Genomic DNA, 56285 nt, shown 5'->3' with positions numbered 1-56285 from the left:
CGGCGAAGAGTTCTTCGAGCGTGTCGTCTTCCGGGCTGCCGAGGTCGAACAGCAATTGGCCGTCGAGTTCGCTGCGGCCCTCGTCGAGATAGATCGCGTCCGGGCGGCCATGCTGCGAGCCAAGATTGAGCGACTTGGCGGTGAGCGAGGCGACCGGACCGGAGCGGTGGACCGAACGCGCGATCGCGCCCCAGGAGGCGCCGCTGGCGATCAGCCCGGCATATTTGCGGGCCAGGATCAGGTCGCGGAAGGAATAGGGCTCGCCGTCATGCTCGAAGGCGTCGAACAGCGACAGCATGTCGAGATCGGCGCCGGCAAGCCGCGACTGGTCGATGAGCGACTGCCGCGACAGCGACGAGGCGTCGGGCGCCTTCATCAGCCCAAGCAGGCGCAGGAAGCCGTTTTCGCTGATCAGCACGCGGCCGGCCTCGCGCTCGGCCTTCATCCGACGCTCGATCTCGACATCGCCGGTCTTCGTCGCCCTGGCGAGAAGCGCGCGGCCGAACACGACATGGGTGGTGCGGCGGGTGACGCCGCGCCTCAGCTCCGCATGGCGGCGCTCGACCTCGCGCGCGGCGAGCCGCAACGGAAAGGCGGCCAGCGCGCCGATGACGCCGAAGACGGCGCCGGGGACGATCACTGGCCCTGCATTTCCCGTCACTTCTTGCTCTTGCCGACGGCCTTCAAGAGGTTCGCCTTCAGCGGATTTTCGGGCGCGCCACCCGAAGCCGCCTTTCTGGCGGGCTTGGCCGGCGCTTCCTCGGCCTTGCTCTTCGACTTGGCCGGGGGCTTCGCCTGCTGCGACAGGCTCGCCTTCAGGGCATCCATCAGGTTGATGACATTGCCGCGCTCCGGCGCGGCTGCGATGATCGGCTTGTGGCCCTTCAGCTTCTCGCGGATCATCGCCATCAACGCCACCTCGTAGCGATCCTCATAGTTCTTCGGATCGAAGTGGGTTTGCTTCTGCTTGATCAGCGCCTCGGCCAGCTGCAGCATTTCGGGATCGGGCTTGGCATCCGGGATGTTGCCAAAATATTCAGCCGTGCCGCGCACTTCGTTGGGGTTCCTCAAGGTGCAGACGAACATGCCGTTCTCGCGCGCGCCGATCGTCACCACGCGCTCGCGGCTGGAGAGCACAAGGCGGGCGATGGCAAGCTTGCCGGACTTGCGCATGGCTTCCCGCAGCACCGTGAAGGTTTCCTCCGCCATGGCGCCGTCGGGCGCCAGGTAATAGGGCGCGTCCTGGTAGATGACATCGACCTCGTCCTCGTCGACGAAGGCCTCGATGTTCATCGTATGGTTGGATTCGATCCTCACCGCATCGAGGTCGGCATCATCGATGATGATGTACTGCTTGTCCTCATACTCGTAGCCGCGGACCAGGTCCGAGCGCTCGACCAGGCCGAGCTCGGGATCGACCGGCTTCATGTTGATGCGGTTGTGGGTCTTCTTGTGCAATTGATTGAATGAGATGCGCTCGCTCGCGCTGGTGGCCGGATAGAGCCGGACCGGACAGCTGACGAGGCTGAGCTTGAGGTAACCTTTCCAACTTGCCCTGGGCGCCATGATGAACTCCTACGCGGCCATGCACTGACAGTTACTTGCAGCGCTTCGTCCGAAGGACGAGCAGCGCCGTGGAAATCCTACACCGACCCCTGATCTTACAGCCGAATTCCTAGCGAAGTGTTCTTGGGGCGGAGGTAGATGAGAGGATAGTTCAAATTGTAGCGAGATGGAACTGAGACGCTGGCGGGACAGAGGGGGGTGACGGAACGCGACGCTCGTTGTCTATCCCGCCTTGTCCATAGCCGGCAAATCCCTTGCAGCCTCGTCGATCTCCGCCCACGGATCGCCCGATGTCTCCAGCAGCCCCGGCAGCGAGGCGTAGTTCAAATCCTCCGGCGCGTCGATCGTCTCCAGGTCGGTCCAGCTCACCGGGGTCGAGGCCGGCAAATTGGTGCGGGCGCGCAGCGAATAAGGGGCGGCGGAGGTGTGGCCGCGGGCATTGCGGTGGAAGTCGATGAAGATGCGCTTCTTGCGGTTTTCCTTGCCCATGGTGGTGGTGAAGGTGTCGGGGGCGCTTGCCGCCAGCAAAGTCGAAATGGCGCTCGACGCCTGGTGCAATTTCTTCCAGTTCTGCTTGCGCGTCACCGGTACGGTGATGTGGATGCCCTTGCCGCCCGAGGTTTTCGCGAAAGGCACCAGCCCCAGGCTCTCCAGCCCGCCCTTGATGTGGACCGCCGCCTCCACCACCTCGCGCCATGAAATCCCCTCGCCGGGGTCGAGGTCGAAGACGATCTGGTCGGGCTTGTCGAGTTTTGACCGGTGCGTGCCCCAGGTATGGAACTCGACCACGCCGAATTGCGCCAGCGCCAGATAGCCCTTGGCGTCCTCGACCGAGAGATAGGTTTTTGTCTCGCCTTCCGAATTGGTGCTCTCGAACACCGCAACCGAAGGCGGCATGCCGGTGAAGGCGTGGCGTTGGAAGAAGCAGTCCTGCGGCTTGCCGGTCGGGCAGCGCACCAGCGACACCGGACGACCGATGATATGCGGCAGCATGAAATCGCCGACCAGCGCGTAATAGACGGCGATATCGAGCTTGGTCGGTCCGGTCTTGCCGAACAGCCGCCGCTCCGGATTGGTGACCCAGATGGTGGCGAGGTCGGATTCGGCGATCAGCCGTTTGCGCTTGACGGGTACCGGCGTGGTCAGCCCGCCGACATCGCGCAAGCCGCGAAAGACGCCGTGGCGCAGCGAATTGTCGGCCGTGCGATTGGCATAATGGATGCGCGCCGACAGCAGCGGCTTCACCCAGCGCATCTCGCGCATGATCTCTCGCGGCACGCCTTCGGGCGGCGTGGCGCCGGCCGTCAGCCGCTCCAGCCGGGCAAGCAGGTCCGTCGCCATGTCGCGGTCGAAGCCGGTGCCGACCTTGCCGCGATAGTGCAGTTCGCCATTCTCGAACTCGGCCATGCCGAGCGCGGCAAGCCCTTCCGCCCGGTCGGAAACGGTGTAGCCGGCGATGACGAAGTCATCTTTCTCGAGCGCCTTGACCTTGGTCCAGCTCTTGGTGCGGCCGCTCTGGTAGATGGCGTCGGCGCGCTTGGACACGACACCTTCCAGCCCGAGTTCCGTCGCCTGGTCGTAGAGCCCTCGCCCATCGCCCTCGACATGGTCGCTGTACTGGATGGCGGAGTTCGCTGCCTGACCCGCGAGCAGTTCGGCAAGCAAGGCTTTGCGCCTTTGCAATGGGGCCTTGCGCAGGTCCCAGCCGTCGAGATGGAGAAGGTCGAAGGCGTAGAAATGCAGCTTCGAGCCGGCGCCTTCGGCCAACGCGTCCTGCAGCAGCGCGAAGCGGGAAATGCCTTTCTCGTCGAGCACCATTATCTCGCCGTCGATGATCGCCTGATTGACCGGCAGCCGCGAAAAGGCCTGCGGAAGGTCGCCATAGCGCTTCGTCCAGTCGATGCCGCCGCGGGTGATCAGCCGCACCTCGCCATCCACGACATGCGCTATGGTGCGGTAGCCGTCGAATTTTATCTCGTGCAGCCAAAGCTCGCGTGTGTTCTCCGCCGGCCCCTCGCCGCCCGGCGGTTTCGGCACCTGCGTGGCAAGTTGCGGCTCGATGCGAGCTGGCGGGCCGGCCTTGACGGCGCCGGGCAGCGCGCCGGGTTTCAGCGAGCCCGGCTTTGGCGGCAGGCGCTCGCGCTTCTTCGGCTGCGCCGCCAGCTCCTCGATACGGCGGCCGGACTTCACGCTTTCCGGCCGCGCCTCCAAGATGTCGAGCGAAGTATCGGAGGCGAGGTCGCGCTCCTTGAACAACAGCCAGTTCTTCTTGTTCTCGTCCTCGCCGGGCTTGGGCTTGAGGCGCGTCAGCATCCAGCCGCCGTTGAGCTTCTGCCCGGCCAGCCGGAACTTGAAGGCGCCAGTGCGCAGGCTTTTCTCGACGTCGTCCATCGGCGCCCAGGTGCCGGTGTCCCACACGATCATCGGCCCGCCGCCATATTCGCCCTCGGGAATGACACCCTCGAAGTCGATATATTCGATCGGGTGATCCTCGGTCTCGACCGCGAGGCGCTTGTCGGCCGGGTTGAGCGAGGGTCCGCGGGGCACGGCCCAGCTTTTCAGCACGCCGCCGACCTCGAGCCGCAGGTCGTAATGGTCGGCCGTGGCGTGGTGCTTATGGACGACGAAGCGGTTGGAGCCCTCGCCGGCCGTGCTGCCCGCCGGCTCCGGGGTGCGGGAGAATTCGCGCTTGGCGCGGTAGGGCGTGAGTTTGGTGGGGGGCATGACTAGGCGGGGGCAGCCAAAGACAAACGCCGAGTTCCTTCGCGCCCCCCTCTGTCCTGCCCGTCCTTCGCAGCAGCTGCGCTGCAGCTACGGCGGGTGGACCGGACATCTCCCCCTCTTGGGGGGAGATTGGCAGTTCGAGCGCCCGCACGCCGTTTGCAACATTGGCGATTGGCGAAAGCAGCGGCGACATCTGATCTCCCCCCTTGCGGGGGAGATGGCCGGCAGGCCAGAGAGGGGTGCTGTCCCGCCAGCATCTCGGATTTTTCTACACCGCGGCGAGGCAAAGGAGTTGGAATCAATCGTCGGCAGCCGGCGTCAGTTCTAGCTCCGCCGGCGTCAGCCCTTGCCTCAATTGCGATAGCCGGAACTCGTCGACCCAATAGGCCTCGCCGTCGACCAGCACGCGGGCGCTGTAGGAACCGCCGGAAAAGCGCTGCGCGGTGACATAGACCTTGTGGCGCTCGAGCGCGGTCTTCACCGCGGCGCGGCGGGACTTTTCTCTGGCAACCGGACTGGCCATGGCCTCACTCGAAAACACGCTGCCGCTGACACAGCGGCTGCCCATAAGCATGGCGGAGAGCGGAATATGAGTCAATTTGCCAGGCTGGAGCCCGATCAGCGCGGCGCCCGCAGCCGCCGCCAGCGCTGCATCGCTTCCTGCGCGACCTTGAACAGGCGCGGGTTGTCGCGCACCAAGGCGACGCCCTGGCCGCGGTATTTGATGGCCTCGCTCGCCGCCTTGCCCTTCAGCGTGATCCCGTAGCAAAGTTCGGCCAGAACCGACTTCACCGCGCCCATATGTTCCTTGTAACTCTGGTTGCCGACCGACAGGTCGAAATAGTCGAAGCCCTGCCCGCGTCCCCATCTGATCAGCTCGCCCATGATGCAAAGTCCCGGCGAAACATTGGGCACCGCGCCCTGGTCGATCGCGACCAGAAGCGCATGCAGGGTGCCGAGATGGACCGCCAGGTACTGGACCGCGACCATGACGTCGCCGGCGCGCAGGCCGAAGATCCGCACCGAACCGTCCGTCAGGCCGCGATGCGCGGCGCTACGGTAGAAATCGACGACCGGTGGCTGCGCCAGGAGATCGAACCGGCCGAGGTCGCGAAAGCGGCTGAGCCGCATGTCAACCAGCCGATCGAAAATGGAATCCACCAGGGCCGGCGTGTCGGCTTCGACCAGGGCCAGGCCGCCATTGCGGTCGAGCCTGCGCAGATCCTTGTTGAGCGCCTTGACGAAGGACGGGCGGCAGATGCGCTTGACGACGGTTTCGGCGTCGCCATCCATGGCGATGCCGTAGTGGGAATGGATGGAACCGCGCGCCGGTGAAAGCAGCGCCAGCGGGTTGGCGACGCCGCCGACCTCCTTCGGGATACCGACGATGTGGATGCGGTCCGCCGGCGGCAGCACGGAAAGCACCGCCGCCCACGCGGCCTCGGCGGATTGCCTGGTCCAGGGGGTCGCGTTGGCGAGCAGCGGCGCGGAATAGTCGCACACCCCGCAGCTCAGCCACTCGATCACCCAATGCTGGAACGCGCGGCGCCGCATCAGCGGCAAAAGCATCACCGGTTCGCCTGTCGCGGCGTCCCGCAGCTCGACGATGGCAAGTTCGGCCTTTGGGGGCACAAGCCGTTCGACGATGCCTTCGGCCCAGGCGAAATGCTGGTGGCCGGTGCACACGCCCTTTGTCTCGAGACGCAGCCAGAGCGGCTTGACCGCTTCGAGGCTGGTGTGCAGCCGCGCCACGTAAGCGCCGCTGGCGACGCCGGCGGCGCCGGCCGCGTGCACTGCTGCCTCATCGTCGACCAAGCCGGTCGTCATCGCGGCCATCGGCATTGCCTGGCTTGCCACATCGTTCTCCTATCGTCTCTGTACTGCCAGCGTGGCCGCGCGGCGCCAGGCGCCGACCACGGTGTGGCGCTGCTCGTTCGGATGCTTGAGGTTCCACATGCGGTTGGCCGCGAAATACCATGAGGCCACCAGCACGAAGGTTTCGGAAACCGCGGCGCCGGCCAGCGACCATGTCGGCGGCGCGATCGCCAACAGGATCCCGATCGCCGTCAGCCCGACAACCGCGCCGGCCAGGGTGATGAAGGCGACGATGCGGAAGTCGCCGACGATCTCGAGGACCACGCGCGGCATAACATAGGCCATGATCGGCACGAAGTTGGCGATTGCGAAAATTCCGATCAGGCCGACCGAGGCATGCTGGAGGGCCTGGGATTTGATCATCGGCAGGACGAACAGGACGCCGCAGCCATAGGCCAGACTGCCGACGCCCATGACGAGCGCCCAGATCTTGGCTTGAGTCCATACGCGTTCGAACTCTTTGTTGCGCACCAGCTTCGCAAGTTCCGGCTGTGCCATGTTCGAGAAGGCAAGGCTGGAAATGCGCAGCGGCGCAAACAGCACCAGCACGGCCGCGAGCGGCGCGTAGGCGGCAGGCCCGGCGATGCCCGCGACGAGCAGCGCCAGGCATTGCCCCTGGATGTTGGTGGTGGTGGCGCTGAATCCCGACCAGCAGAGCTGCGGCCAGAGCTTCGCATAGCGCCGCCAGGTCGGCGCGCGGAAGGAGATGCGCATCCTGCGGCGCGCCAGCTTCACCAGTACGGCGATGCCGACCACATTGGCCGCGGCAAGCGCGTAGAAGGTGGCCTGAAGCGCGTCCGCGAAGAACCAGATCGCCGCTCCCGCGAGCACTATGCCCGCGATCGTGAAAGCGGCGTCGCTGATGGAGACGACGAGCTGCATGCGACGCGCGAAGAAGGCCGTGCGCATGTGGCTGCGCAGCGACCAGGCGCCGACGAAGCAGGCGGCGCCGATGCCGCTCGGATCGCCCAGGAGGCGCATCAGCAGCCCGGTGCCCAGCCCCATCAGCAGCGCCACCACCAGCGCCGCCGATCCGAAGGTCACGTCATGGGCGTCGACGCCGGCGCTGTTGGTGCTCTTGCTCATCCATATGGTGGCGGGAACGGCGGTGAGCGAGCGGATGTAGGACAGGCCGACGCCGCCCATCACCATGGCCAGCGCGAAGAGCCCGTAGCCTTCGGCCGACAAAAGATGCAGCAGCGCGATGTTGAGGGCGAAATGGAAGCCGCTCTGCATCGCCTCGCCACTGACCATCAGCATGAGGCGCCGTACCAGGTGGGCCGGGAAGGTGAACTTCACGGGCTCGTCTCCGCCTCGCGGGCGACACGCGACCGCCCCTGCCGCGGCGTGGGCGCCTTCAGCTTGTCGGCCACGATCGCCACGATCGCGGCGGCGGCGATCGGTTCGCTGAAGACCGCCTCGTAGCGCGCCCGGCCGGCGGCGGCGAAGCCGCGCCAGCGATCCGGCCGCAGGATGATCTCTGTGAGCTTGCCGGCAAGGGCGGCCGCGTTGCCCGGCGGCACATACCAGCCGGTCTCGCCGTCGGCCACCACTTCCACCAGCCCGCCGATCGCCGACACCAGGGGCGGCCTGCCCCAGCCCATCGCCTCGATGGCGACGCGGCCGAGCGACTCCGGACGGCGCGACGGCACCGCCACGATGTCCGCCCAGCGGTAGTGGTCGGCAGGGTCGGAGACGAAAGGCAGCACCTCGACATGCCCGGTCAGCCCCATGCGTCCGACCAGTTCGGCCAATGCCTGCTCGCGATCGACGCTTTCGAAGGCGCCGCCGACGAGGCGGACCTCGACGCGATCACGCAACGCGCCTTCCAGCGACGCGACCGCTTCGAGAAGCACCTCCTGCCCCTTGATGCGGTTGACGCGGCCAAGCAGCAGGACCCTGAGCGGGCGGCTGCCGTCATAGGTCGTCGGTAGCGCAGCCACGGGCCCGGCAACGCCGTTATAGATGACATGCGTGCGCCGCCCCTTGGCATCGACGGAGGGGGGAGCGCCGAAGGTGGCGCGCGTGGCGCGCGAATTGAAGATGAGGTCGGCGCGGCTCCAGCGCATCAGGGCGACAAGCACCTTGCGCAATATGCCCTCGGGGATTTCGTGGATATGCAGCAACGCCTTGCGCGGCAAAAGCCGCGCGGCCAGCGCATAGTCGGCGATGATCGAGGTGTTGATATAGGTCAGGTCGTTGTCGCGCATGCGCCGCCAGGCCCGCCAGAGCGCCGCCGGCAGCCTCGCCATCTCGACGGTTGCGAGCTTGAGCATCGCCTGGCGCCGGAGCACCCAGAGCGGTTCGAACACGATGCGGCTGGCATGCGGCTCGAGGATATCGACGATCGGCCCCTCGCGCGGCAGCACGACCTCGATCTCGGCGGACGGAAACGCGGCGCGCAGCGCAGCCACGCTCTCCGCGAAGCTGCGGTCAGAGCCATAGAGCTCGTAGCCCTGATGAACGCAGGCAATGCGCATTGCTATCTTTCCACCTTGCACCCCGAGTCCGCTCAGCACCGGACCCTTCAAGCGCGGAAGAAACTTCATGCCAAATCCGCACGCCGCTCTGCCAAGCGGTGGCCACCGCAGGCCCGGGAGCAAGGATCATGCCGGGTCTGAATTGCCCGGCCGCGAACCGAGAACACCAGCCGCGGCCCGTATCGACACAGATACCTCCCGAAGGTTGACCGATAATGAAACAACTCCGGGATTCTGAAGGAATATTTTAAAACTCCATGTGAATATTGGCCAAGGGGTGACCTGGCACGGAAGTTGCTAGGATTGTCGTTAAGATAACAGAAACCATACCAGCCCCCGGGAACCCTTGCCTTGAAATCGGAACGACCTTCCATCCTGATCCTGGGAACGCGCGGCATTCCGGCTTCCCATGGCGGGTTCGAGACCTTTGCCGAGCGCCTGGCGCTTTTCCTGATCGGACGCGGCTGGAACGTCGGCGTGTATTGCCAGAAGGAGGTCGAGCGCGTCGGGCAAAGGGTGTCGAGCGAAACCTGGCGCGGCATAGAGCTCATCACCATCGAGGTCGCCTCCGAGGGCGCGCGCGCGACGCTGGAATTCGACTGGCAATGCGTGCTCGACGCCGCCAGGCGGCCGGGCGTGTGCCTGGTGCTCGGCTATAACGGCGCGGTGTTCCTGACCTGGCTCAGGCTCATGCGGCGCAAGATCATCACCAACATGGACGGCATCGAGTGGCGGCGGCCGAAATGGGGACCGGCGGCGCGCAGCTGGTTCTGGCTCAACGAATGGATCGGCGCCTGGATCTCGCACCGGCTCGTCGCCGATCACCCGGCGATCGCCGACCATCTGGCGACACGGCGGCCGCGCAGCGCCATCACCACGATCGCGTATGGCGCTGACCCGGTGACCTCGGCGCCGGAGGAACCCATTCGCGCGCTCGGCCTGGAGCCCGGCAAATATCTGGTCTCGATCGCGCGGATCGAGCCCGACAACAACATCCTGCAGATCATCGAAGCCTTCCGACGCCGCGAGCGCGGCGACATGAAGCTGGTGGTGCTCGGCACGCTCAATGACGACATTCCTTACCACCGCGCCGTGCGCGAGGCGGCGGGCAGCACGGTGATCATGCCGGGCGCGATCTATGACAAGGCGGTGGTGAGGGCGCTGCGCTACCATGCGCGCGCCTATATGCACGGCCACACTGTGGGCGGCACCAACCCCTCGCTGGTCGAGGCGCTTGCCGCAGGCAACATGGTGATCGCGCATGACAACCGCTACAACCGCTGGGTCGCCGGCGATGCGGCACTTTATTTCAAAGACATCGCGAGCCTGAGCGAGCGGATCGACGAGGCGCTGGCCGATGATTTGCTGGTTGCGCGCTGCAGCAAGGCGGCGCGGGCCCGCGCCCGCGAGGCCTTCCGCTGGGAAGACGTGCTGCTGGCTTATGAGAACGAAGCGCTGCGGCAACTCGGCGCCACCACTGCAGCACCAGCGCCGGCCGACCGCGCCAAGCGCGCATGACCGGCTGGTCGCGCCGCCGAATCCTCGGCGCGGCGCTGGTTGCGGCGACGGCACCGCTGGCCACGGCGGTTCCGCCGCTCGTATTCCCAGCGCGTGCCGCCACCGGCGAATGGCCTTTCAAGCGCGGTGTCAACGCCTGGCCGTGGTTTGCGCTGACGCGTGAGTTTCCCGCACCTCGCACCGACTATGACTGGCCGCCCTTCCAGTCGCAGCGGCCGGTGCCGACGCCCGCCGACCTTGCCCGGCTGCGCGCCAGCGGCCTCGATTTCATCCGCCTGCCCGTCGATCCGGGCCCCTTCCTTGCCGCTGAAGCGGGCCGGCGCGCCGACATGATGGCGATGCTGAGCGCGGCGGTCGAGGCGGCGCGGGCCGCCGATCTCGGCGTCATCGTCAACGTGCAGGCCAACGGCGCCACGCATTACTGGAATCCCGAGCGCATGGTTTCCAGCATCGAGGCGCCGGAATTCGCGCGCTACCAGGTCTTCGTCGGCGAAGTGGCCGGCATGCTGGCGGACATGCTGGCGGACATGGCGCCCGCCAGGATCGCGCTGGAGCCGGTCAACGAGCCGCCGCAGGATTGTTCCTCCGAAGCCTGGCCCAAGGTTCAGGCGGCGCTGCTGAGCGCCGCGCGGGGTTCGGCGCGAAAGCTGCCGCTCGTCGTCACCGGCGGCTGCGGTTCGATGGTGCGCGGGCTCGCCGCGCTCGATCCGGCGCCGCTGGCGGCCTTCGAGCCGATCCTGTTCACCTTCCACTTCTACGAACCCTATCTGTTCAGCCATCAGGGCGCGCCGTGGATGCGCGAGCCGGTCTACCACGCGCTGAACAACGTGCCGTGGCCGGCCTCGGCCGGCTCGCTCGACAAGACGCTGGCCTCGGTCAGGGCACGGATGGCTGAGGACACCGAGAGGTCGGACGAGGCCAAGCGCGCCGCCTATGCCGACACCGAAAAGGTGCTGAAAGTCTATTTCGACGCCCAGCCCGACCGCCGCTTCATCGACAAATATCTCGCTCAGGTCCGTGATTGGGCGGACAGCCATGGCATCGCCCCCGAACGCATCATCATGGGCGAGTTCGGCGCGCTGCGCACCGATGCCCGCTACACCGCCGCGCCCAATCCGGACCGCTCCCGCTACATCGCAGATGTGCGACAGAGCGCGGAGACGTTCGGCTTTCCCTGGGCGTTCTGGGACCTGTTCGACGGCATGGGCATGATGGACGACACCACGCGCGCGCTCGATCCGGCCATGATCGAGGCGCTTGGGCTGAGCTCGGGCTGAGAATGCCGGAGGGCTACGTTTCACGTTCAGCGCTCTGGTGCGTAGTGCGTCGCGCCTCATTCCTTCGCGCGCCCCTCTGTCCTGCCGGACATCTCCCCATTTGGCGGGAGATTGGCAGCTTCCGCGACCGCGCCTCACTTGCAACGTCGGTGATTAGCGAAAGCCGGCGTGACGGCTGATCTCCCCACTTGTGGGGGAGATGTCCTGCCGGACAGAGGGGGGCGCCGTAGAGCGCTACGCCAGCGTCCCTGAACGCATCCCCACCCTCGCCGGCCGATAAAGCGCCAGCGCCATGACCACGAATTTGGTCATCAGCGTCGTCTTGGAGGCGATGCTTTCGGAAGTGTTGAGCAGGATCAGCCAGCCCAGCATCGGCAGCCAGATGCCGGGGTGGCAGCGGCGCGCGACCTCGTGCATGAACAGCGCGAAGCCGAAGAAGATCAAAAGCGTGAAGAAGGCGCCCTGGTAGAGCGTCAGGCGGATGACCGGGTTTTCGATGCCCTGCTCCAGGCCGGTGATGCGGCGCATGCTGTCCAGCAGGTCGACATCGGGCCCGACGATCAGGTCGCGCAATTCCAGATGCCTGAAGAGATCGAACATCTCGACGCGCGCATTGGCGCTGCCGCTGTCGGAGACGAAACGTTCGAGCAGCGCGTCGAAGAAGCCGTAATAGCCGGCAAGTGCGATCGCCAGCGGCAGCAGCGCGGCAAGCATGATGACCAGCGCGGCGCCCAAAAGGTTGATGCGGCGGGTCCTGAGCTGCGCCAGGCCGCGGATGAGGATGTAGGCGCCGCCGAGAACCACCGTCAGCACCATCGCCGAGCGGCCGCCGAAGGCGACCAGCGCGCAGAACTGCAGGCCGACGAGCCCGAGCCTCAGCGGCGTCGACAAGGAACGCGCGCCGGACAGCAGCGACAGCACATAGATCGAGGTGACCGTGGCGTTGGAGAGCGGGTGCCCCTGCAGGGCGTTCGAGCGCAAATCGTTGACGAACACCGCGCCGTCGAACCGGTACGGAAACACCAGGTGCTTGGTGCCGAACTCGAAGAGCGCCAGCAGCGCGTTCACGGTCATGACGACATGGATGACGAGCTGCAGCCGGGCAAAGGTCTTCTCGTCATCCTCGCTCAGCAGAAGCACGAGCAGCGCCGGCGCGACGAAAGTGTCGATCATGCCGGCCATGCCGGGGCGCTGCCTGAGGATGACGACGAAGAGAAGCACCGTCGAGATCACCGCCATCAGCGTCGTGGCCGGCCGCTTGTTGGTGACATAGACCGCATAGCCGATCGGATTGCCGAAGGTGCAGGAGCGCCAGATGAAGACGAGCACGAAGAGATAGGTGGACGGGTGGATCTTGCTCAGCGGGCTGCCCTGCAGGCCGTCGTAATTGTAGCCGACCAGCCACAGCATGCCGCCGGAGACGGAAAACAGAAGCAGCACCGCCACGGTCAGGCCGAGCCGGGTCAGCGCATCGACGGAGACAACGCGCTGGCCAGGCATCCCATAACCCGAAGCAGGGACAGGCCGGGCGGAACCGGCCAGGATCGAGGCCATTTCAGGCAGCCTCGTCGACCAGCATGGCGCCGGTCGGCAGCCGCCCCATGACGGAGACCGCTTCCGAGGTCGTGGCGACGTCGCGCATCGGCGTCGCGTTCAGCCGGGCGACGAGCAGTATCTCGTCGGCCATGGCGACCAGCGGCAGGACGTTGAGGTCGTCGGCCAGCGCGCCGCCGTCGATGACGACAAGCTCGAAGCTGTGGTTGGCCTCGGCCAGCATGCGATGGGCAAAATAGAGCGCCTGCGCTTCCTGGAACACCGCGGCCGGCCGGCCCCGGCCGAGCAGCGCGACGGAACTGCCCGGCGCATAGCGGCTGACCGCATCGAGCGGATATTCGCCGCGCAGCACGTCGAGCACGCCGGGCTGCGGGTCCTTCTGGCCTTTGCCGGCATTGATGTCTATGAACAGCACGCGACGGCCCCTGGCCGCCGCCGCATTGGCAAGTTGCCATGCCACCCTGGACCGCTGCGCCTTGTCTTCGGGCGGCGACGCCACCAGGATCGAGGGCACCAGCGGCCAGTCGGACGGACGCCTGGTAGCGGCGGCGATGCGCTGCAGCGCGAGCCCGGCCACGGCGTCGGTCTTCTGGGCCATGGCGCCGGAGCGGCCCCCGCGGCGCCGCGCTTTGCCCGGCAGCACGCCCAGCACCGGCGCTTCGATGGCCGACTGCATCTGGTTGGCGGAAAGCACGGTCGGCGAAAGATATTCGGCGATCAGCGCCATGCCGATGCCCAGCGCCAGTCCGCCGAAGATGGCGCCGAACAGAAGCAGGCCCTTCGGCGGCCAGCTCTTCTTCAGCGCCGGCATGGCATAGGAGATGATGCGGGCATTGGTGCTGTTGACGTTGGTCTGCTCGCGCGTTTCCTGGGCGCGCTGCAGGTAATTGGCATAGACGGTGCGCACCGCATCGAGATCGCGCTGCAGCTCGCGCAGCCTGACCGACGCCTGGTCAGTGTCGAGCGATTTGCCCTTCAGCGACGCCATCTTGGCCTGCAGATCCTTCTGATTGGCCAAGGCGCGCTCGTAGTCGGTCTCGGCGGCGGCGACGAGGCGGCCGAGTTCACGCGAAATCAGCTTGCGCAGATCGCTCAGTTGCTGCTGCGCGGAGATCATCGAGGGATGGCGCGGCCCAAGCGCGGTGCCGAACTGGGATATCTGATCGACCAGCGTCGCCTCCTGCGCCCTGAGGCTGGCGATCACCGGCGAGCGCATCGCCTCGGTGGTTGCGTCCGGCGCGCCGCCCTGCCGGCGCAGCTGGTCGACCTGCGCCTTGAGCTGCGCCGTGCGGGTCTGGGCAGCGGTCAGCTGCGTGTTGAGGTCGGTCAGTTCCTGGTCGCTGACCAGGTTGCCGGCGGCCATCACCATGTTGTGCTCGGCCTTGTAGGCCTCGACGGCGTTGGCCGCCTGCTCGACGCGCTTGCGCTGGTCATCCAGCCGAGCGCTGATCGCATCGGAAGCCTGGGCGGCGGCCTGGGAGCGCGCATCCGCCTGGTCGGCCAGATAGGCTTTCGCTATGGCGGTGGCCAGATCCGCCGCCGTCTGGGCGCTTTTGGCCGTGACGATGATGTTGAGGACCAGCACCTTGTCGTCGCGCTTCACCGCAAGGCGGCGGCGCAGCGCATCGAGCGTCTCAGCCGTCCTGTCGCCGCCGTCGGAGCCGAGGAACCCGCCCAGCCAGCGGTCGAGCACGCCCTCACCGTTGAATTCCGGATTCTCGGTCAGCTTTGTCGCCGCGATGGCGCGCAACAGGACGCTGTTCGATTGCGCGACGCTGACCTGGCTTTCGACCTGGGTGATGCCGCCGTCCGGCGAAATGCGGCTTGGATTGACGTCGTTGGTGACGACCTGGAGATCCTGTGGATCGATGATGATCTGCGCCGTCGAGCTGTAAAGCGCCGGCGTCAGCATGGCATAGACAAGCGTCACGGCAGTGAGCAGCGCGGTGACGGCAAGGATCAGGAGGCGGCGCCGCAACAGGATGCGGCCGAGATCGCCAAGCTCGACCGTAGCGGGCGCGGGCGCCTGCGCGTAATAGGCCGGCGCCGGCGCGACCGCGTCGGGAGCGTGCTGCTGGGGCACCATGAGCAGGGATGGTTGCAAAGGTCGCTCCGACAACGCTCCATCGGCCGGCAAAGACGAAAATGCGGCGTTGGCCTAGCTATTCCCGGCAACGATTAAAACACTGTTAATTATGTTCATAAATTGATGCCGTACTGGCACGAAGTTTGCACCGACGCAGTACAATTTAAGTGCAGCCCAAAGTTAGGAGACGTGGTGCGCATGCGGCGGGAACTTGACTTGGCGGGCCGGGCCGCCGGCCCCGGATGTGAGTCGCCCAGGGGTCGGGCATGCGCCTGAATCTGCGCCTCAACGGCGATTGCGTGCGCGCTTTCCATGTCGCGCTGGCCGAGCGGCTGTCGCTGCTGCCCGGCGTCGAGCTTTCCGTCGACGCCCGCCCGGCGGCGGGCGGTGTGCCGCACGCAGCCGAAGCGCTGTTCCAGCTTGAGACGCTGATCCATCGCCTGCCCGCCAATGGGACGGCCAGGCGTGTGCCACTTTCGGCGCTGGCCGGCCATGCAAGAGCGTCGGCGCCAGCCGATCTCACGATCGACCTCGTCGGCGACGTCGAGCCGCACGGCAGAAGGGTCTGGCGGCTTGCCTATGACGGCGTCTGCGGCGAGGAAGCCCTGCTGGCGCTGATCCTTGCCGGCCGCACGCCGCTGGCCCGCCTCGAACAGAACGGCGCAACCGTCGCCGAGGGACGGCTCGGCACCGAATATCACGGCATCGCGTTGGCGTCCTTCCAGGACATGCTGGCGCGCAGCGCCAGCCTGATCGCCGCGGCGGTCGACGGCGCCGCGCGCTCGCATTTGCCTGTGCTGCCAGAACCGTCATCGGAGGTGCCGCCGCCGTCCATGCCATCGGCCACGAAGCTCGGCATGCGGGCGGCCAAGGCGACGGCAAGGCGCATCGTGCAGCAGATTTATCATCTGTGCTACAACGCCCCGCATTGGCGGGTCGGCTGGCGCGAGACCGGTGGCAAGGACCTCTACGATCTGCGCGCCCATCCGCAGTCGGGCTGGCACGACCTGCCGGACGACGGCAGCCGCTTCTACGCCGATCCGTTCCCGGTGCTTCACCGTGGCCAGGTGACCTTGTTCGTCGAGGATTATATCCACCGCACCGGCAAGGCGATCCTTTCGGCGGTGGCTTTCGGGCCGAACGGACCGGCCGGCCGGCCGAAGCCGGTGCTGGAACTGCCCTATCACCTCTCCTACCCCTTCGTGTTCGAGCGTGACGGTCAGATGTGGATGGTGCCGGAAAGCTCGGCAAACCGCAGCGTCGACCTCTACCGCGCCACAGCTTTCCCGGGCGGCTGGGTGAAGGAGGCGACGCTTTTGTCGGACGTCGTCGCCGGCGACGCCACGCTTGTCGAGCATGGCGGGCGCTGGTGGATGTTCGCCACCGTGCGCGACGGCGGCGGCGCCTTCTCGGACCAGCTTCATCTCTGGTCGGCGCCGGATTTCCGCGGGCCGTGGGCGCCGCATCCGAAGAACCCGGTGCTGATCGACATCGCCTCGGCGCGGCCTGCGGGCCGCATGGTCAGCCGTAGCGGCCAGCTTCTGCGCCCGGTGCAGGACTGCCGCAGGAGTTATGGCGCCGCGCTCGGCATCGCGCGCGTCACCCGACTCGACGAGACCGGCATGGAACAGGTCGTCGAGACGATCCTCAACCCCGGCGTCGGCTGGGCCGGCCGCAAGCTGCATACGCTCAACGAAGCAGGCGGACTGGAATTCATAGATGGTTCGGCAATGGCGCCGCGCTGGAAGCGGCGGGAACCCATGCCAATGGGCCGTGGGGGCGAAAAATGAGCATCGCAGAGGCTCGCGAAACACCCGCCGTGCCGCCTGGCCGGACCGAGGTCGACGTGGCGATCGTCGGTGCGGGGCTCGCCGGAACGCTGCTCGCGCTGTCGCTCGCCAAGGCGGGCCGCAGGATAGCGCTGGTCGATCCGCATCGCATCCACCATGACGAATTCCGGGCCGAGAAAACCCGTGCGGAGCAGATGGGGCTGTTCGAGAAGCTCGGCCTCGGCACGGTTTTCAGATCCCTCGCCACGCCGATGACCGATCTCCATGTCTTCCGCTTCGGCCAGTTGTTCGAGCGCAAGCAGGCCTGGGAGTACGCCTTTTCCTACACGCCGCTGATCAATGGCATACGCGCGGCGCTGCCTCCGCAAGTGCCGCTGACGGTGGGCAAGGTCGCCGAGGTGTCGACCGGACCGGACCGGCAGCGCCTAGCGCTTACCGACGGCTCCATCATCGATGCCCGGCTGCTGGTCGTGGCGACGGGCTACAGCGAGGCGGTACGGCGAGCCATCGGCGTCGAGCGCATCGAGGAATCGAAGGCGCATTCGCTGACGATGGGTTTTGACCTGGCGATCTCGCCGCAGGAGTTCGGTCTCCAATCGCTCACCTACTACGGAAAGCGGGTCGCCGATCGCATTGCCTTTCTTACCATCTTCAGGATCGGCGAGCGGATGCGGGCAAACATGTTCATCTACCGGACCGTTGCCGATCCTTGGGTGCGGACGTTCCGCGAAAACCCGCAAAAGATGCTGCTGGAGCTGATGCCGGAGATTGCCGAGCGATGCGGCGGCTTCGCCACCGCCAGCGAGGTCGAAGTGAGGCAGGTCAGCCTAACAACGTCACAGGGCCATCGCCGCGACGGCGTCGTCTTCATCGGCGACGCGTTCGCCACGACATGCCCGGCGCAAGGCGACGGCATCCATCGGGTGCTTACCGATGTCGATTGCCTCAGCGCGACGCATATTCCCGCCTGGCTCGAAACACCCGGCATGGCGGCCGACAAGATCTGCGCCTTCTACGACGATCCGATCAAGATCGCGGCCGACGCAAGAGCCATGCGGGCCAGCATCTATGCCAGGCGGATCACCACCGAGACCGGGCTGGAATGGCGGCTGCGCCGCCTGCGCAACAACACCGCGCGCCATTTGATGATCTTCGCCCGTCGGTTCCGCGAGGCGGGCAAGCCGGCCACGCCGCACCTGGCGCAGGAGGAGTTGCTTTCGACCACACAGAAGCACATGTCGGGGGATTGCGCGCCGGCTGGGAACATGATCGTGAGCGAGCTTACCAATCCGTAAGTCGCGGTCCTTGGCGAAGCCGGTTTAGATCATCGTGAGCAGTGTCTCCTGCTCGGCGGGACAGCACTCCCGTCGCACCAATAGCCCGCTGCCGCCCCTATCGGTTCGGCAGCGGGCTATCGGACGGCAACCGTGCCGCGAATTAACCTAATCCTTCATTGCTACCAGGCTCGCGCCTGGGTTGCTTGAGATTGTTTCAGCTACCCGGGTATTCATCGCGTGGGCTGTGGAGCAGAAAAATGAGCACTGCACAGGGCCGCGAAACGCCTGCCGTCCAGGCTGGTCCGGCCGAAGTCGAAGTGGCTATAGTGGGCGCCGGGCTGGCGGGCACGAGCCTGGCCGCCGTGCTGGGCAAGGCAGGCCGCAAGGTGGCGCTGATCGACCCGCATCTGGTCCATCACGACGAGTTCCGTGCCGAGAAGATCGGCATGAAGCAGATGCAGGTGTTCGAGAAGCTAGGCCTCGGCCCCGCCATCAGGCCCCTTGTCACGCCGATGACCGACATCCACGTCTTCCGCCTCGGTCAGTTCTTCCGGCGCGAACGGAAACGGGAATTCGCCTTCTCCTATGGCGCGCTGGTCAACGGCATGCGGCAGGCCCTGCCTCCGCAAGTGCCGCTGACGGTGGGCAAGGTCGCCGAGGTCTCGACCGGACCGGACCGGCAGCACCTGATGCTTGCCGACGGTTCCGTCATCGAAGCCCGCCTTCTGGTGGTGGCCACCGGCTACAGCGAAGCGGTACGGCGCGCCATCGGCATCGAGCGCGTCGAGGAATCGAAGGCGCACTCGCTGTCGATCGGATTCGACCTCGCGATCACGCCGCAGGAATGCGCCTATCCGGCTGTCACCTGCTACGCTAGGAACCCGGCGGACCGCGTCGCCTATCTCAGTGTCTTCCCGATCGGCAACCGCCTGCGGGGCAATATGTTCGTCTACCGCGCCGTGGCCGAGGAATGGACGCGGGCGTTCCGTGAAAATCCGCAGGCGATGCTTTGCGAGCTGATGCCGGAGATCGCCAGGCAATGCGGCAACTTCGCCCTTACTGGCCCCGTCGAGGTGCGGCAGGTCAGCCTGACCACGACCAGGCAGCATCGCCGCGCCGGCGTCGTCACCATCGGCGACGCGTTCTGGACCACGTGCCCGACGCCAGGCATCGGCATCAACCGCGTGGTGACCGATGTCGACCGGCTTGCTTCGACCTACATTCCGCAATGGCTCTCGACGCCCGGCATGGACGCCGACAAGATCTGCGCCTTCTACGACGACCCGGTGAAGGTCGCCACCGACGGCGCCGGGATGCGCTCCAGCATCTATGCCAAGCGGATCACCGTCGAGACGGGGCTCGAATGGCGGCTGCGCCGCCTGCGCAACAACACCGCGCGCCAGTTGATGATTATTGGCCGTAGGATGCGCCGCCGCGAGGAGCTGCCGGCCGCGAGCATGGCTTAAGCCGACGGGCGCCTCGCTACACGCCGCGCTTCGCCCTATCTTCCAGATTGCAACGAGGACCACGAAGATGACCCGCATCCGCGCGATGACGAGTGACGACCTTGCGGCAGTCTCGCGTCTGCTCGGCCAATCCTGGCGGCGGACCTATGCGCCGATCATGGGCGACGAGACCGTGGCCCGGCTTTCCGCCGAAAGGCACGCGCCGGAAAAGCTCGCGGCCGAGCTCGAGGACGAGGACAAGATGTCCTTCGTCGCCGAAGACGCCGACGGTTCGATCACCGGCTACGCGATGGCGATGATGGACACAAAGGGCGACGTCATGCTGGAGCGGCTCCACGTCGAGCCACGGGCGTTCGGCAGCGGTCTGGCGGTCGACCTGCTGCACGCCGTGCTTGCCGCGCATGCCGGCATTCCCTCGATCGCGCTGGAGGTGATCGAGGGCAATGACCGCGCGATCGCCTTCTACCGCAAGCACGGCTTCGAAGTGGTCGAACGGCGGGAGGCCTCGCATGGTGTCGGCGGGCACGCCTCGCTGATCATGCGCCACATGCTGCCGATGGCTTGAGTTCCACGCAGGCGATCCGGATGGTTCGTCAGGGCTCCGAGGGAATGGTGCCGGCCGGAACCACCCGCCCGCCTTGCGTCCTGCCCAACACGAATTGACGATAGGACCCTCCGCCCAGCCTGCCTTGATCCCGATCAAGCGAATATTGGCGGCTGGACGGTTCGCTTCCGGCCTCTATATTTTCGCGAGCGCTTATTTACCTTCGGAGAACATCGATGAGCCTCGGCAAACGGAAACTCGGCGGCCAGGGGCTCGAAGTCTCGGCGATCGGCCTCGGCTGCATGGGTATGAGCCAGGCCTACGGCCCGGCCGACGAGGCGGAGTCGATCGCGACGCTGCACCGGGCGATCGAGCTCGGCTGCACCTTCCTCGACACGGCCGAGGTCTACGGACCCTTCGTCAACGAGGAACTGCTCGGCCGCGCGCTGCAAGGCCGGCGCGATCAGGTGACGATCGCGACGAAGTTCGGCTTCCGCATCGCCGACGGCAAGCAGGCCGGCCTCGACAGCCGGCCCGAGCATATACGCGAGGTGGTGGAGGCTTCGCTGAAGCGGCTCGCCACCGACCGCATCGACCTTTTCTACCAGCACCGCATCGACCCCGCCGTGCCGATGGAGGATGTCGCCGGCGCGGTCGGCGAACTGGTGGCTCAGGGCAAGGTGCGCTTCTTCGGCCTGTCGGAAGCGGGCATTTCCAACATCCGCCGCGCGCATACCGCGCATCCGGTCTCGGCGCTGCAGAGTGAATATTCGCTGTGGGAGCGCAACCTCGAGCCAGAGATCATCCCGGCGCTGAAGGAGCTGGGCATCGGCCTGGTGCCGTTCGCGCCGCTCGGCCGCGGCTTCCTAGCCGGCGACGTCAGGCGGGCGGAAGACTATCCCGAGGGCGATTTCCGCCGCGGCGACCCGCGCTACCAGGGCGAGAATTTCGACTTGAATGTCGCGGCGGCAGCCACGGTGCGCGACATCGCCGCGGCAAAAGGCGTCAAACCCGGCCAGGTCGCGATCGCCTGGCTGCTCGCCAAGGGCCCCGACTTCGGCATCGACATCGTGCCGATCCCCGGCACCAAGCGGCGGACCTATCTGGAGGAGAATGTCGCGGCGGCGGACATCAGGCTCGACGCCACCGAGATGCTGGGACTCGACATGGCGCTGACGGCCGACAAGGTGGCGGGGCCACGATACAATGAGCGGGCGATGTCGACGGTGGACCGGTAAGCGTTTACGGCCCTATTTCTTCTTGCAATCCGAAAGCGCCTCCATCGCCTTCCTGGCCTCCCCCTCGCTGGCGTATTTCTTCTTGCCGAGATCGATGACAAGCGTCCCGTCGGGCTTTTTCGGCACGATCTCGCACTGTTTCGAGACGGCATCCCTGGCGACCCAGTATTGCTCGGCCGCCATGGCGGGCAGGCTGGCCATGCCGGTGGCGAGAATAACGAAAGCGACGGTGCGCACCATTGCGGATCTCCCTTGTGCCGTTGGGAAAGCAGGCCGGGCCTCGTGGCACCCCTTGCGTGGGTGGCGGCACACTGCTCCAATCATGACGGAAAACACACGCGCGCTTCCCGAAACTGCTTGAACGGAAACGCCCTGCGCGGCCTTCTGTTCCGGCATCGCCCGGCGTTCCCGGGCGGACAAAATGGCTCAAAATCATTGCGTCCGGCGGCCGATCGAAGAAAGCCTGGCGCGGCGGGAAGAGCGGGCCTTGACTTCGCAGAGCCGTTCCCCAGATCGATGCTAGCCGATCTCGTGCGCAAGCGCTGGACGTGCGGGGAGTGCTCGGAACGCGGCCGACGCCCCGGAGGACCAGTCAGCCAGCACAGCCTCGAAGCTGTCCGGTACCCAGGCACCTGCATCGCCTCATGCAACCGAGAAGGAGACATCGAAATGGCAATGCGTGATCTCATCCCGTGGGCCAGGGAAGGCAGTAAGGTTCCCGGTCTTTATCGCGACGGCGATCGCGATCCCTTCGTGGCGCTGCATCGCGAGATGAACCGTCTATTCGATGATGCATTCCGCGATTTTGGCAGCAGGATGCCGTCGCTTGGCGACACCTTTGGCGGACGCGCCGGATGGCCGAGCGTCGAAATCTCCGACACCGACTCCGAAGTCCGCATCACGGCCGAAATGCCCGGCATGGAGGAGAAGGACGTCGAGTTGATGATGGACGACGGCGTGCTGACGTTGCGCGGCGAGAAGAAGTCGCTGACCGAAGACAAGGACAGGCAGTTTTCCGAGCACTTCTATGGCCGCTTCGAACGGCGCATTCCGCTCGGCACCGAGATCGAGGAAGACAAGGTGCGCGCGGACTTCCACAACGGCGTGCTCACGGTGACGCTGCCCAAGACCCAGCGCGCCCAGGCGAAAGCCAGGCGTATCCCGATCGGAGGTGCCGGTGCCGGCTCCACCAAGAGCAAGCATTGAAGGCCGGCCGGCGGCCGGCACATAAAGCAAGGGCAATTCCAGGAAGCGGCCCCACCTGGAATTTGCCTAATTTAGAGAGCCGCCGCCGGCCGTCCTCACCCGGCTGAATGCGGATCGATGCTGTAGGGATGGACGGGATAGCCCGGCCCGATCGCCTCGCCGACCCTCTCCACCCAACCGCCGACCGCCGGATAGTCGGCGAGTGAGAAACCGCAATCCTCGGCGCGATGGCCGTACGCATAGACCGCGATGTCGGCGATAGTGAGCGTATCGCCGACCAGGAACGGTGTGTCTTGCAGGCTTCGCTCCAGTGCGCCAAGTGACCGCACGCCCGCCTCATGCTTGCCCGCGACCAGCGCCCTGTTACGCTCCAGCCGCCCAGTCAGCGTCCAGAAGCGCAGCGAGCCGATGACCGGTTCAACATAATACTGCTCGAAGAACAGCCACTGCATCACCTTGGCGCGAAGAAGCCGGTCTGCCGGCAGATAGGATGTGCCCTCGGCGACGCAGACGAGGATCGCGTTGGACTCGGCGATTGCCTGGCCATTCTCCACGGCGAGCACCGGAACGGCCCCGGCCGGGTTGAGCTTCAGAAAAGCCTCCGTGCGGCTCTCGCCTTCGAAGATCGACACCATGCGGGTTTCGTAGGCGACGCCGAGGAGGCCGAGCAGGACGCGAATTTTCCAGGCATTTTGCGACGGGAGATAATCGTAGAGCGTGAGCATGGAGTGGACCCCGGTTGATGGGATGGCTTCGCATTATGGGTATGACGGGCGCCACCCGATTCAGGCAATCGCAACGCTAGCACCTGGACGTCGGCGCGAAGGCACCCCCCTTTGGCCTGACGGAACTCGGCTTATCGGCTTAGATGCCCCGCCCCGCAATATCCTTCGCCACCGCCCGCGCCTCGATGCCGATCTCGCGCAGCAGGCCGGTGACCGGGTTGTAGAAGCCGACGAGATAGACGCCCAACTCCCTGGCGCGCGCATTCACGCCGCTCTTTTCCGGTCTGAGTTCTGGAGGCAGGAAGCCGTCATAGCCCGGACGGTAACCGGTGGCGAAAATCACCGCGTCGAATTTCTTCTCCACTCCATCGGCGAATTTCACGCCGTCGCCGGTGAAGCTTGCGATATCGGGCGCGATGCCGATCCTTCCCTGCTTGATTGCCGCGACCGTGCCGACATCGATCATCGGAATGCGCCCCGCGTCGATCTGGGCGAGGATGCCTTCTCTCGGCCGCACGATGCCGTATCTCTCCAGCCGGCCCAGCGCCAGGTCGAGGATTTTTGGGAACATCCAGTCGTTCAGCGACTGCGGCATCGTCCGGCTGGCGATGCCCACCATCTGGATCGGCACGCCGAAGAGTTGGCGCGGCACGATGTGGACGCCCTTGCGCACCGAGATGGTGGGCCTGGCGCCGCTCTCGGCTAGGTCGAGCGCGATCTCCGCGCCCGTATTGCCCATGCCGATGACCAGCACGTCCTTGCCGACGTAAGGTTCTGCCTCGGTGTAGGCGGCGCTGTGCAGCACCTTGCCCTTGAAGCCTTCGATGCCTGGGAAGGCCGGCGTGATCGGCTCGGCGTTGTTGCCGGTGGCAACGACAATCCTGCGCGCATCGAGCGGCCCGGCATCGGTCTGGACCAGCAGGCGCTCGCCTTCCCGGCGGACCGATTTGACGGTGACGCCGAAGCGCGGCTTGAGGCCGAAACGCTCGGCATAGGCATCGAGATAAGCCACCACCTTCTCGCGAGGCACATAGCGCGGATGGCTTTTCGGGAACGGCGCGAAAGGCAGCGAGGAGAAGGATTTCACCGTGTGCAGATGCAGCCGCCGGTAATGCCGCCGCCAGGACGGCGCAACCTCATCGGCCTTTTCGAGGATTACAAAGTCGATTCCCGCCTGCTTCAGGCAGGCGGCGACGGCGAGCCCGGCAGGGCCGGCGCCGATAATGACGACATTGGTGTCCAATCGCTTTTTCCTCCCGCCAAAGCGGCAAAAGCTATGACGGGGGGTGTTGCAGGGGCAAGTAGGGAGAAACACCTAAGTGGCGGCACCCTATATCATCGCGCCCGGCACGCTGACGCCTTATCCCCCGGGGAGATAGAGCGCGGCGCTATTCCATCGCGCCCGGTGCCGCCGGCTCGTCTTCCGGCGGTTCGAGGATCTCGATCAGTTTTGCCACGCGGGCGCCGGGCATGGCATGGCCTTCATTGACCAGCGCCTCGTCGGCGCCGATCCAGGCGAAGGCCTCGCGCAGTTCCTCGACGCTGGCGCCGGTGAGCGCGATGTCGGCGATGACGGCCTCGTCGACCGGTCCAAGCACGGAAATGATGTCGTTGCGGGTCATCTTCTTCCTCCCCCGTGGGTTGGGATGATTGCCCAGGGAAACGACCGACGGGTGGAACGGGTTCCGGAAATACGCGGGCCGACTTCTGCCGAACGAGACCCGATGCTATGGATCGCTGCATGAAGCCCGCCCTCCTCCTCATAGCCCTGCTCCTGTCCACGCCGGCACGCGCCGACTGGAAACCCGTCGAGAAAATCGACGCCTATGCCGTCTCGGGTCAGAGCGCCGAGCAGCTCTATCTCTCGATCGGCGAAAAGGGCCCGCTGGTAGGCACCGCCGGCAACGCGCGGCGCGTCATTGCGCACACTTTCTTCAAGCTGACCTGGCAGCGCGACTACCAACCGCAAGGCAGCGCCTGCGTGCTGAAGACGGCCCGGCCGAAGCTCATCATCACCTACACGCTGCCGAAGCCGGCGGGAAAACTAGCGCCCGCGTTGCAGTCGCGCTGGGATACATTCGCCGCCGGGCTGATCGCGCATGAGAAGGTGCACGGCGCCGGCATTGTCGACATGGTGGACAAGATCGTCGCCTTCAGCACCGGCCTCACCGCCGAGAACGATCCCGGCTGCAAGAAGGTCAGGGCGGCGCTGACGGCCTATCTCGACCAGCTCTCCAAGGCGCAGCGCCAGGACAGCCACGACTTCGACGGGATAGAGTTCGGGCAGGATGGCAACATGCTGAAGCTGATCGCGGCGTTTTTGGGCGGGGGTTAGCGGAACGTCACCAGCTTCGCCGCATCGCGGATGGCGCGCACGGCACCCGGATTGGTGATGGGGTAGCCCGATATAAAACCCTCCACCGAGAAGCCCGGAAATTCGCCGCGCAGCCTGCCCGCGATGGCAGCGGCCTCGAGGCTCTCGCCCACCATCGCACAGGCGAGCATCAGGAAAATCAGCACGTGGGGAGAATCCAGCGTGCTGCGTCGCAGGGCGGCAATGGCTTCCCGGTGCCTGCCCTCAGCGAACAGGACGCGGCCCTGCATGCCGAAATACCAGGGCGGGGCAAGCGGGTTGAGGCGCATGGCTCGCTCGATGAGCGGGATGGCCTCTGCCGGATCACCCACGACGAGCGCCTTGCTGCCGGCAAGCAGCACCAGCACGTCGGCCTGGTTGGAGCCATATTCGAAGGCCCGCCGGTACGCGCGTTCGGCTGCCGCGAAATCCCCGAGGCAGCCCATGAGATCGCCGAAGCAGACGAGAGCGCTGCTGTTGGTCGGGTCGAGGCGCAGCGCATTTTCGATTGCCCAACGCCATCGCTCGATCGACTCCTTCGGGTCGCCGCCGTAGCCGTTGCAGGCCTCGATCGAATAGGCATAGCCCAGTTCGATCCAGGCGTCGGCCAAGTTGGGGTCAAGCTCGAGCGCGCGTGAAAACAGCCTGATGGCCTCTCGGTTGCCGCTGAGGCTGAAGGTGTTGTGCTGTTCTACCGCCAGCAGATAGTGGTCGTAGGCCCGCAGGCTGGCCGGCGGCTTGCGCCGGATCGCGTTGCGGCCGGCCGTGGCGAGCGCCCCGAAGCAACCGGCCAGCACGTTGATGACGCTTTCGGTCAGACTGTCCTGCAGCGCGAAGATGTCATCCGCCGGACGGTCGAAGCGCTCGCTCCACAGGCTGACCCTGGTCCGAGCGTCGGCAAGTTCGACCGTCAGCCGGATGCGGCGGTCGTCGGCCCGCAATTGACCCGACACGATGTAGGCAGCGCCCAATGCCTTGCCGTCGGCGGCGAAATCAGCGGGCCTACTGCCCATCGATCTCATGGTGTGGAAGGCGATCACCGGCATGTCGGCGTAGCGAGCGAGATCGACGGTGATGTCCGACGACAGACCGTCGGCGAAGCGGCGCCAGCGCTCGTCGGCGCTGATGCATTCGATCGGGAACATGGCGAGCACCGGCGGAGCATCGGGCAGGATGGGAGCCGGATGCGCCGCGCCGTTGATATAGCTGGCAAGCGCAATCTTGTTGCGCACGCCGAGCTTCTCATAGATCGCGGCGAGATGGGTGCGCACGGTGGACGGCGCAATGAACAGTGCCTCGCCGATCTCGCGATAGGTCATGCCGGCAGCGAATTTTTCCGCAACCGCGCGCTCGCGGTCCGACAAGGCCTCCGAGGTCGTCATGATGCGGTTCATGTCCTGTCCTGCCAGCGGACGTAGATGCGTTCAACCGTGTGGGGGCAAAATACTACAAATGCAGGACCCAAAACACTGCATGCGGCCGATGGCTTGGCAGAGGGCGGAGGTTCAGGCTCGGCGCGTGTCCTTCATCAAGGGCAGCGTTTCAAACGAGGGAGCCGAAGATGAAAACGATACTCAACACCTTATCCGGTTTCTACGGCGCCGTGCGGCTGGATCTCCGCGCTCAGGCGGCGGACGCCGGCCCTGCCGGGCGACAGCCCGGTGTTTTCAGCCTGCTGTCGGCATGGCGCGAGCGCGCCCACTTCCGCGAAGAGCTCGCGCTCAGGGCACGCGACACGCCCTACCTGATCGGCGACATCGGCCTGACCATGGACGATGTGCGGGAGGAAATCGCCAAGCCGTGCTGGCGTCGGTAGGCCTCAGAAACTCACCACCACCGCAGCGACGCTCCGCTTCGCCTCGCCGTGGAACACCGCCTCGATGTTGTTGCCGTCGGGGTCGAGCAGGAAGCAGGCGTAGTAGCCGGGATGGTAATGGCGCTCGCCCGGCGCGCCATTGTCCTTGCCGCCAGCGGCGAGCCCGGCCTGGTAGAAGGCATCGACCATGGCGCGGTCCTTCGCCTGGAAGGCGAGATGGTGGCGGCCGGTGAGCACGCCGAGCGCGGCGCGGCTGTCGGCGCTGGAGATGAACAATTCGTCGGCCCAGAAATAATCCTGCGCCTCGCCGCCGATCGGGATGCCCAGCACCTCAAGCACAGCGCCGTAAAAGCGCCGGCTGGCCTGGAGGTCGCGCACCACGAGCTGGATGTGGTCGATGAGCCGGCCGCGATAGAGTTCCATGCGGGTTCTCCTGTTGTCAGGGGGCAATTTAGAAGGGACCAGCGTGCGGTCAATGCGGGGTACTGGAAGCTGCTGACATACAGAGAGGCTGGCGGACAGCGGCGGGCGCGAAGGAACGCGACTTTTCAGGCAACAGCCAAATCTCCACCCGTTCAAAAAATCCGGATAAAAAATGCAACCAGATTGTAGGATCGGCTCCCGCCTTGGCGTCCTTCGGACGCAAACGGCCCGGTGGACTGGAAAAACCGTGCCGCATCAAACAGGATGCCTTACGGCATGGGAGCAGAACCATGAATCATTCCTATCGTTGGGTCATCGTCGCGGCCGGCGCGCTGATGACCTGCGTGGCGCTCGGCGCCATGTTTTCGCTGGCGATCTTTCTGGAGCCGATGTCACTCGACACCAACTGGTCGCGCACCGGCATTTCCAGCGCCATGACCTTGAATTTCCTGGTGATGGGCCTGGGCGGTTTCGCCTGGGGCGCGATCTATGACCGGGTCGGCGCGCGGCCCGTGGTGCTTGCGGGCGCCGTGCTGCTCGGCCTGTCGCTGGTGGTGGCGAGCCGGGCCACCTCGCTCTTGGTCTTCCAGCTCAGCTACGGCATCATCGTCGGGCTGGCGGCCAGCGCCTTCTTCGCGCCGATGATCGCGCTCACCACCGCCTGGTTCGACACCAACCGCAGCCTTGCCGTCTCGCTGGTCTCGGCCGGCATGGGCGTCGCGCCGATGACCATCTCGCCCTTCGCGCGCTGGCTGATCAGCGCCTATGACTGGCGCACCGCCATGTTCGATATCGGCATCGTGGCCTGGGTGCTGCTTTTGCCCGCCGTCTTCCTGGTGCGCCAGCCGCCGGCGGCGCTCGCAGCCGCCGACGGCACGCCGGCGCCTGCCACCGACGACCCCGGCATGAGCGTCGGCCAGGCGCTGCGCTCGCCGCAATTCATCGTGCTGGGCCTCACCTTCTTCGCCTGCTGCGCGGCGCATTCCGGCCCGATCTTCCACATGGTGAGCTATGCCATGTCCTGCGGTGTCGCGCCGATGGCGGCGGTGTCGATCTACAGCGTCGAGGGGCTCGCCGGCCTTGGCGGGCGCGTGCTCTATGGCGTGCTCGGCGACCGGCTGGGCGTGAAGCCGGTGCTGGTCGCCGGGCTCGTCATCCAGGGGCTGGTGATCGCCGCTTACCTCACCGTCGGTCAGCTTGAGCAGTTCTACCTTCTGGCCGTCATCTTCGGCGCCACCTATGGCGGCGTGATGCCGCTCTACGCGGTGCTGGCGCGCGAATATTTCGGCCTGCGCATCATCGGCACCATCCTTGGCGCGGCCACGATGCTTTCAAGCCTGGGCATGTCGCTCGGGCCGCTTGCCGGCGGCATGATCTACGACGCCACTGCCAGCTATCACTGGCTGTTCATCGGCTCGGCACTGATCGGGCTGGGCGCGGCCGGCATCGCCATCGCCTTCCCGCCGCAGCCGAGCCGGCAGAAGCTGCAGCCGGCGTGAGCTTCGAAAAACACGCGGCGGTTCCGACGCTTCGCGGAACCGCCGGCCCGTGACGCAAAATCCGTTGCCGGACGACGGCGAGTGTGAAACCCTCTGCAAGATAAGCCGGCCACATGCCGGCGCGCGACCATGGTCCGGGAGCATTGTAGTGACGGCAGGCTTGGAAGCCGAAGACGCCAGGGGTTGGTCCAACCTGCTGGTAGCGGCCGAGAAAGGCGACGCCGAGGCTGTACTGGCGGAGCTCGCGGCCGGGGCGGACATCAACCAGGCCGACGAAGGCGGCTGGTCGGCGCTGCACCTTGCCGCCCACAATGCCTGCATGGCTGTGCTCGAAGCCCTGGTCGCGGACCCGGAAATCGACGTCAATTCGAGGAACAAGTGGAAGAGCACGCCCCTGAGCCTGGCCTCGGCAAAGGGACATTATGACTGCATCCATGCGCTGGTGCGACACCCTGAGATCGATATCGATGCCCGTGCCGACTTACTATGGCCGTACAGCGCTGATCGAGGCGGCAAGGAACGGGCATCTCGATGCCGTCAAGCTGCTGGTCGAGCATGGCGCAGACGTCAATGCGGCCGACAAAACAGGACGAAACAGCGCCCTCATCGAAGCCATCAAGGGCCGGCACTTCGCAGTCGCTGAGTATCTGCTGGAATCCAGGAAGGTGAACTTCCTCAACAAGGACGTGCGCCTCAATGCACTGATCTGGGCTGGCAGCACTCGCAATGGCGAGCTCATCGAGAAATTGGACGCCGCGATACACGTGTTTTTCGAAGGCAAGTAGGGCAAAACCTCAAAAGCGAAGCGCCGAGGCTGCCGATCGCCTTACACCAACAGATTATCCATCAGCATCGCCGTGTAGCCGGACTCGCCCGAAGGCGCGGCGTCGACCGTGCTGCCCGCCGCTTCCACGCGGTTAGCGCGATCACCAGCGCGCAGCAGAACGCGTCCCTGTGAGACGCTTCACATGGGCGGCCAATTGCCGCGCCGGTGCAGGTCGACTCACCCCGCCCCCGTTCCCGTGCGCACCGCCTCGCGGTCACTTTCGTCGCGGCGCAGGCGCTCATCGGAGATCAGCACCACCGGGCACGGGCTGCGGCGCAGGACGGCCGTCGTCGTCTCGCCGAAGATGAGCTCCTCGCCCTGGCGCCTCGCCACGCCCATGACGATCAATGCCGCGTTCCTGCCGGCCTGGCGGGCAATGGCATCGGCGGCGGCGGTACGCGAGCGGATGGCGGTCTCGATCTCGACGCCGTAGCGGTCGGCGAGCGCCACGATGTCCTTCAGCACCGCCTCCCGGCGGCGATGCGAGACGGTGTCGCGCGGCTCTTCGCGGCCGCCGCGCGCGACATAGAGCATCTTGACCGGCGCGCCGGTGACGGCGGCGATGGCCAAAGCCAGCTCGGCGCCGCGGCGGGCAACCGCCGTGCCGGTGACCGGCACCAGTATCTTGCCTGATCCCGGACCGAGCCCCGGCATCTGGCGGCCGGCGGTTGGCGGCTTCAGCACCAGGCAGACCGGCCCGTCGAAGGCGCCGGCGACTTCGTTCAGCCGATGCGAGAAGCCGCCCTTGGCGGTGACCGCGCGGCCAAGGCCGACGACCAGCATGCCGTAGCCCTTGCGCGCCTCCTTGGCGACCGCCGCGGCCGAAAGCTCCTCATGCTGGCGGCGGGTGACGGGGGATTCGCGCATGGGCGCCTCATCGGACTTCTTTGCCGCCTCGCGGCTGTCTTCGGCGCCCTTCTCGATCTCCTCCAGATGCAGCCCCTCTGTGGGCTCGGCGTCGATCTCGCCGCTCGAATGCAGCACCGTCGTCGGCTTGCCGGCGCCGATGACGCCGGCGAGATAGGCGGCGAAGCGGCCGACGACGCCCTCGTCGACCACCACCAGAAGCCGCTCCAGATTGGCGACGAAGCCGCGCTGGTCGATTTCCTCGCGGTCCAGGCGCTTCTTCTCGTTCTCGCCCACCGGCAGGCGACGCAGCGCCCAGCGCAATGTCGGCGGCATGACCAGGGTGGTGATGACGGCCATGGTGAGGATCATGGTGAAAAGGTTGTGCGAGAGCACGCCGATCGACAGGCCGATCGAGGCTACGATGACCTCCGTGGAACCGCGCGCGTTCATGCCGCAGCCCACTGCGACGCCTTCGGCGCGGCTCATGCCGGCGACTTCCGCGCCGATGAAGGCGCCGCCGAACTTGCCGATGCTGGCGATCACCACCAGCGCCACGGTGAGCAGCGCGAGCTGAGGATCCATCAGCACGGTGAGATCGGCCGACAGGCCGGCGACGCCGAAGAACACCGGCATGAAAAGCGCGGTGATGATGCCGCGCAACTGCCCTTCGATGTGGCGCGACAGGATCGGCGATTCCCCTACCAATATGCCGGCGACGAAGGCGCCGAGCACGGTGTGGACGCCGATCAAGTCGGTGATCAACGCCATTGCGCCCATGATGGCGAGGATGACGGTGACCACCGCATATTCCGAACGAAACGTGTCGTTGGTCCAGCGGATGGCATCGAAGACGATGCGCCGCCCGAGCGTGAAGGAAAACGCCATGAAGGCGGCGACGCCGAGGATGGTGAAGGCAAGACCGCCGATCTCGATCCGCCCCCTGGTGGCGATGCCGATGGTGATCGCGATGATCACCCAGCCGATCGTGTCCTCGATGATGGCGGAAGACACGATGATCTGGCCAAGGTCGCGGCGCATGAAGTTCATGTCGCGCACCACCATCGCGACGATCTTGACCGAAGAGATCGAGAGCGCGGTGCCGAGGAACAGCCCGGCGACGATGCGCCCGCTGCCGGCGGCAAGCAGCGCGTCCGGCATGAACTGGGCGGCGGCGAAGCCGAGCACGAACGGCACGGCGACGCCCGCGGCCGAGATGGAAAAACAGGCGCGGCCGACGCGGCGCACCAGCCTCAGATCCGTCTCCATGCCGGTGAGCAGGAGCAGCATCAGCACGCCGAGCTGGGCGATGGCGTTGATCATCGACTTCTGCGAGGGGTCGCCGGCGAAGATCAGCCGCTCGGCCGCCGGCCAGACCCAGCCGAGCAGCGAGGGCCCGAGCAGGATGCCGCCGATCAGCTGCCCCATCACCGCCGGCTGTCCAAGCGTCTCCAGCACCTCGCCGATGCCGCGGCCGACCACCAGAAGCAGGACCAGTTCGGCGACAAAAATGCCTTCCGAGGACATGCCTGTTTTCCCGGCGGCGGCGGCGACGGCTGGCATCAGCAGAAGCGCGATGACGGCAAACGCGACCGACCGCCGATTGAGTATTTTGGACAAGCCTGTATCCCCTCGATTTCGCGTCATAACGGTTTGGCGCAGGGTTCGGTTGCACGGTCGCCGGCAGCCGTTTCCTCGCCCCCATGAAGTGGGGGAGAGCTGGCTCGGCCAAGCCGAGACGGAGAGGGGAGCGCTGGTTCGAGCGGCGAAAGCGCCTCCTAGAGGAAGACTTCCGCCCTACGAAAGCCCCTCTCCGTCCGCTTCGCGGACACCTCTCCCCCGCCTTGGCGGGGGAGAGGAAAAGCTCCCTACAATTCTATTCAAATGCCATCGCCGTTTTTTGCTTCCCGGTAAGTCGACTCGGGGATGTTCGCGGCACGGCGGGGCAACAAGGAGAAGCTAATGAAAAGCGACTTTGCCGCCGCCCACCTGCACCTCGACCGGGCATGCCATTACCTGCGTGGTGACGACGAAACGAGCCGCGCGGCGCTTGCGGCGCTCGACCTTGTGATCGACGCAGTGGCGGCCGCCCAGCATGCCCGGCCAATGGCCGAGGTGCTGCCCTTTCCGCGGCGCGCGAATGGCGGTCTTCCCCCGCTTGCATCCTGACTTATCCGCCTGAAAAGGCGGGAACATTCTGGCCGGCCGCACGTTATGAAAGTTGGGGTGTGGCCGGCAGTTCTTGACGTCAAGGTTCGGCCGGCCACGGCGGCGGGAGGCGCATGGCAGAGGAATGTCCCAGACGAAGGCCGCAAGATCCACCGACGCACAGTCGACAGAGACGGCTGCGCCAGTAAGATCAACCGAGGCGGCCGCGCCGCCGCGAGCTTCCGACACGCTGGCGCTGAAGCTCAGTTCCCCCGAATTCACCACAACGCTGTCGCATTTCCACCGCGCCGAGATCGCGCGCATGGCCGGCTGGCGCGACCGGCTCGACCGCACCAGCAACTGGGCGATCACGGTGGTGGCAGCGATGCTGTCGGTGTCGCTGTCGACGCCCTCCGCGCATCACGGCGTGCTCCTATTCGCCATGCTCCTGATCACGCTGCTTTTGTGGATCGAGGCGCGGCGCTACCGCTTCTTCGACGTCTACCGCGCCCGCGTGCGGCAGTTCGAGCGTTATTATTTCGCGCAGGTCTTTTCGCCGCAGCCCGACTACGCCTCCAACTGGCTGGCCATTCTCGGCGAAGGCCTTCGCTCGCCGCGTTTCCTGATTACGCAACGCGCGGCGCTGATCCGCCGGCTGCGCCGCAACTACATCTTCATGTACACAATCCTGCTGCTCGCCTGGATCCTGAAGATCACCACGCCAAGCCTGTCGCGCGAAGGCTCGCCGCTCGGCTTCGGCGCCTCGCTTGTCGACACGTTCCGGGTGGCGACGCTGGGGCCGATCCCGGGCGTCGTCGTCGTGTGCGGGGTGGGCGCCTGCTATCTCGCGCTGCTTGCCGCGGCTTTCCTCATCCGAGCCGATGACGGCGAGCTATCCTTCGGCGACGTGCATGTGTGAGTAAGGGAGTGAGGAAGTGAGACTCCGTCGACGCCGCGATTTTCTATTCCATATACCCCTACTCCCTACTCCCCTCAGTTCATCGAAAACGCCGTCCGGAATTCCTGCGTGGTGTTGCGAGCGGGATAGAGCTCGTCCGGTACGGGAACGCCGAGATGGGCGCAAAGCGGCTCCCAGCCGTCGCCGAGCTTGTGGATCAGAAGGCGCTCCGCCGGCACGGTTTTCAGCACCGCCTCGACATTGGCCTCGTAGACGGCGATCGCATGCGCGCGATCCTGCGGCCGGCCGCCGAAGACCTGCTTCGTGAGAAGGGCAATACCCAGCGAGTCCTGGTCCTTGCTGTCGGCGATGCCCGGCAGGATGGTCTTTTGGAAACTTTCCCACCAGCTTTCGGGCGAGCGCCAGGTGAGGATGACGCGCGCCTGGCAGTAGGTTTCGACCAACTCGCGCCAGTAATACGCCGACGGCCAGTCGACGCAGGATTTGTAACCGGCAAAGAGCCTCTCCCAGTCGGGCGCGGCGCCCTTGGCCAGCGCCCGCCAAAGCCGCTTCTGCTCCGCATGCGCCATCACCTCCGACATGTGATGGCAAGGGCCGAAGCCAAGCATGGTCAGCGCCTCGCGCATCGAATCCGTGCCGGTCCGGCCGAAGCCGGTTCCTATCACTGTGAGCGACATTTTCCCTTCCTCTACGTTCCCCTCGTCAAACAGCCGCGGTCAATCTCCCTGGACCAGCCGCAAGCGGTTGCCCTCCGGATCGGCGGTCGAAACCACGCCGCCATCCCTTTTCGCCGGCACGTTGGCCGCTTCGAGCCTGCGCTCCACGGCGGCAAGTTCCTGCGCGGAACCAAGCTCGATGGTGAAATGGTCGAGGCCGGCGGCATTCGGCGGCGGCTCTCGCAGCTCATCGCGCGCCCAGATGTTGAAGGCGACCATATGCGCGCGGCGCTGGGTGCCGCAGTCGAACATGCCGAAGGTCCGCGACTGGATATGCGGCCGGAAGCCGAGCACGCCGAGATAGAATTCCATCAGCGTCTCGGGCGCGCGAGCGCGCAGGTGGATGTGACCGATGAAGGCATCCTGCGCCATCTTCGGCTCGACATGGCCGGAATTGCCGATTTCGCGCAGCAAGCCCGATACGTCCAGCGGCTCGAGCCCGGAATGCGCGCTGCCGTCGGTGGCGATCAACGACACCTGGCCGTCGGGCGATACTTGCCGGCGCAGGAAGCGCTCCGGCGTGTCGAAGCATATCTCGATGCCGTTGCCGGACGGGTCGGAGACGTAGAGCGATTCCGAAATAATGTGGTCCTGGGCGCTGTATCGCAAGCCCGATGTCTTGAGGCGGGCGGCCGTGTGCGCGAGGTCGCGGCGGGTCGTGACGTGGATGGCGACATGGAACAGATCGCGCGACTTCTGCGGCAGGGCGACGTCCGCGCCGGCATGGAGCACGATCAGAACCCGGCCGCCGGCACCGAGCTCCGCAGTGGCATCGTCCTCATTGAATAGCGTGAACCCGAGCGTGTCGCGCCAGACGGTCAAGGCCGCCGGGATGTCGGTCACCCTAAGATGGACCGACCCGAGACGAGTGGCTTGAGACAGCAATCCTTCGTCCATCGTCGCCTGTCCGATTGCGGTCGGTAAATATATTAGCTCCAGATGATATTTCTGTCTTGCACCAAGTTCGGGTTGACCCCTTCCTGGCGTGCGGCGACTATTGACGAAGGCAATTTGTTTTCGCGCAATTCCGGACAGAAAGCCGCTGCAGCTTTTCCTGGAATTGGGTTTTCGTTTTGACGCAATTCCGGACGAAAAACCGCTGCGCACTTTTTCTGGAATTGCTTCAGGCAGGAGGACTTCGCATGGACGACACCGACCACTGGCGCAACATGGCGAGCGCGCCACGGGACGGCAGCCGCATCCTGGTGACGGTGCGCTCCTCCGAGCAGGGACCGGCCGAGGTCGACATGGCCTACTGGTCGCGCGCCGACCAGTTCGGCGAGGAAGGCTGGCGGGCGTCGGACTCCTCGCCCGGCCGCGTCGTCGAATATGCCGAGCCGGAGCTCAGATGCTGGATGCCGCTGCCCACGGCGGGGCGAGGATCAATGCCGACGCCATGGGAAGGCGAAGACGTGCCGCTGGTGGATGGGGAAGGGATTTAGGCGGCGGTGGTGTCCTGAAAGCCCGCCGTCAAGTGGAAAGGCCGGCTTTCAAAGGCGAATTGGCGAGGCGGGTCCTCGCCCGGCACGCCGGCGAGAGAGCGTTGCGCCGATGGACATCAGTAAGGCAAGGAGCCGACACGCGACGGTTGGCAGATTGATACCGGGCGCAGCGGCAATCCGTTGAACGCACTGCCGCTCGAGGTAGCGCGCCTGGGCGATGTCGTGACGAAAGATTGGGGGTGCGTTGCCTTGCCGCCGGCGGAGATTGCCTTCTTGCCGGAAGGGCCAGTCAGTCGGGCTGAAGGGCAGCATTGGGGTTCTCCCGCGTTTCAAGTCCGACCAACTCTCCGCCGCGACCGTGATGAAGCTGGAGAAGGCAGCGTGATCGAAACGTGAAAAAGGCAGCTTGGAAGAGATAGCGGTTGAATTAGCAGGGGCTAAGCGAAAGAATTGCCCAGAACCGTGGCCGGGGCGCAATCCGATGATCGGGCCTCATCTTTATCTTTTGGGCGGATTCGACTTTGCCGGTAACGGAGCCGCGGCTCCGGCCTTCGGCCGCAAGGCACGGGCAATAATGGCTTATCTCGCTCTGCAAGCGGGACAGCCACAGTCGCGCGAGAAGCTTGCCGCACTACTGTGGAGCCTCAGTGGCGAAACGCAGGCCCGGATGAGCCTGAGGCAAGCCGTTTCAGCCATCCGAAAGGCCATGCACAAGTGCGGAAGTGAACGGTTCCTGACAGAAGGCGCCGGCATCGCGCTGCGTCTCGACGATTTCGATTTCGACGTCGCCCGCTTCGAGGCGCTGGCGGCTGGCTCCTCGCCTGGAGAGCTCGAGCAGGCGCTTGTCGTCTACCGCGGTGACCTGCTCGACGGTCTCGGCTTGAAAGAGGGGCCGTTCGAGGATTGGCTTCGGATCGAACGCGAGCGCCTGAGAACGATCGCGGTCGCCGCATTGGACAGGCTGGTCGCGCACTACAGCACCTCGAACGACCTTTCGTCCTGTGCGCGCACGGCCGCGCGACTGCTCGTCATGGAACCCCTGCGCGAGGATACCCACCGGGCTCTGATGCGAGTCTATGCCGCGCAGGGCCGCATCAATTTCGCGCTTAAGCAGTATGAGCTCTGCCGCGACGTGCTGCAGCGAGACCTCGCGCTGCTGCCCGACCCGGAAACGCGTCAACTGTATGAGACGCTGAGAGCACGCCGGATGCACACATTGCCCCGCCCGAAGCGTCCGGCTGCGATCGCCGAGCCCGCGGCCGGTTCCGTGACAAATGCCGACGGGGGTCTTTCCGGCGGGGAGCCGATGCCGCCGGCCATACACTACGTCAAATCGGCAGGGATCAACATTGCCTATCAGGTGACCGGCGACGGCCCGATCGACGTCCTCTATGTGCCGGGCTGGGTCTCCAATCTCGACATTGCCTGGGATTCACCACGGTTCGCGCATGTGCTGAAACGGCTCGGCGCGTTCTCGCGCTTGATCCGCCTTGACAAGCGCGGCACCGGCTTGTCCGACCGCAATGTCGGCCTGCCGACGCTGGAAGAGCGCATGGAAGATGTTCGCGCGGTGCTGGACGCAGCCGGCTCCACCCGAGCGGTGCTGTTTGGCAGCTCGGAGGGTGGACCGATGTGTATGCTCTTCGCCGCCACCTATCCCGAGCGCACAGCCGCGCTGGTTCTCACCGGAGCCTACGCCAGGGGCACGTGGTCGAAGGACTATCCCTGGGCGAGAACCGTTGCGCAGGTGGATGACGACGTGGCCGCCGTCGAGAGGCAATGGGGCAAGCCCGCCGACATGAGCAACGCAGCGCCCAGCCTGACGGAAGACTTGGTCGAACGTGAGTGGTTTGCGGCCTACCTCCGAAATTCGGCCTCGCCCGCGGACGCGATTGCGCTCTGGCGCTGGGGCACCGAAGTCGACGTTCGCGACATCCTGCCCGCGATCGGGGTCCCGACCCTGGTGGTGCAAAGGACGGGGGACCGCTGGGTACGGCCGGAGGAAGGGCGTTACCTGGCAACGCATATCAAAGGCGCCAGATACGTCGAACTGGCCGGCGGAGACCACGTGATCTGGGGCGAAGACTGCGACCGCCTGATCGAGGAGATACGAAGCTTCGTCACCGGCCTAGGATCGACATCGCGAAAGGCCATTTCGACACCCACCAGATAAGCGCTGGCACGTGTAGGCGGAACGGCCGATCTCCCCCTCACGGGCGGAGATTGGCAGCTTCGGCGACGGCTCCGACAAGAAGCCTAGCCCTCAAAACATAAACGCCGCCGTGGCCGGGTCTGGCCCCGTCCGGGCGTCAGCGGAATCCATCCCACGGATGGTCTGCATGTCCTCGGTATCCAGCTCGAAATCGAAGACATCGAAATTGCCGGCGATGCGCTCCTGATGGATCGACTTCGGGATCACCACCAGCCCTTCCTGCAGGTGCCAGCGGATGATGATTTGAGCCACCGACTTGCCGTGCTTGCTGGCGATCTTTTCCAGCGTCGGGTCGGCCAGCAGCCGGCCGCTGCCCAGTGGGCTCCAGCTTTCGATCTTGATGTCGTGCTTGGCGTGGAACTCGCGCTTGTCGCGCTGCTGGAAGCGTGGGTGCAATTCGATCTGGTTGACGACGGGCGTGACACCCGTCTCGCCGATGATGCGCTCCAGATGGTCCTGGTTGAAGTTCGAGACACCGACCGACTTGATGCGGCCGCCCTCCTGCAGTTCGACCAGCGTCTTCCAGGCCTCGACATATTTGTCCTGGCTGGGCACCGGCCAGTGGATGAGGAAGAGGTCGATCCCGTCGATGCCGAGCTTTTGCATCGTGTCGTCGAAGGAGCGAAGCGCCGCATCGCGCTGGTGGCCGCCGTTGCGAAGCTTCGAGGTGATAAACAGCTCGGATCGCGGCACGCCGGCGGCGCGGATCGCCTCGCCCACGCCTTCCTCGTTGCGATAGCCCTCGGCGGTGTCTATCAGCCGGTAGCCGGCCTCGATACCCCAACGCACCACCTTGGCCGTGATGTCCGGATCGACCTGCCATACGCCGAGCCCGATCTGCGGAATGGTTGAGCCGTCGTTCAATTTGAGCTGTTCCGGCATGAATCGTTCCTTCTGCACGGTGGGTTGGCCACGCCTATGTAGTTTCCAGATTTGGAATGACGAGTTGATGCACGGAAAAAAGGGCGACGTCGTAGTCGTCGGGCCCCTCGTCCATCAGCAATCGCTAATTGACAGATCTACGGAAAAGGCGCTGGTTGGCTGGCGGTGGATCGCAACAAGGCGGTCGATTTGGCCTGCCGGCGTCACCTCGGGAGGATTTCATGCCAACTGTCATCGGCCACCACAACATCACAAAAGGCGCCAAGCACTGGCTTACGTCACCGAAGCGCAAGGAGATATTCGGCGCGCTCGGCATAACCAACATCCGCACCTTCGTCGATCCGAAGAATCGTGACCGGGTGGCGGTGATGATGGACGTTCCGGATATGGATAAGCTTGCGACCCTGATGCAGAGCAAGGCAGCCGTCGATGCCATGGAATTCGACGGCGTGGTACCTGAATCGCTGGTCATCCTGGTTGAAGAGAAGGGCTAGGCGCCCTGAGAAATTAGCGGGAGATTTTTCGTAGAGCGCCGTCCCTACTGGTTCTTTGCCCCGAACCTCAGCCCATCCATCAGCAGCTTCACCAGCCGTCCCGAGCGCTCGCGCCAGTCCGGCGTGTTGGGGGCGGAGTAGATGCCGCCCAGCGCGTGCATGACATCGGAGGCGTCGACATCGGCGCGGATTTTTCCCGAGGCGGCGGCGGCCTCGATCAGGCTTCGCATGGCGCCGGAGACGCGGCCCGATGTGTCGGAGAACAGCGTGGAATTGGTGGTGAGCAAAAGCCGCAGGCTGGTGGCGAGGCCGCGCTTGGTGGCGATGTAGTCGACGAAGCGCTGCATCCAAAGCTCCAGCGCGACATCGGCCGGATGCTCGCGCACCAGGTCCTCGGCGGCATGGCAGAGCCCTTCCACCTCGCGCCGGTAGACCACCTCGACCAGATGCTCGCGCGTGGGGAAATGCCGGTAGAGCGTGCCGATGCCGACCCCTGCCCGCTTGGCGATCTCCTCCAGCGAGGCGTCGACGCCGTCGGCGGCGAACGCCTGCGCGGCCACCTCGACCAGCTTGTCGCGGTTGCGCTGCGCATCGGCGCGCATCGGCTTTGGCGCTGGCGTATCACGCGTCGCTTCGGCGGTCGTCTGGGGGTCCGGCACTTTTTTCTCCACTGAACGCAATATGGGGGGTTGAACCATGACTGGCCAGACCCCAGTTAAATAAACGGAGGCACCTCCGCTTTAGTGGAGTGCTTTTATCATATAACCAGGGGAAGCGGTATGTCACGTGTTGAAGGACGGAAAGCTTGCCTTGGCCGCTGGAGAAGGGTCGGGGCGGTGACGCTGCCAATCTCCCCCTTTCGGGGGATCAGTCTCGCCGCCGCCGGCGCCCTCCTTCAAGCCTCACCCTTGCCCCTCTCCTCCCAAGCCCCATTTCCATCCGCCTAGCGTCCAGCAATTGGAGCCCGACGCCATGAATGACCAAGTCACCATCAGTCCAACCACTCTCTCCGTCCACCTCACCCTCAACGGCCGCGACCATTCCCTTGACATCGAGCCGCGCGTCACCCTGCTCGATGCGCTGCGCGACCGGCTGCACCTCACCGGCACCAAGAAGGGCTGCGACCAGGGCCAGTGCGGCGCCTGCACCGTGCATGTCGACGGCGAGCGCGTGCTGGCCTGCCTGACGCTGGCCGCCCAGGTCGAGGGCCGCTCGATCACCACGATCGAGGGGCTGGCCGATGAGGACGGCACACTCAACGTCGTGCAGGCCGCTTTCCTCGAGCAGGACGCCTTCCAGTGCGGCTATTGCACGCCGGGCCAGATCATGTCGGCGGTGGCCTGCATCCGCGAGGGACATGCCGGCTCCGACGAGGAAATCCGCGAATACATGGCAGGCAATCTCTGCCGCTGCGGCGCCTATCCGCACATCGTCGCCGCCGTCCGCCAGGCCGCACAGGAGCTCCGCTCATGAGAGATTTTGCTTACCTCCGCGCCGACAGCGTGGAAGCCGCGCGCAACGCGGCTGCCCTTCCCGGCGCCATGCTGCTGGCCGGCGGCACGACGCTGGTCGACCTCGCCAAATGCGGCGTCGCCGAACCAGCAACCGTCATCGACATCAGCCATATCGAGGGGCTCAGCGCCATCAATGTAACCAGCGACCGCGCCGTCATCGGCGCGCTCGCCAAGATGAGCCATGTCGCCGACAATGCAGAGGTGAAGAGCTTGTTTCCGGCCGTGTCGGAAGCGCTCTGGCAGGCGGCGTCGGCGCAGCTTCGCAACATGGCGACCATCGGCGGCAACCTGATGCAGCGCACGCGCTGCCCCTATTTCCGCGATCCGCAAAACTTCCCGGCCTGTAACAAGCGCGCGCCCGGCAGCGGCTGCTCGGCGATCGGCGGCGTGACGCGCGGCCATGCCGTGCTCGGCACCAGCGAAGCCTGCATCGCCACCTATCCGGGCGACCTCGCCGTTGCGCTGGTCGCCTTCGACGCCGAGGTCGATCTCGGCGAGCGCAAGCTCAGGGTCGAGGACTTCTTCCTCGCCCCCGGCGCCACCGCCGAGCAGGAGCACGACATCCGCCCCGGCGAGGTGATCACGGCCATCGAGATCCCCGGCTCGGCCGCGGCCAGACGCTCGACCTACATCAAGGTGCGCGACCGCCAGTCCTATGAATTCGCGGCGGCAAGCGCAGCGATAGGGCTGGAGCTCGAAGGCGACGGCCGCACCATCCGCGACATCCGCGTCGCGCTCGGCGGCGTCGCCACGAAACCGTGGCGGGCGCGGGCCGTCGAAGACGCGCTCAAAGGCAAGGCGCTCGACGAGAACACGGTCCGCAAGGCGAGCGAGCTCGCCATGGAGGGCGCCGTCGACCATGGCGCCAACCACTACAAGATTGCGCTCGGCCCCCGTGTCGTCGCGCGCGCCATCCTCAAATTGGGAGAGACGGCATGACCGTTCATGACATGAAACATGCAGCGTCCGACAGCGCGCGGCTCGAAGCGGTCGGCGGACGGCTGTCGCGCGTCGACGGCCCGGCCAAGATCACCGGCGCGGCGCACTACGCCGTCGAGCAGCAGCTCGAAGGGCTCACGCATGCGGTGCTGGTCGGCGCGACCATCGCCGCCGGCAAGGTGACCGCCATCGACACGCGCGCTGCCGAAACCGCGCCCGGCGTGCTCGCCGTACTGACGCCCGATACCATCACGGAATTGAAAGGCGCGTCGGACTGGTTCGGCAACCCGCCGGGCGTGCAAACCTACTGCCCGCTCGTGCGCGAGGTCACGTTTTCCGGCCAGCATGTCGCGGCGGTGGTGGCCGAGACTTTCGAGCAGGCGGTGGCGGCGGCAGCACTTGTCAAGGTCTGGTATGACGAGACGCCGGCCATCGTCGACCTCAGCGACGGCAAGGCCGGCGACGGCATCCCGATCGACGCCATGACCAAGGAATGGGGCGACGCGCAAGCCGCCTTCGCCGAAGCGCCGGCGCGCATCTGCACGGCCTACAACACGCCGCGCGAATTCCAGGCGGCGATGGAGCCGCACGGGTTGATCGCGCGCTGGCAAGGCGACGAGCTCACCATCTGGGAGCCCAGCCAGTGGCTGGACGGCATGGCGCGCACCTATGCCGAGTGGTTTTCCGTGCCGTTCGAGAATGTGCGGCTGGTCTCGCCCTATATCGGTGGCGGCTTCGGCTCCAAGGCTTTGGCGCTTGCGCACAGCGCGGTGGCGGCCGCGGCGGCCAAGATGCTCGACCGGCCGGTGAAGCTGGTGCTCAACCGGCCGCAGAATTTCACCTCCTATGGCGGCCGCGCCGCGACGCGGCAGACCGTCGCGATCGGCGCTGACCGCGAGGGCCGCATCCAGTCGATCGTACATCGCGGCGTCAACGAGACGGCGGTCGACGGCATGTGGGTCGAGCCGCTCGGCTCCGTCACCTCGATCATGTACGCCACGCCCAATTTCTCCTCGAAGCAGAATGTCGTGCGGGTCAACACCGTGGTGCCGGGGGCCAAGCGCGCGCCGGGCGAGAACCCGAGCGCCTTCGGCATCGAGAGCGCCATCGACGAGCTCGCTTATGAGCTTGGGCTGGATCCGCTGGAGATGCGGCTGATCAACTATGCCGAACAGGACCCGCATGCGAAAAAGCCGTGGTCGACGCGGCAGCTGCGCGAAGCTTTTGCGGCGGGCGCGGACGCCTTCGGCTGGGCGAAGCGCTCGCCCCAGCCGCGCTCGATGCGCGACGGCCACCAGCTTATCGGCTGGGGTGTGGCGGCCGGCACCTATCCGGTGCGGCGCGCGCATGGCGAGGCGGTGGTGAAGATACTGGCCGACGGTTCGGTCGAGGTCGAAAGCTCCTCCATCGACATGGGCCAGGGCACCTACACGATCCTAGCGCAGACCGCCGCCGAAACGCTCGGCGTGCCGGTGGAGCAGGTCTCGGTCAAGCTTGGCGACTCCCACTTCGCCCGCGCCGGCGTCACCGGCGGCTCGCGGCTTGCCGGCGTCATGACCGGCGCCGTCTACAAGGCCGCCGGCCAGGCGCTTGACGAGCTGATCGGGCTGGCGCTTTCCGATCCGCGTTCTCCGTTCCAGAAGCTGCAGGCGAACACGCTGCAAGTGCGAGACGGCCGCATCGCCTCGCCGCGCGGCGAAGGGCCGGAGCTGTCGATCGCCGAGCTGATGAGCGCGCTTGGCCGCGATCATATCGAGGCCAAGGGCGACACCCTGCCGGCAAACACGACGCCGGAGGAGCGCTACAAGAACTACACCACGATAGCCATGTCGATCCCGCACACCGAGGGCGACTGGTCGCGCCATTCCTGGTGCGCGCATTTCGTCGAGGTCAGGGTCGATGAGGATTTCGGCACGGTGCGTGTGTCGCGCGTGGTGTCGGCGCTGGATTCCGGCCGGCTCTACAACCCCAAGCTGGCGGAGAGCCAGTGGAAGGGCGGCATCATCATGGGCATCGGCCAGGCGCTGCTCGAAGAAGGCATCGTCGACCGCCGCCACGGCCGCATCGTCAACGGCAATTTCGCCGATTACATGCTGCCGACCAATGCCGACATCCCAGATATCCAGACGATCTCGGTCGGCATTCCCGACCCGCATTCCTCCGCCCTTGGGGGCAAGGGCGTTGGCGAGCTGGCGATCGTCGGCATCGCGCCGGCGATCGCCAACGCGGTGTTCCATGCGACGGGCAAGCGGGTCAGGGATTTGCCGATCACACTGGAGAAGTTGATATAGGGCGGCGCTGGGACTGCTGATCTCCCCCCTTGGGGGGAGATTGGCTGCTCGCCCGCTTTCGCCAGTCCCCCGGCCCGGGGTTTACCAGAGAGTGCAGATCAGAACTTGTAGCTCAGGCCGAACCGTAGATCGTGTGACTTGAGATCGAGATTCGAAACCGTGCCAGGACCAAAAAGCGGCACCGACATATCCTTTTTGCCAAAGTCGGTATAGCGGTATTCGACGCGGGCGATCCACTTGTCGGTGAAAGCGTGCTCGACGCCGGCCCCGACCGTCCAGCCAAGATAGGTTTCGTCGTGGATTGGGATTGAACCGCTGTTGGCGATCACCGTCACTTCATATTTGGCGGCGGCCACGCCTGCCGTGATGTAAGGCAAGGTCCGATCGAAGGCATAGCCGGCCCGCAGCCGCGCGGAGCCCGACCACTTGACTTCGCCTTTGAGCAGCGCCCCGGCACCGGTGAAGGTGTCCAACCCATCTGCATTGCTGTACGCAATGTCGGCCTCGGCGCCGAGCACGAAGCCGTTCGCCAATTCCTGGTTGGCGCCGATATGGACGCCGCCAATAAAACCGCTCGGATCGAGAGGAACGTTGACGTCGGTGCCGCCAACGCCCGCACCGGCGATGAAGAGATTGGATTTTCCGGCGACGTAGCCGAAATGAACGCCGGCATAGAGGCCGGACCAGTCGTAGGCGGCGACAGGCGAGCTCTCACCGATGTCGGCCGCGGACGCAATGCCGGCAGGCGCGAGAATGATGGCTGTCGCGAGAAGTATTGATTTCATTGTCAATTTGCTGCCCCAGAAATGTTGCGTTCCCCGCCGCGGAAATGCTTCGCGGAGATCCAGCTGTTGTCGACGCCCCGGTGTTGCATTGTCCGACGCCTCGCGTCTTGGGCTGGGTCGCAACGGAATTGTCCTGGAACGCACCCCCGCACTTTCCCGGTCGGTGTGGCCGATCAGCCGCAGCTAACCGGCGCGCCGCGGATTTGGCGGGACTAAGAGCAATTCCAGGAAAAGTGTGAGCGGTTAAGTTCGGCGTCTTCGCCGTAATTTTCCGTCCGGAATTGCGACAAAACAAAGAGATAGAGTGGTTCGCCGTTTCCGTGAAACGGTGAAACGCTCTAACGGAGTGACGCTACGCGATCACTCTTGAGACGGCGCGGCGCCAATGGGACGCAATGGGGCGCCCATGTCCGAAATGAGTTTGACGAGATCGGCCTGGCGCCGCGTGCCGGTTTTGGCGAAGATCCGGTTGAGATGGGTCTTCAGGGTGTTGTCGCCGATGCCGAGCGACACCGCGCTCCTGGGCGCGGACAAGCCGCTGCCGATCCTGAGCAGGACGCGCGCCTCCGCCGGCGTCAGGTCGAACAGCGTGGTGAGAACGGCCTCCGGCAGTGGCGAGGCGGACGTCGTGGTCGACACGAAGACAGCGGCACGAGCGGGCCGGAAAGCCGCCCGCGCGGTTCCTTCGGTCAACGGCAGTATATAAGCGACAGCGGGCGGCTGGCCCGGGGCCGAAATGGGCAGGCCTATGCCGCGCGAGCCAAGCGAAGCATCCGCGCTCGCCGCACTGGCGATCGCTTCCTGCAGGGCGAGGACCACCGCCGGGTTCTGCGCCTGGAGCAGGCCGTGCCTGGAAAGAATGGGGCCTTGCGCCGAAAGCATCTGTTGGGCAGCTCCATTGGCATGGAGGATTGCTCCGTTGGCGCCAGTCAGCACGACAGGCACGGCCAGATGGTCGAGCGCCTGGCGATAAAGACTGGCGGTTACGCGAGCCTGATCGAGCAGATCTCCAATCAGGGAGGCGCGGCGCAGATGCGGCGAGAGCAATGCCATGAAACGCTGCTCCTCGACCGATATGATCTCCCGGTCGGCTCGCGTGGTGCAACCCATGAGGCCGATCCGGTCCGGTGTATGAACGAATTTGATGATGCAGCCTTCACGCAATCCTTGCGGCTTGGCCCAATTCTGGAAGAAAGGCGTCTGCTGGAGTTCGGCTTCGCTCATATGCGACAGCGTCGCGACGGGCGTGTCGATATCGCCGACGACCGCGGCCTTCAGCCCGGGAATCGCATCGAAGTCATAATCCTCCTGGAGCACGCGCATTTGCATGGGATCCCAGGGGGATTGGGCCGCGAACCGGCCATGATTGTCGGCGGTGCTGGCAAGCGCGATGGTGGTATAGGCCGCGTCGATAGCCTTTGTGATCCGGGTCATTACCCCGGCCCAGCCTTCCGGGTTCAAAACGCAATCATAGATGTCGCCGATAATCGAACCAAGAACTTCGCTGCCCAGCCTCTCCACCACGCCTCCTGTCTCCTGCACGCCCGGTCTCGCTGGATTCCGCGGCGTCATACTTTTGGGTGACGCCACGCGTGGTTGAACTCGATTAAAGATCGATCACCTGAACGCCAGGCAGTCAATGTCGCTGGTTATTCTTGGAATGGAAAGCATCGCGCTCACATATTAGAAGTCGCGAATGTTTATCGGGGGTAAGCTATTGTCACGGAAGACGGTGTTTTCATCGGCTGATTTGCCGGAGCATCTTGGCGAGCGCGATCGATTTTCCCTCTGGCAGGATATCCACGTCGCCGAGATCTGGTCGGTCGAATACGGCATATCGGAAAATCTGCCTTTCGAAGCGGCAATCGAGGCCACGGCCGTCGGATCGCTGGTGCTTGGCCGGATGGCCGGGACGATCAAGCATGCGACGAGGAAGGCAAGCAACATCGCCGATGACGGCAATGACGGATATTTGCTGCTGATCAACAGCGCCGACACCGTGCTGACCGGGGCGCAGGCCGGCCGCGAGTACAGCGTCGGCCGGGGAGAAGCAGCCCTGGTCACCGCGGCGGAAGCGCTGAAAATGACCGGTGCCGACCAAAACCTGTGGACGAACGTCGTCGTCCCGCGCGCGATCCTCACCCAGGCCTTCCCACAGATCGATGACAGGCTGGCGTTGAAGATCGGCGCCGAAAACGAAGCCCTCGATCTTCTCAAACGCTATTGCCAGTTGCTTGAGAGCGGTTGCCCCCTCGCCTCGCCCGACCTGATAACCCACGCCACGGAAACGATCGTCGATCTGATCGGCCTGGTGACCGGCGCGAAAGGCCAGGTTGCCGAATTGGCCGGGCTGCGAGGCCTGCGGGCGGCAAGACTGCAGGCGGTGCTGGCGAAGATCTCGGGCGATTTCGCCAACCCCGGCATCTCCGCGCAAGGCGTCGCAAAGGAACTCGGCCTGTCGGCGCGCTATGTTCACGATCTCCTTCAGGAGACAGGCATCAGCTTTTCCGAGCGCGTTCTCGAACTGCGCCTGCAGAGCGCGCACAGGATGCTCTCGCAGAGGCACAATGGCGCTATGCGCGTCAGCGAAATTGCGCTGACAATTGGATTCAGCGACGTGTCCTACTTCAATCGCTGCTTCCGCCGGCGCTTCGGCTGCACGCCAACGAGCGCGAGATAGCCGATCACCCTGGAGAAGGTCGCGTAGGAAAGAAAATCGCGCGAGGCATCTGCGCTGCCCGCCCTCCGCGGCAGCCGCGCTGCAGCCACGGAGGGTGGACCGGTCATCTTCCCTCAAGGGGCCTGTCCACCTCCGCCTCGCCAATCTTCTGCTGCCATGGCTTCAGCTCTTCCTACCAATCCAACCCGAACACCAGCTTGCCGAAATGCAGGCCGCCGGCGGCCATGTGGGTGTAGGCTTCGGTCGCTTCATCTTGCGAAAACACCTTGTCGACGACCGGCTCGATCCTGGCAGCGCCGATGGCGCGGGCGGCGTCGCGCAGATCTGAGACCGATCCAGTGTTATTGCCAACCACCTTCAGCGCCTTGATGATGATCGGCAGCAGGTTGACGCTCGCCTCGGCACCGGTGACGAAGCCGATGGTGAACAGCGTGCCGCCGGGCGCGGTGGCGTTGACGGAGCGGGCGAAGGTGGCTGTGCCGCCGGTCTCGACGACGAGGTCGGCGCCGAGGCCGTCGGTCAGTTCCAGCACCTTGCCGTCCCAGTCCGGCGTCGCGCGGTAATTGATCAGGTGGTCGGCGCCGAGCGCCTTGGCGCGCTCGAGCTTCTCGTCCGAAGACGAAGTGATAATGACGGTGGCCCCGGCCGCCTTGGCGAGCTGCAGCGTGAAGATCGAGACGCCGCCTGTGCCGAGCAGCACGACGACCGAGCCCGGGCCGACATCGGCGGCGCGGATGGCGTTCCAGGCAGTGGTGCCGGCGATGGGCAGGGTCGAAGCCGCCTCGAAGGAGAGATGCGCCGGGACGGGCACGACCGAATTGGCCGGCAGCGCGGCATATTCGGCAAGCGAACCGGGCAACGAGACGCCGCGCATCTGCCTCATCTCGTAAGGCCGCGGCCGACCGCCGATCCAATGTGGCTTGGCATGGGCGACGACACGGTCCCCGACAGCCAAATTCGCAACGCCCTCGCCCAGAGCGACGATCTCGCCGGCACCGTCAGCGACGGGAACGAGCGGAAAGACCGGTCCGGGGTAGTTGCCGCTCGCAACCGCGACATCGACGAAATTGAGGCTCGCCGCACGCTGGCGGATCAACACTTCGCCGCGTTGCGGTTCGGGCGTGGCGACGCTGGCGGCGCGGAAGGCGTCGAGCCTTGGCTGGCTGAGTTCGATGGCTTTCATGTGTTCACTCCATGGGTGGTCGATTGCCGATTGAGCGAACCTAGCTGCTGCGCTATTCTTCGATAATCGTTGGACTTTGCATTTTAGTATTGCAAATTATGCAGCAATCCCATGAGCCCTCCGCCCTTGCCGAAATGGCGGCTTTCGCGGCCATCGCCGAGGCGCGCTCCTTCACCAGGGCGGCGGCGCGGGTCGGGCGCGACGCGACTATCCTGTCGCGCCGCCTGCTGTCGCTGGAAGAGCGGTTGGGGGTGCGTCTGCTCCACCGCACAACGCGCAGCGTGTCGCTGACCGAGGCGGGCGCGGAGTTCCTATTGCGCGTGCGCGCTATCCTCGCCTTGGTCGACGAGGCGGAAGCGGCCGCCGCCGCGCATGCCTGCGGCCGGCCGCGTGGGCTGCTCCGGCTGGCGCTGCCCGGCACGTTCGGGCGCATGTGGATAGCCCCGTTCCTGCCGCAGTTCCTTGCTGAGTTCCCGGATGTGCGCATCGAGGCCGAGTTCTCCAACCGCTTTGCCGACCTGGTCGCCGAGAATTTCGACGTCGCCGTACGGCTGGGCAGCTTGGAGGATTCGCGCCTTGTAGCGCGCAAGGTGGCGACGCGGCGGCGGCTGCTCTGCGCCGCGCCCTCCTACCTGGCCCAAAGAGGCAGACCGGAGACGCCGCAGGCGCTGCTCGAACATTCCTGCCTGGGCTTCACAGGCTTCCAGACGTTTCCGGCCTGGGAAATGACCGACCGCGAAGGCCGGCGCGCGCGTGTCGAGGTTTCGGGGCCGCTGGTCAGCGACGACGCCGAGGTGCTGGTCGAGGCCGCCGTGCAAGGCCTCGGCCTGATGATGAGCACCGACTGGCTGGTCGGGCGCGAGCTCGCCGACGGAAGGCTGGTGCCGATCCTGGAGGACTGGACGCTGGCCGACGAGGGCGCGGTCTATGTCGTCATGCCCTCAGCCAAGGGCCAGGCCGCCAAAACCCGTGCCATCGCCGACTGGATCGGCAAACGATTTTCGCCCGAGCCGCCATGGCGGCGGTAGATTTGCCGATCGCAGAAGAAATAGCGACGGCCTTATCTCCTCCTTGTGGGCCCACCTGGGGAGATTGCGCACTCGCCGGCTTTCGCCAATTTCGGTATGATCGAGCCATCACAAGGGGGCGATCATGAAATGCGTATCGACAGCAATCATCGTGGCACTGCTCGCCACCCTCCCCGCCCATGCCGCTTCCTGTGCGTGGTCCGCCAAGATGGAGGAGGACGAGGGCGGCAGCGTGATGACGGCATCGGTCTGCGGCGGGCCGAGGGGTGATGCCCATCTGATGCTGGCCTGCTTCGACAAGCCGGTGCTGAGCTATGATCTCGGCGCCGCGGGCGGGCAGCTCGAACCCGGTATCAGCGGCTCCTTCACCTTCAAGGCCGGCGACAAGAGCTTGACGAAGAAGCTGGAGCTCGAGGCGATGTATAATTACTTCACCGCCGAGCTTTCCGGCCCGACCGACCCTTTGCTGGCACTGCTGCACGGCAAGGGCGACGTTGCGGTGTCAGCCGACAAATATGGCGAGGCCAGCTTTCCGCTGAAAGGCTCTGGTGCCGCGATCGGCAAGGTGCTGGCCGAGTGCGGCAAGGGGTCGGGTGGCGAGGCGGATTGAAACCGCCCGCTATTGAGGAACAGGGGTAATGCTCACTTGCCCTGCGCCTTCATGAACTGCCCAAGCAGATCGACCGGCAGCGGGAACACCACCGTGGACGAGCGTTCGCCGGCGATGTCGTGCAGGGCTTCGAAATAGCGCAGCTGCATGGCCTGCGGCTCCTCGGCCAGCATCTTGCCCGCCTCGACCAGCTTCGCCGCTGCCTGCTGCTCGCCGTCGGCGTTGATCACCTTGGCGCGGCGCAGCCGCTCGGCTTCGGCCTGCTTGGCGATGGCGCGGACCATGCTCTCGTTGAGGTCGACATGCTTGATCTCCACATTGGAGACCTTGATGCCCCAGGCATCGGTGCGCTGGTCGAGGATCTCCTGGATGTCGCTGTTGAGCTTGTCGCGCTCGGCCAGCATCTCGTCGAGCTCGTGCTTGCCGAGCACCGAGCGCAGCGTGGTCTGCGCCAGCTGGTTGGTGGCGGCCATGAAATCCTCGACCTGGATGATCGCGCGCTCGGCATCGACGATGCGAAAATAGAGCACGGCGTTGACCTTCACCGAGACGTTGTCGCGCGAGATGACGTCCTGCGGAGGCACGTCCTGCACCACCACGCGCAGGTCCACCCGCACCATCTGCTGGATGAAGGGCACGAGGATGATCAGGCCGGGGCCTTTGACCCCGGTGAAGCGGCCCAGCGTGAAGACCACGCCGCGCTGATATTCCCTCAGGATGCGGATAGCCGCCGACAGGAACATGATCACCACAAGCGCAAGGATCAGATAGGCGACATAAGCGACTGTCATTGTTTTGCTCCGTCGTTTCCTGCCCCGTCGTTTCCGGCGTCGCGCCGGCGCACCGTCAGCACGAGGTCGTTGACGGCGGTCACCTCCGCGCGATCTCCCGGCGCGATCGGGTCATCGGCCTTTGCCCGCCAGCGTTCGCCGAGCGCCAGCACATGCCCCTCGCCGCCTTGCCAGTCGAGGATCTGCACGGGCAAGCCGCGCATCGCCTCGCCGCCGATGCGCGGCGGATTGCGTCGCGCCGCCCAGAGGTAGCTGCCGGCAAGCAGCGCGAGCCCCAGCGTCAGCGCCGCGGCGGGACCGATGACCGCCCAGGATATGGCGAAGCCCGGACCCTCGACCTTGAGAAGCATGGCTGCGCCGAGCAGGAAGGCGGCCACGCCGCCGAGCCCCAGCACGACGGTTGGATTGAAGGCCTCGACGATGAGGAAGGCGACGCCGAGCAGCATCAGGGCGAGCCCAGTATAGTTGATCGGCAATAGATCGAGCGCATAGAGGGCGAGCACGAGGCAGATGCCGCCGATGACGCCCGGAGCCACCGCGCCGGGGCTCGTGACCTCGAAGACGATGCCGTAGAAGCCGACGAGCATCAGCAGGACGGCGACGTTCGGATCGGTGATGACAGCGAGAAGCCGGATGAACCAGCCGGGATCCAGCGTCTCGACCTGCAGACCCTTGGTCGCCAGCACCTCTTTCTTGCCGGCCACGTCGACGGTGCGGCCATCGGCCAGCTGCAACAGCTCGGCCGTGTCGCGGGCGACGAAGTCGATGACGTGCTCCTGCAGAGCGGCACTCGCCGACAGGCTCGCCGCCTGGCGCACGGCCTTCTCGCCCCAGTCGCCGTTGCGGCCGCGCAGCTCGGCGAGCGAGCGAATGAGCGCCACCGCGTCATTAGTTACCTTGGCCATCATCGCGTCGCCGGCCCCGCCGCTGTCCTTCCCGTCCTTCTCACCGCCGGGAAGCGAGGGCAGCCCGCCGAATTCGACTGGCGTCGCCGCGCCAAGATTGGTGCCGGGCGCCATCGCCGCGACATGGGTGGCGTAGAGGATATAGGTTCCGGCGCTCGCCGCATGACCGCCCGCCGGCGCGACATAGCCGATCACGGGAACGCGAGAGGCCAGGATATCGGCGATCATCTCGCGCATCGAGGTGACCAGGCCGCCGGGCGTGTCGAGCTGCAGGATGAGCACTTCGGCATTGCGCTCAGCCGCCGCCTTGAGCGCCTCCTTCAGCTGGCGCGCGCTCGCCGGACCGATGGCGCCGTCGATCGAAATGCTGACGGCTACCCTCTCCGTCGCCGTTCCGGCCGAGGAGAAGGGGAAAAGAACCGCGACGGCCACGAAGGCCGCTGCCAGAAGGGCCACCCGCGCGAGTCTCACGCTCAAAGCTCCTTCGATACAATATGGGGTTGTGCCGGGCGAAGTCCAACGAGCTGCCGATCCCGACCGGCCTGGTGGACAGCCTCAACCCCGCGGCGGCCCTGGTTCAGGCCGGCGCGCGGAAAAAGCGCGGCGTAGGAAACCAGCTTGTGCAGGGAATTATGGAGACAGAACGCGCCCGGCTCGTGCTTCATTCCGCACGAGCCGAGCCGTGGACATCAGTAGTCGGAGCCACCCTCGATAATGACTGGACGATGATGGTGCCGGTGCCCGATCGAACCCGTGACGATCACGGTGTCCGGACGGCGGTGATGGCGATGGCGCCAGGCGCGCTCGCCGTTGTCGTAGAAGGCGACCGTGCCGTGATGGCGGTGATGCAGGCGATGGCCCTCGTCGTTGATAATGACGGCGGGGCGGTGGTGGTAATAATGCCTGTGGTGCGTCCTGATGACGACATCGGCCTCGGCCGCGGAAGCGACAGCGGGTGCGGCGACGCAGAGCGCCAAGGCAGCAAGAAGCACTGTTTTCATTGCTCTATTCCTAATTCCTGCATTATCCCTTCGCCGGGTAAACCGTTGCCTGCCGCTTTGGTTCCGGCCTGGCTTTGCGTCCCGGCGCGGGATCGCGGCAGGAGAAGCTTGGCCGACAAGGAAGAACGGAATGGGTGAGGCCGGTGCCACAGTGGGTGGGGGTTCGTGGGGTAGCTGGGGCACCGGCCGAAGGCGGAATGGACACCGCCGCCAGACAAAGACTAAGCTTTGCGGGCGGCGGCGAAATTACGCGATCGCGGAAGTGCTATGCGGGGCGCTTTGCCGGCAGGCTGAGGACGGCCAACAGAACTGCCACCAGCACCAATCCCGCCGCTATAGCGAAGGTGAAGCGCATGCCCTGCGCGACGGCCTCGGCCGCCGCGCCGGCGACATCGCTCGACCCCACCGCGAAGGCGAACACCGCGCCCATCACCGCCGTGCCGGTGACGAGGCCGAGATTGCGCGACAGGCTGAGCATGCCCGACACCACGCCGCGCTCGCTGCCGTCGACATCGGCCATGACGGCGGTGTTGTTAGCGGCCTGGAAGAGCTGGTAGCCCGGCGTCAGCAGGATGATTGCCACCGCGTAGCCGGCGACGCCGAAGAGGCCCGGCAGAAGGCCAAGCGCGGCGCAGCCGGCGACCATCAGCACCAGGCCGGCGATGACCATCGATGCCGCGCCGAGGCGGTCGACGGCGCGCCCGGCAATGACGCCGCAGAACGCCGAGACCACAGGCCCGATCGACAGCACCGCCCCGGTCGCCGCTTCGCCCAGGCCCAGCGCGCGCGACAGGAAGAATGGACCGACGACGAGCGTGGCCATCATCACCGTCGACACCAGCACGTTCATGGCGAGGCTCGGCGCCAGCACCGGGTCGCGCAACAGCGTGAGCTTGACCAGCGGCGACGCCACCTTGGCCTCCACGACGACGAACAGCGCCGCGCCGGCCCCGGCCATGCCGAGCAGCGCCACGTTCAGCCCGCCGAAATGACCGCGCCCCATAGTCATGGCCAGCGCATAGGCGGCGAGCGTGGCGGCGAGCAGCAGCGTGCCCAGCGTATCGTAGCGCGCGCCTCCCCTCGCCTCGCGCTTGCCGCCGCCCGGCGTGCGGACGATGCTCGCCGCTGGGCTGACGATGCTCGCCGCTTGGTCACCCGGCAGGAAGCGCCAGGCTGCAAGCACGGCGACGACGCCGAGCGCGGCGCTGACGAGGAAGATCGAGCGCCAGCCGAGAACGGCGATCAGCAGGCCGCCAAGCGAGGGTCCGAGCGCCGTGCCGATCGCCGACATGGTGCCGAGCAGGCCCATGGCGCTGCCAGTGCGCTCTTTCGGCACCGTCTCGCCGACGAAGGCTATCGTCAGCGCCATCATCACCGCCGCGCCCAGGCCTTGCACGGCGCGCGCGGCGATCAGCAGCGCGAGCGACGGGGCCAAGGCTGCGGCCAGCGAGGCGGCGCTGAACAGCGCGAGGCCGGCGATCAGCAAGAGCCGCCGGCCAACGAGATCGCCGAGACGCCCGACGCTGACGATCAGCGTCGTGATGGCCAGCAGATAGGCAAGCACCACCCATTGCACCGCCGGAAAGGACGCGGCGAAGGCCACGCTCAGCGTCGGCAGCGCGACATTGGCGATGCTGGTGCTGAGCGAGGAGATGAGCATGGCCAGAGACAGGCTGGCCAGCGCGCCCGCCGTCGAATGGCGTGCGGGCGCGGCGCGGGGTTCGGCGATGTCGGCCATGATTTCTTCTCCGTCGGCTGATTTTCCGGGGAAGATAAGCGTGTGGCTGACATGGCGGAAGACGCAGCATTTGCACTTTACCCGTGCATGAAACGCCATATCCCTTCGACGTATCCGTGCTATGGTCACGCCATGTCGCGGCCCGATCTCAACCTGCTCGTCACGCTGGACGTGCTGCTTGCCGAAGGCAGCGTCGCCAAGGCCGCGCGGCGCCTGAAGCTTAGCCCCTCGGCGATGAGCCGGGCGCTGGCGAGGCTGCGCGAGACGACCGGCGATCCGCTTCTGGTGCGCGCCGGGCGCGGCCTGGTGCCGACACCGCGCGCCGTCGAGCTCGGCGCGCAAGTCGGCCGTCTGGTGAAGGAGGCGCAAGCGCTGCTGCGGCCCGCCGAGCGGCTCGAGCTCGCGCGGCTCACGCGCAGCTTCGCCTTGCGCAACAGCGACGGTTTCGTCGAGAATTTCGGCCCGGCGCTGCTTGCCCGCGTGGCTGAGCAAGCGCCGGGCGTGCAATTGCGCTTCGTGCCCAAGCCCGACAAGGACAGCGGCCCGATGCGCGAGGGCGCGGTCGATCTCGAGACCGGCGTGGTCGGCGGCTCGACCGGGCCGGAGGTGCGAACGCAGGCGCTGTTTCGCGACCGCTTCGTCGGCGTCGTGCGGGCCGGCCATCCCTTGAGCGAAGGCCGCATCACCGCCGCCCGCTTCGCCGCCGGCCGCCACATCTTGATCTCACGCCGCGGTCTCGACCGCGGCCCGGTGGATGACGCGCTGGAGCTCGTCGGGCTGACGCGGAAGGTCGCGGCCGTGGTCGGTGGCTTTGCCGAGGCGCTGGCGCTGGCGCGCGGCTCCGACCTCATCGCCACCGTGCCGGAGCGCTATACCGGCACGTTGCGCGAGGGCTTGCTCACCTTCCCGCTGCCGGTG

51 protein-coding genes and 1 pseudogene (2 of these 52 cut by a window edge) are annotated in these 56285 nt (G+C 65.8%); 25 read left to right on the top strand and 27 right to left on the bottom strand.

Annotation, left to right across the window (positions count from 1 at the left end; all coding sequences use genetic code 11):
* The 7 genes from YU3_RS0108795 to YU3_RS36300 all read right to left on the bottom strand — a co-directional run.
* On the bottom strand, window positions 1-661 hold the 5' portion of the coding sequence (locus tag YU3_RS0108795; RefSeq protein ID WP_198021649.1) for a tetratricopeptide repeat protein. It extends 467 nt beyond the left edge of the window; only the first 661 of its 1128 coding nucleotides appear in the window; its start codon is at window positions 659-661; its stop codon lies beyond the left edge, outside the window.
* On the bottom strand, window positions 658-1566 hold the full coding sequence (locus YU3_RS0108790) for a Ku protein (protein ID WP_027165879.1): 909 nt from the start codon (window positions 1564-1566) through the stop codon (window positions 658-660). Before YU3_RS0108790 ends, YU3_RS0108795 begins: the two co-directional genes overlap by 4 nt.
* A gap of 222 nt (window positions 1567-1788) precedes the next feature.
* Window positions 1789-4290, bottom strand: a complete 2502-nt coding sequence (ligD, locus tag YU3_RS0108785; protein WP_027165878.1) for a DNA ligase D — start codon at window positions 4288-4290, stop codon at window positions 1789-1791.
* Between the two features lie 298 nt (window positions 4291-4588).
* Window positions 4589-4813, bottom strand: a complete 225-nt coding sequence (locus tag YU3_RS0108780) for a hypothetical protein (RefSeq protein ID WP_027165877.1) — start codon at window positions 4811-4813, stop codon at window positions 4589-4591.
* A 95-nt stretch (window positions 4814-4908) separates the two neighbouring features.
* Entirely contained in the window at window positions 4909-6117 is a 1209-nt protein-coding gene (locus tag YU3_RS0108775; protein WP_051333898.1) for a GNAT family N-acetyltransferase, read from the bottom strand.
* Window positions 6118-6156: 39 nt separating this feature from the next.
* Window positions 6157-7464, bottom strand: a complete 1308-nt coding sequence (locus YU3_RS0108770) for a hypothetical protein (protein WP_027165875.1) — start codon at window positions 7462-7464, stop codon at window positions 6157-6159.
* Entirely contained in the window at window positions 7461-8645 is a 1185-nt protein-coding gene (locus tag YU3_RS36300; protein ID WP_036258178.1) for a glycosyltransferase family 4 protein, read from the bottom strand. The genes YU3_RS0108770 and YU3_RS36300 overlap by 4 nt, the downstream gene beginning before the upstream one ends.
* Window positions 8646-8996: 351 nt before the next feature.
* Between YU3_RS36300 and YU3_RS36295 the strand changes: the two genes are divergently transcribed.
* The gene (locus YU3_RS36295; RefSeq protein ID WP_036258114.1) at window positions 8997-10163 is read left to right on the top strand and encodes a DUF1972 domain-containing protein; all 1167 of its coding nucleotides are present in this window, start codon (window positions 8997-8999) and stop codon (window positions 10161-10163) included.
* A complete protein-coding gene (locus YU3_RS0108755; RefSeq protein ID WP_027165874.1) occupies window positions 10160-11440 on the top strand; it encodes a cellulase family glycosylhydrolase in 1281 nt (426 codons plus the stop codon). Before YU3_RS36295 ends, YU3_RS0108755 begins: the two co-directional genes overlap by 4 nt.
* Before the next feature lie 234 nt (window positions 11441-11674).
* Here YU3_RS0108755 and YU3_RS0108750 read toward each other — a convergent pair whose 3' ends face one another.
* A complete protein-coding gene (locus YU3_RS0108750) occupies window positions 11675-12940 on the bottom strand; it encodes a VpsF family polysaccharide biosynthesis protein (protein ID WP_245273459.1) in 1266 nt (421 codons plus the stop codon).
* A 55-nt stretch (window positions 12941-12995) separates the two neighbouring features.
* A complete protein-coding gene (locus YU3_RS0108745) occupies window positions 12996-15098 on the bottom strand; it encodes a Wzz/FepE/Etk N-terminal domain-containing protein (RefSeq protein WP_027165872.1) in 2103 nt (700 codons plus the stop codon).
* Window positions 15099-15346: 248 nt separating this feature from the next.
* Between YU3_RS0108745 and YU3_RS36290 the strand changes: the two genes are divergently transcribed.
* The 5 genes from YU3_RS36290 (at window position 15347) to YU3_RS0108720 (ending at window position 21395) form a co-directional block, all read left to right on the top strand.
* Entirely contained in the window at window positions 15347-16870 is a 1524-nt protein-coding gene (locus YU3_RS36290) for a formyl transferase (RefSeq protein ID WP_051333890.1), read from the top strand.
* Window positions 16867-18165 carry an NAD(P)/FAD-dependent oxidoreductase gene (locus YU3_RS36285; protein ID WP_084507985.1) on the top strand — a complete coding sequence of 433 codons (1299 nt, stop codon included), beginning with the start codon at window positions 16867-16869 and terminating at the stop codon, window positions 18163-18165. The genes YU3_RS36290 and YU3_RS36285 overlap by 4 nt, the downstream gene beginning before the upstream one ends.
* Window positions 18166-18404: 239 nt before the next feature.
* Complete coding sequence (locus YU3_RS36280) at window positions 18405-19613, top strand: NAD(P)/FAD-dependent oxidoreductase (RefSeq protein WP_036258111.1); 1209 nt, start codon at window positions 18405-18407, stop codon at window positions 19611-19613.
* 67 nt (window positions 19614-19680) lie between these two features.
* A complete protein-coding gene (locus YU3_RS0108725; RefSeq protein WP_036258109.1) occupies window positions 19681-20178 on the top strand; it encodes an N-acetyltransferase in 498 nt (165 codons plus the stop codon).
* A gap of 215 nt (window positions 20179-20393) precedes the next feature.
* On the top strand, window positions 20394-21395 hold the full coding sequence (locus YU3_RS0108720; protein WP_027165870.1) for an aldo/keto reductase: 1002 nt from the start codon (window positions 20394-20396) through the stop codon (window positions 21393-21395).
* Between the two features lie 12 nt (window positions 21396-21407).
* On the opposite strand, the gene YU3_RS0108715 is transcribed toward YU3_RS0108720, so the two are convergent.
* Window positions 21408-21635, bottom strand: a complete 228-nt coding sequence (locus YU3_RS0108715; RefSeq protein WP_027165869.1) for a hypothetical protein — start codon at window positions 21633-21635, stop codon at window positions 21408-21410.
* A 429-nt stretch (window positions 21636-22064) separates the two neighbouring features.
* Here YU3_RS0108715 and YU3_RS0108710 point away from each other — a divergent pair, with 429 nt between their 5' ends.
* On the top strand, window positions 22065-22601 hold the full coding sequence (locus YU3_RS0108710) for an Hsp20/alpha crystallin family protein (protein WP_027165868.1): 537 nt from the start codon (window positions 22065-22067) through the stop codon (window positions 22599-22601).
* A 95-nt stretch (window positions 22602-22696) separates the two neighbouring features.
* On the opposite strand, the gene YU3_RS0108705 is transcribed toward YU3_RS0108710, so the two are convergent.
* The 3 genes from YU3_RS0108705 to YU3_RS0108695 form a co-directional block, all read right to left on the bottom strand.
* Window positions 22697-23326, bottom strand: coding sequence for a glutathione S-transferase family protein (locus YU3_RS0108705; protein ID WP_027165867.1), 630 nt, complete (start codon window positions 23324-23326; stop codon window positions 22697-22699).
* 139 nt (window positions 23327-23465) lie between these two features.
* Window positions 23466-24569 carry an NAD(P)/FAD-dependent oxidoreductase gene (locus YU3_RS0108700; protein ID WP_027165866.1) on the bottom strand — a complete coding sequence of 368 codons (1104 nt, stop codon included), beginning with the start codon at window positions 24567-24569 and terminating at the stop codon, window positions 23466-23468.
* 145 nt (window positions 24570-24714) lie between these two features.
* Window positions 24715-24948 carry a hypothetical protein gene (locus YU3_RS0108695; RefSeq protein ID WP_027165865.1) on the bottom strand — a complete coding sequence of 78 codons (234 nt, stop codon included), beginning with the start codon at window positions 24946-24948 and terminating at the stop codon, window positions 24715-24717.
* A 119-nt stretch (window positions 24949-25067) separates the two neighbouring features.
* Between YU3_RS0108695 and YU3_RS0108690 the strand changes: the two genes are divergently transcribed.
* A complete protein-coding gene (locus YU3_RS0108690) occupies window positions 25068-25661 on the top strand; it encodes a DUF922 domain-containing protein (RefSeq protein ID WP_084507999.1) in 594 nt (197 codons plus the stop codon).
* Here YU3_RS0108690 and YU3_RS0108685 read toward each other — a convergent pair.
* A complete protein-coding gene (locus tag YU3_RS0108685) occupies window positions 25658-27073 on the bottom strand; it encodes a LuxR C-terminal-related transcriptional regulator (protein ID WP_036258107.1) in 1416 nt (471 codons plus the stop codon). The genes YU3_RS0108690 and YU3_RS0108685 overlap by 4 nt on opposite strands.
* Window positions 27074-27240: 167 nt before the next feature.
* Here YU3_RS0108685 and YU3_RS0108680 point away from each other — a divergent pair, with 167 nt between their 5' ends.
* Entirely contained in the window at window positions 27241-27495 is a 255-nt protein-coding gene (locus tag YU3_RS0108680) for a hypothetical protein (RefSeq protein ID WP_036258105.1), read from the top strand.
* Between the two features lie 3 nt (window positions 27496-27498).
* Here the strand turns inward: YU3_RS0108680 and YU3_RS0108675 are convergent, their stop codons facing one another.
* Complete coding sequence (locus YU3_RS0108675) at window positions 27499-27918, bottom strand: VOC family protein (protein ID WP_027165861.1); 420 nt, start codon at window positions 27916-27918, stop codon at window positions 27499-27501.
* Between the two features lie 290 nt (window positions 27919-28208).
* Between YU3_RS0108675 and YU3_RS0108670 the strand changes: the two genes are divergently transcribed.
* From YU3_RS0108670 to YU3_RS41640, 3 genes and pseudogenes are all read left to right on the top strand, one after another.
* Entirely contained in the window at window positions 28209-29417 is a 1209-nt protein-coding gene (locus tag YU3_RS0108670) for an MFS transporter (protein WP_027165860.1), read from the top strand.
* A 49-nt stretch (window positions 29418-29466) separates the two neighbouring features.
* A pseudogene (locus YU3_RS41645) lies at window positions 29467-29832 on the top strand (ankyrin repeat domain-containing protein); the annotation flags it as partial.
* Between the two features lie 52 nt (window positions 29833-29884).
* The gene (locus YU3_RS41640) at window positions 29885-30202 is read left to right on the top strand and encodes an ankyrin repeat domain-containing protein (protein ID WP_245273458.1); all 318 of its coding nucleotides are present in this window, start codon (window positions 29885-29887) and stop codon (window positions 30200-30202) included.
* 218 nt (window positions 30203-30420) lie between these two features.
* Here the strand turns inward: YU3_RS41640 and YU3_RS0108655 are convergent, their stop codons facing one another.
* Window positions 30421-32652 carry a cation:proton antiporter gene (locus YU3_RS0108655; RefSeq protein WP_027165859.1) on the bottom strand — a complete coding sequence of 744 codons (2232 nt, stop codon included), beginning with the start codon at window positions 32650-32652 and terminating at the stop codon, window positions 30421-30423.
* 399 nt (window positions 32653-33051) lie between these two features.
* On the opposite strand from YU3_RS0108655, the gene YU3_RS0108650 reads away from it, so the two are divergent.
* A complete protein-coding gene (locus YU3_RS0108650) occupies window positions 33052-33258 on the top strand; it encodes a hypothetical protein (protein ID WP_027165858.1) in 207 nt (68 codons plus the stop codon).
* 124 nt (window positions 33259-33382) lie between these two features.
* Window positions 33383-34156 carry a DUF2270 domain-containing protein gene (locus YU3_RS0108645; RefSeq protein WP_084507981.1) on the top strand — a complete coding sequence of 258 codons (774 nt, stop codon included), beginning with the start codon at window positions 33383-33385 and terminating at the stop codon, window positions 34154-34156.
* A gap of 74 nt (window positions 34157-34230) precedes the next feature.
* Here the strand turns inward: YU3_RS0108645 and YU3_RS0108640 are convergent, their stop codons facing one another.
* Complete coding sequence (locus tag YU3_RS0108640) at window positions 34231-34833, bottom strand: sulfotransferase family protein (RefSeq protein WP_027165856.1); 603 nt, start codon at window positions 34831-34833, stop codon at window positions 34231-34233.
* Between the two features lie 39 nt (window positions 34834-34872).
* The gene (locus YU3_RS0108635; RefSeq protein ID WP_027165855.1) at window positions 34873-35769 is read right to left on the bottom strand and encodes a VOC family protein; all 897 of its coding nucleotides are present in this window, start codon (window positions 35767-35769) and stop codon (window positions 34873-34875) included.
* 245 nt (window positions 35770-36014) lie between these two features.
* On the opposite strand from YU3_RS0108635, the gene YU3_RS0108630 reads away from it, so the two are divergent.
* Together YU3_RS0108630 and YU3_RS38620 are read left to right on the top strand one after the other, a co-directional pair.
* On the top strand, window positions 36015-36314 hold the full coding sequence (locus tag YU3_RS0108630) for a hypothetical protein (protein ID WP_027165854.1): 300 nt from the start codon (window positions 36015-36017) through the stop codon (window positions 36312-36314).
* Between the two features lie 406 nt (window positions 36315-36720).
* The gene (locus tag YU3_RS38620; protein ID WP_245273457.1) at window positions 36721-38487 is read left to right on the top strand and encodes an alpha/beta hydrolase; all 1767 of its coding nucleotides are present in this window, start codon (window positions 36721-36723) and stop codon (window positions 38485-38487) included.
* A 90-nt stretch (window positions 38488-38577) separates the two neighbouring features.
* Here the strand turns inward: YU3_RS38620 and YU3_RS0108620 are convergent, their stop codons facing one another.
* Entirely contained in the window at window positions 38578-39408 is an 831-nt protein-coding gene (locus YU3_RS0108620) for an aldo/keto reductase (RefSeq protein WP_027165853.1), read from the bottom strand.
* Between the two features lie 221 nt (window positions 39409-39629).
* On the opposite strand from YU3_RS0108620, the gene YU3_RS0108615 reads away from it, so the two are divergent.
* On the top strand, window positions 39630-39902 hold the full coding sequence (locus YU3_RS0108615; protein WP_027165852.1) for a hypothetical protein: 273 nt from the start codon (window positions 39630-39632) through the stop codon (window positions 39900-39902).
* 44 nt (window positions 39903-39946) lie between these two features.
* Here the strand turns inward: YU3_RS0108615 and YU3_RS0108610 are convergent, their stop codons facing one another.
* Window positions 39947-40504: a TetR/AcrR family transcriptional regulator gene (locus tag YU3_RS0108610; protein WP_051333897.1), complete on the bottom strand. Its 558-nt coding sequence runs from the start codon at window positions 40502-40504 to the stop codon at window positions 39947-39949.
* Between the two features lie 370 nt (window positions 40505-40874).
* Between YU3_RS0108610 and YU3_RS0108605 the strand changes: the two genes are divergently transcribed.
* The 3 genes from YU3_RS0108605 to YU3_RS0108595 are packed head-to-tail and all read left to right on the top strand — an operon-like array spanning window position 40875 to window position 44646.
* Complete coding sequence (locus tag YU3_RS0108605; protein WP_084507998.1) at window positions 40875-41375, top strand: (2Fe-2S)-binding protein; 501 nt, start codon at window positions 40875-40877, stop codon at window positions 41373-41375.
* Entirely contained in the window at window positions 41372-42355 is a 984-nt protein-coding gene (locus YU3_RS0108600) for a xanthine dehydrogenase family protein subunit M (RefSeq protein ID WP_027165849.1), read from the top strand. Before YU3_RS0108605 ends, YU3_RS0108600 begins: the two co-directional genes overlap by 4 nt.
* On the top strand, window positions 42352-44646 hold the full coding sequence (locus YU3_RS0108595; RefSeq protein WP_027165848.1) for a xanthine dehydrogenase family protein molybdopterin-binding subunit: 2295 nt from the start codon (window positions 42352-42354) through the stop codon (window positions 44644-44646). The genes YU3_RS0108600 and YU3_RS0108595 overlap by 4 nt, the downstream gene beginning before the upstream one ends.
* Window positions 44647-44744: 98 nt before the next feature.
* On the opposite strand, the gene YU3_RS0108590 is transcribed toward YU3_RS0108595, so the two are convergent.
* Together YU3_RS0108590 and YU3_RS0108585 are read right to left on the bottom strand one after the other, a co-directional pair.
* Window positions 44745-45554 carry an outer membrane protein gene (locus tag YU3_RS0108590; protein WP_245273456.1) on the bottom strand — a complete coding sequence of 270 codons (810 nt, stop codon included), beginning with the start codon at window positions 45552-45554 and terminating at the stop codon, window positions 44745-44747.
* A 237-nt stretch (window positions 45555-45791) separates the two neighbouring features.
* Window positions 45792-46973: a helix-turn-helix transcriptional regulator gene (locus YU3_RS0108585; protein WP_245273455.1), complete on the bottom strand. Its 1182-nt coding sequence runs from the start codon at window positions 46971-46973 to the stop codon at window positions 45792-45794.
* 175 nt (window positions 46974-47148) lie between these two features.
* Between YU3_RS0108585 and YU3_RS0108580 the strand changes: the two genes are divergently transcribed.
* Entirely contained in the window at window positions 47149-48111 is a 963-nt protein-coding gene (locus YU3_RS0108580) for an AraC family transcriptional regulator (protein ID WP_027165845.1), read from the top strand.
* Between the two features lie 172 nt (window positions 48112-48283).
* Here YU3_RS0108580 and YU3_RS0108575 read toward each other — a convergent pair whose 3' ends face one another.
* Window positions 48284-49294, bottom strand: coding sequence for an NAD(P)-dependent alcohol dehydrogenase (locus tag YU3_RS0108575; RefSeq protein ID WP_027165844.1), 1011 nt, complete (start codon window positions 49292-49294; stop codon window positions 48284-48286).
* A gap of 98 nt (window positions 49295-49392) precedes the next feature.
* Here YU3_RS0108575 and YU3_RS0108570 point away from each other — a divergent pair, with 98 nt between their 5' ends.
* Window positions 49393-50322 carry a LysR family transcriptional regulator gene (locus YU3_RS0108570; RefSeq protein WP_027165843.1) on the top strand — a complete coding sequence of 310 codons (930 nt, stop codon included), beginning with the start codon at window positions 49393-49395 and terminating at the stop codon, window positions 50320-50322.
* A gap of 124 nt (window positions 50323-50446) precedes the next feature.
* On the top strand, window positions 50447-50932 hold the full coding sequence (locus YU3_RS0108565; RefSeq protein WP_245273454.1) for a hypothetical protein: 486 nt from the start codon (window positions 50447-50449) through the stop codon (window positions 50930-50932).
* Between the two features lie 32 nt (window positions 50933-50964).
* Here the strand turns inward: YU3_RS0108565 and YU3_RS0108560 are convergent, their stop codons facing one another.
* The 4 genes from YU3_RS0108560 to YU3_RS0108545 form a co-directional block, all read right to left on the bottom strand.
* Complete coding sequence (locus YU3_RS0108560) at window positions 50965-51723, bottom strand: slipin family protein (protein ID WP_027165841.1); 759 nt, start codon at window positions 51721-51723, stop codon at window positions 50965-50967.
* The gene (locus YU3_RS0108555; RefSeq protein WP_027165840.1) at window positions 51720-53099 is read right to left on the bottom strand and encodes a nodulation protein NfeD; all 1380 of its coding nucleotides are present in this window, start codon (window positions 53097-53099) and stop codon (window positions 51720-51722) included. Before YU3_RS0108555 ends, YU3_RS0108560 begins: the two co-directional genes overlap by 4 nt.
* 218 nt (window positions 53100-53317) lie before the next feature.
* Complete coding sequence (locus tag YU3_RS0108550) at window positions 53318-53629, bottom strand: hypothetical protein (RefSeq protein WP_027165839.1); 312 nt, start codon at window positions 53627-53629, stop codon at window positions 53318-53320.
* Between the two features lie 265 nt (window positions 53630-53894).
* Entirely contained in the window at window positions 53895-55367 is a 1473-nt protein-coding gene (locus tag YU3_RS0108545; protein WP_036258103.1) for an MFS transporter, read from the bottom strand.
* A 132-nt stretch (window positions 55368-55499) separates the two neighbouring features.
* On the opposite strand from YU3_RS0108545, the gene YU3_RS0108540 reads away from it, so the two are divergent.
* Window positions 55500-56285 carry the 5' portion of a LysR family transcriptional regulator gene (locus tag YU3_RS0108540; protein ID WP_027165837.1) on the top strand. Its footprint extends 117 nt past the window's final position, so the window shows 786 of its 903 coding nt (coding positions 1-786); it begins with the start codon at window positions 55500-55502; its stop codon lies beyond the right edge, outside the window.

The organism is Mesorhizobium sp. WSM3224 (assembly GCF_000427725.1).
GTDB lineage: Bacteria > Pseudomonadota > Alphaproteobacteria > Rhizobiales > Rhizobiaceae > Mesorhizobium.
The sequence above is the reverse complement of the archived record's forward strand: the minus strand, read 5'-3'. Positions and strand labels throughout refer to the sequence as shown.

What these genes read in the sequence shown, in the direction of transcription:
- YU3_RS0108645 (WP_084507981.1), top strand. Translation starts at nt 33,383, where the DNA reads ATGTCCCAGACGAAGGCCGCAAGATCCACCGACGCACAGTCGACAGAG.
- YU3_RS0108710 (WP_027165868.1), top strand. Translation starts at nt 22,065, where the DNA reads ATGGCAATGCGTGATCTCATCCCGTGGGCCAGGGAAGGCAGTAAGGTT.
- YU3_RS0108615 (WP_027165852.1), top strand. Translation starts at nt 39,630, where the DNA reads ATGCCAACTGTCATCGGCCACCACAACATCACAAAAGGCGCCAAGCAC.
- YU3_RS36300 (WP_036258178.1), bottom strand. Translation starts at nt 8,645, where the DNA reads ATGCGCATTGCCTGCGTTCATCAGGGCTACGAGCTCTATGGCTCTGAC.
- YU3_RS0108640 (WP_027165856.1), bottom strand. Translation starts at nt 34,833, where the DNA reads ATGTCGCTCACAGTGATAGGAACCGGCTTCGGCCGGACCGGCACGGAT.
- YU3_RS0108630 (WP_027165854.1), top strand. Translation starts at nt 36,015, where the DNA reads ATGGACGACACCGACCACTGGCGCAACATGGCGAGCGCGCCACGGGAC.
- YU3_RS36280 (WP_036258111.1), top strand. Translation starts at nt 18,405, where the DNA reads ATGAGCACTGCACAGGGCCGCGAAACGCCTGCCGTCCAGGCTGGTCCG.
- YU3_RS0108595 (WP_027165848.1), top strand. Translation starts at nt 42,352, where the DNA reads ATGACCGTTCATGACATGAAACATGCAGCGTCCGACAGCGCGCGGCTC.
- YU3_RS0108780 (WP_027165877.1), bottom strand. Translation starts at nt 4,813, where the DNA reads ATGGCCAGTCCGGTTGCCAGAGAAAAGTCCCGCCGCGCCGCGGTGAAG.
- YU3_RS0108695 (WP_027165865.1), bottom strand. Translation starts at nt 24,948, where the DNA reads ATGACCCGCAACGACATCATTTCCGTGCTTGGACCGGTCGACGAGGCC.
- ligD (WP_027165878.1), bottom strand. Translation starts at nt 4,290, where the DNA reads ATGCCCCCCACCAAACTCACGCCCTACCGCGCCAAGCGCGAATTCTCC.
- YU3_RS0108675 (WP_027165861.1), bottom strand. Translation starts at nt 27,918, where the DNA reads ATGGAACTCTATCGCGGCCGGCTCATCGACCACATCCAGCTCGTGGTG.
- YU3_RS0108575 (WP_027165844.1), bottom strand. Translation starts at nt 49,294, where the DNA reads ATGAAAGCCATCGAACTCAGCCAGCCAAGGCTCGACGCCTTCCGCGCC.
- YU3_RS0108610 (WP_051333897.1), bottom strand. Translation starts at nt 40,504, where the DNA reads ATGCGCGCCGATGCGCAGCGCAACCGCGACAAGCTGGTCGAGGTGGCC.
- YU3_RS0108565 (WP_245273454.1), top strand. Translation starts at nt 50,447, where the DNA reads ATGAAATGCGTATCGACAGCAATCATCGTGGCACTGCTCGCCACCCTC.
- YU3_RS0108600 (WP_027165849.1), top strand. Translation starts at nt 41,372, where the DNA reads ATGAGAGATTTTGCTTACCTCCGCGCCGACAGCGTGGAAGCCGCGCGC.
- YU3_RS0108775 (WP_051333898.1), bottom strand. Translation starts at nt 6,117, where the DNA reads ATGACGACCGGCTTGGTCGACGATGAGGCAGCAGTGCACGCGGCCGGC.
- YU3_RS0108550 (WP_027165839.1), bottom strand. Translation starts at nt 53,629, where the DNA reads ATGAAAACAGTGCTTCTTGCTGCCTTGGCGCTCTGCGTCGCCGCACCC.
- YU3_RS0108690 (WP_084507999.1), top strand. Translation starts at nt 25,068, where the DNA reads ATGAAGCCCGCCCTCCTCCTCATAGCCCTGCTCCTGTCCACGCCGGCA.
- YU3_RS0108685 (WP_036258107.1), bottom strand. Translation starts at nt 27,073, where the DNA reads ATGAACCGCATCATGACGACCTCGGAGGCCTTGTCGGACCGCGAGCGC.
- YU3_RS0108650 (WP_027165858.1), top strand. Translation starts at nt 33,052, where the DNA reads ATGAAAAGCGACTTTGCCGCCGCCCACCTGCACCTCGACCGGGCATGC.
- YU3_RS36285 (WP_084507985.1), top strand. Translation starts at nt 16,867, where the DNA reads ATGAGCATCGCAGAGGCTCGCGAAACACCCGCCGTGCCGCCTGGCCGG.
- YU3_RS0108635 (WP_027165855.1), bottom strand. Translation starts at nt 35,769, where the DNA reads ATGGACGAAGGATTGCTGTCTCAAGCCACTCGTCTCGGGTCGGTCCAT.
- YU3_RS0108720 (WP_027165870.1), top strand. Translation starts at nt 20,394, where the DNA reads ATGAGCCTCGGCAAACGGAAACTCGGCGGCCAGGGGCTCGAAGTCTCG.
- YU3_RS0108670 (WP_027165860.1), top strand. Translation starts at nt 28,209, where the DNA reads ATGAATCATTCCTATCGTTGGGTCATCGTCGCGGCCGGCGCGCTGATG.
- YU3_RS0108545 (WP_036258103.1), bottom strand. Translation starts at nt 55,367, where the DNA reads ATGGCCGACATCGCCGAACCCCGCGCCGCGCCCGCACGCCATTCGACG.
- YU3_RS0108570 (WP_027165843.1), top strand. Translation starts at nt 49,393, where the DNA reads ATGCAGCAATCCCATGAGCCCTCCGCCCTTGCCGAAATGGCGGCTTTC.
- YU3_RS0108705 (WP_027165867.1), bottom strand. Translation starts at nt 23,326, where the DNA reads ATGCTCACGCTCTACGATTATCTCCCGTCGCAAAATGCCTGGAAAATT.
- YU3_RS0108755 (WP_027165874.1), top strand. Translation starts at nt 10,160, where the DNA reads ATGACCGGCTGGTCGCGCCGCCGAATCCTCGGCGCGGCGCTGGTTGCG.
- YU3_RS0108750 (WP_245273459.1), bottom strand. Translation starts at nt 12,940, where the DNA reads ATGCCTGGCCAGCGCGTTGTCTCCGTCGATGCGCTGACCCGGCTCGGC.
- YU3_RS0108790 (WP_027165879.1), bottom strand. Translation starts at nt 1,566, where the DNA reads ATGGCGCCCAGGGCAAGTTGGAAAGGTTACCTCAAGCTCAGCCTCGTC.
- YU3_RS41640 (WP_245273458.1), top strand. Translation starts at nt 29,885, where the DNA reads ATGCCCGTGCCGACTTACTATGGCCGTACAGCGCTGATCGAGGCGGCA.
- YU3_RS0108655 (WP_027165859.1), bottom strand. Translation starts at nt 32,652, where the DNA reads ATGCCAGCCGTCGCCGCCGCCGCCGGGAAAACAGGCATGTCCTCGGAA.
- YU3_RS36290 (WP_051333890.1), top strand. Translation starts at nt 15,347, where the DNA reads ATGCGCCTGAATCTGCGCCTCAACGGCGATTGCGTGCGCGCTTTCCAT.
- YU3_RS0108680 (WP_036258105.1), top strand. Translation starts at nt 27,241, where the DNA reads ATGAAAACGATACTCAACACCTTATCCGGTTTCTACGGCGCCGTGCGG.
- YU3_RS0108715 (WP_027165869.1), bottom strand. Translation starts at nt 21,635, where the DNA reads ATGGTGCGCACCGTCGCTTTCGTTATTCTCGCCACCGGCATGGCCAGC.
- YU3_RS0108560 (WP_027165841.1), bottom strand. Translation starts at nt 51,723, where the DNA reads ATGACAGTCGCTTATGTCGCCTATCTGATCCTTGCGCTTGTGGTGATC.
- YU3_RS0108725 (WP_036258109.1), top strand. Translation starts at nt 19,681, where the DNA reads ATGACCCGCATCCGCGCGATGACGAGTGACGACCTTGCGGCAGTCTCG.
- YU3_RS0108605 (WP_084507998.1), top strand. Translation starts at nt 40,875, where the DNA reads ATGAATGACCAAGTCACCATCAGTCCAACCACTCTCTCCGTCCACCTC.
- YU3_RS0108620 (WP_027165853.1), bottom strand. Translation starts at nt 39,408, where the DNA reads ATGCCGGAACAGCTCAAATTGAACGACGGCTCAACCATTCCGCAGATC.